Here is a 51,128-nt window from a genome sequence, read left to right on the forward strand (position 1 = left end):
ATCATCATTAATAAACCAATTTTTAAACTTTAATAGTAAACTATGTGTAAAGAGCAATGTTTATATTTTAAGGATAAAGATTCGGATTTATAACATTGCCTTTGTCACCTGAAAATTAGATTTTAATAATTTTTTAAAGGGTAAATATCCATTTTTTGTTGTTAATAAATATAACAACCGTGAGATTTAAGTGAGGAAAAAATTATTATGAAATACATTTAATAGTTTAATTTATGGTTTGGCACTTCGATTTTTTAGTTTATATGTAATTTTTTGTGCTTCAAATGAAATTAATGTTATTGGTAGTAAATATATATGGTAGTCGGTGCCGATATGTTATGTAATAACAGTGTAGTCAAATACTCGAGTATATCCATTAGAAATAATTTCTAAGTTTATATAAAAACGCTTTTATTCTTTAGAAGACATTTTTTGTGGGGTGATTTTAAAGCACTGACGACCATTAATTGCCAGTGTAAGATTTTTATCGTTGTAACGCTACCTTATGGTAGCCAATCAATGTCCTGGCAATCTGAGAGGAACGCCTTTGGGTGACTACACCATCTGCCAGACCTGAAAAGGCAGACAGTAAATACTCTGGGTAAACCCGTTTATTCTTTGAAAACGGGGATCACTAAAGCGATTAAGAAACATTCAACTAAAGTTCATCAAAGTAGATGAACCCTTTCAAACGTGTTGGTTGATGTAATGCGTCTTTTGTAAATACGTCGAGAGCTTCGCGACCTTTACCAGCGTCGATATAACGGTATGCCATTTGAAACATTTGGCATCTTCGTTATCTTCGAGTCACGGTATTGGGAGCGAAAAGATGAGCGGCGTCACTTGAGTAAAAGCATAGCGATTACCAAGTGACGCCGCCAGGCGTAAAACTTCCAGACCGTATTACAACTAACGTTACGACATCTTTTTAAACGGTTTTACCAAATGAAGACAACAGTTCAACAGTTGGTATGTTTCAAAAACGTTGTAAGAGATCGTTTTAAATAATTCATAAAGCGCCCGCCGCGCGGTGGGTATTTCTGGCTTTTGAAGGGATCAGCACCTTTGAATTTCAAGAACATAAAATGGTGACAGGAATATAATCTTACCACCATGAGCTGTTGAGTTTATTGGGCTCACAATATAAAGCGGTTTATTCCTGAATTAGGTGCGGAATGACGGATTATTTGACATTGAACCTATCACTGATGTTATCGAGTCATTTCACAGATCACTGATATAAAAAGAGAGTAATTGTTCACATAAAATGGCGGTATTTGCAGTGAACTCACGCTATCTTATTCCCGTCTTTCAACACCAACCCTTTGGGATATCGGTATACCCAAATATACTAATAAGGCGCTAATTATGACTAATCCATTACTAGAATCTTCTGGACTACCCAAATTTGCTTCTATTAAAGCAGAACATGTTGTACCAGCTGTAAAGGAAAGGTTAGCCAACTATCGTCAGGTGATTGAGAAAGTACTGACCGAAAATTCCCCATTTACCTGGGATAATTTGTGCCAACCAATCTCCGAAGCGAAAAATCAATTTGGACGTGTCTGGTCTCCAGTCAAACACCTCAATGCCGTCAAGAATAGCCCGGAATTCCGGGTAGCTTATGAGCAGTGCCTCCGCATGGTTGCCGAGTTCGATACTTGGATGGGACAACACAAAGGATTATATCAGGCGTATAAATCACTGAAAGAAAATCCGGCATTCAGGGAGCTACCCCAATCGCAGCGCAAAGCCATTGAAGATACGCTGCTTGATTTTACATTGTCCGGTGTTGCCTTGCCGGAAGAGAAACAAAAACGCTACGGTGAGATCACAGCCCGTTTATCTGAACTGAGTTCCCAGTTTGGCAATAATGTATTGGATGCCACCATGGGGTGGACTAAGCTCATCACTGACGAATGCGATCTGTCGGGTTTACCTGAAAGCGCCCAAAATGCGGCCAAAGCCGCCGCCAAAGCGAAAGGGTTGGATGGCTGGTTACTGACACTGGATCCCCCCATTTATAATTCTGTCATAAGCTATGCTGATGACCGTGACCTGCGTGAAGAAATATATACTGCCTATATAACTCGTGCTTCTGAGCTAGGGCCAAATGCCTGCAAATGGGACAATACCTCGATTATGGAGGAAATTCTCGCTCTGCGTCATGAACGCGCTCTGCTATTAGGCTTTAAAAACTATGCCGAAAACTCTCTCGCTACCAAAATGGCGAAGACACCACAAGAAGTTCTGGATTTCTTAAACGATCTGGTCAACCGCGCCCATCGTCAGGGTGAAAGGGAGATGGAAGAACTTTGTGATTTTGCCTTCTCTCACTATTGGATTGATGATCTGGAAGGCTGGGATGTGAAGTACTACAGCGAAAAACAGAAACAGCATGATTTCTCTTTTGATGAAGAACAGCTACGTGCTTATTTCCCTGAACAACGCGCACTCAATGGGCTATTTGAAGTTGTCCGCCGCATTTATGGTATTACCGCGAAAGAGCGCCATGATGTAGAAACCTGGCATCCTGATGTCCGCTTCTTTGACCTGTATGATGAAAAGCAGACATTACGCGGTAGCTGTTATCTGGATCTCTATGCCCGCGAAAATAAAAGAGGCGGAGCATGGAAGAGCAGCTATGTTGACAGAATGCGCCTTGCTTCCGGTGAGTTGCAGAAACCTGTCGTTTTTATTAACTGCAACTTCAATGGACCTGTAGGTGATAAACCCGCTCTGTTCACACACTCTGAAGTGAAAACGCTGTTCCATGAATTCGGACACGGTTTGCACTCCATGTTAACCCTGGTTGAAACCCTGGATGTTGCCGGCACTAACGGTGTACCGTGGGATGCTGTGGAATGTCCAAGTCAGTTTATGGAGAACTGGTGTTGGGAGCCAGAGGCATTGGCATTTATCTCTGGTCATTATGAAACCAAAGAGCCTCTGCCGAAAGAAATGCTGGATAATATGCTAGCAGCGAAGAATTTTCAGTCTGCTATGTCCGTACTGCGTCAGTTGAAGTTTGGTCTGTTTGATTTCCGCCTGCACGTTGAATATGACCCGGCAAAAGGCGCACAAATTCTGCCAATACTTCAATCAGTGGAAGAGCATGTTTCTGTGGTTCCAACACAAGATGATGATCGCTTCCCGCACTCGTTCAGCCATATTTTTAGCGGTGGCTATGCAGCAGGCTACTACAGCTACATGTGGGCAGATGTGCTGGCGGCGGACGCTTACTCCCGCTTCTCTGAGGAGGGCATTTTCAACCGCACAACCGGTCAATCGTTCCTTGATGATTATTTGACTCTTGGTGGTTCGATGGATCCAATGACGCTGTTTATTCGCTTCCGTGGCCGTAAACCATCACTGGATGCACTGCTGAAAAGACTTGGCATCACGGAATAATCATTTGTGTTAATTTGTTAAACTGCATGAATAAGGCGCTGATAACAGGGCCTTATTTCATTATCACTGCCCACCGGCATAAAAAGAACCTAATGATTCGCATATCGCCACACATCACAATACAATATCAGCATTGAACTCACGCTATCTTATCCCCATCTATCGTCAATAACCCATAATGGGATATCAAGCTGATCACAGCTTATACCCACAGACAAAAAAGGCTCTCATTATGATTAATCCGTTACTGATATCTTCAGTATTGCCTAAGTTCGCTGAGATTGAACCTAAACATGTGGTTCCTGCTGTAAAAGAAACGCTGGCGAACTACCGTCAAGTAGTTGAGAAGATTTTAACCGAGAACTCAATTTTCACCTGGGATAACCTGTGCCAACCACTTTCTGAAGCATCAGACAAGCTTTCCCGTATGTGGTCACCTGTCGGACATCTGAACGCCGTCAAAAATAGCCCAGAGCTTCGCGAAGCCTATGAGCAAAGCCTGCCCCTACTTTCCGAATTCAGTACTTGGCTTGGGCAACATAAAGGACTATATCAGGCTTATAAGTCGCTCAAAGAAAGCCATTCTTTTGAATCTCTGTCCCAGGCCCAGCGCAAATCTATTGCAGATACGCTGCGTGATTTTGAGTTAACAGGCATTGGCTTGCCAGAAGAGAAACAAAAACGCTACGGTGAAATCACCGCCCGTCTATCAGAGCTCGGTTCCCAATTCGGCAATAATGTGCTGGATGCCACCATGGGCTGGACGAAGCTCATTACCGATGAAAATGATCTGGCTGGTTTACCTGAAAGTGCCAAAACAGCAGCCAAAGCCGCCGCAGAAGCCAAAGATCAGGAAGGCTGGCTGTTGACGCTGAATATGCCAAGCTATCTTCCTGTCATGACTTATGCTGATAACCGCGAACTGCGTCAGGAAATGTATTATGCCTACACTACCCGCGCATCTGATCAAGGGCCTGATGCCGGAAAATGGGACAATAATGCCATTATGGCGGAAATGTTGGCATTACGTCATGAACTCGCTCAATTGCTAGGTTTCAAAAACTACGCCGAACACTCCCTTGCCACCAAAATGGCTAAAACACCTCAGCAGGTGCTGGATTTCCTAAATGATCTGGCTCATCGTGCTCATGGTCAAGGCAAAAAGGAACTGGAAGAGCTGACCGCCTTTGCCCGTTCACATTTTGGTGTTGATAAGCTGGAAGCATGGGATCTGACGTACTACAGCGAAAAACAGAAACAACATCATTTCTCCATTGATGATGAACAACTGCGTCCTTATTTCCCTGAACAACAGGTAATTGAAGGATTGTTTGAAGTTGTCCATCGTATTTATGGCATCACAGCTAAAGAGCGACACGATGTCGAAACCTGGCACCCTGATGTTCGCTTCTTTGAACTGTATGATGAAAAGCAGACATTGCGTGGCAGTTTCTATCTGGATCTCTACGCCCGTGAGCATAAGCGTGGCGGCGCATGGATGGACGACTGCGCTGGCAGGATGCGCCACGCTGCCGGTGAAATACAGAAACCTGTTGCTTACCTGACCTGTAATTTCAATAAACCAATTGGTGATAAACCTGCTCTGTTTACTCACGATGAAGTGATAACACTGTTCCATGAGTTTGGTCATGGCTTGCACCATATGCTGACCGAAATTGAAACACTGGATGTTTCCGGTATCAATGGTGTGCCGTGGGATGCGGTTGAGCAACCAAGCCAGTTTATGGAAAACTGGTGTTGGGAGCCGGAAGCACTGGCATTTATCTCCGGTCACTATGAGACTAAAGAACCTCTGCCACAAGAGATGCTGGATAACATGCTGGCAGCGAAAAACTATCAGGCCGCAATGTTTCTCCTGCGTCAGTTGGAGTTTGGTCTGTTTGATTTCCGTCTGTACTCTGAATATGATCCGGCAAAAGGGGCGCAAATCCTGCCAACCTTACAATCTGTGAAGAAACAGGTCGCTGTCGTTCCGTCACCAGAGTGGAACCGTTTTCCTAACTCTTTCAGCCATATATTCAATGGTGGTTATGCAGCAGGTTATTACAGCTATCTCTGGGCTGATGTGCTCGCAGCAGATGCTTACTCCCGTTTCTCTGAAGAAGGGATTTTCAATCGTACAACCGGTCAGTCGTTCCTTGACAATATCCTGTCCCGTGGCGGTTCAGAAGACCCAATGACGCTGTTTGTTCGCTTTCGTGGTCGCGAACCCAAACTGGATGCAATGCTGAAAAGCGTCGGTATCACTGGATAATTTGTGTGGAAATTCGCGTGAAGATTTGTTTAATCTGCGAACAAGGCGCTAATAACAGCGCCTTATCTCAGTTAGCTGAACGTTGGGGTCTGATACACGATGAAGATTCCACTATGGCTTTGGTATTGACTCCAGAACGGCTGGAACTGCGCAAGCGCGACGAACCCAAGCTAGGCGGGATTTATGTCGATTTCGTTGCTGGTACGATGGCGCATCGTCGCCGCTTCGGTGGCGGGCGTGGTGAAGCTGTTGCCAAAGCCGTTGGTATCAAGAAAGACTATTTACCCACAGTGGTTGATGCAACGGCAGGGCTAGGGCGTGATGCTTTTGTGCTGGCGGCAATCGGCTGCCATGTCAGAATGCTGGAACGCCATCCTGTCGTCGCGGCTTTATTAGAGGACGGGCTACAACGTGGATATCAGGTTGAAGAAATTGGTGGCTGGCTGAAAGAGCGCATGACACTGATCCACACCTCAAGCATTACCGCATTGACGGATATCTCTCCACAGCCTGATGTGGTTTATCTTGATCCAATGTATCCACACCGACAAAAAAGCGCACTGGTAAAAAAAGAGATGCGCGTATTCCAGTCGCTGGTAGGTGCAGATGAAGATGCCGATGCACTATTAGCACCAGCCCGTGCACTGGCAAAACGCCGTGTTGTGGTGAAACGACCAGATTATGCAGAGCCATTAGCAGGGGTTAAAGCATCCGCAGCGATTACCACCAAAAATCACCGTTTTGATATTTATCCTTGTTGATCATATAACCTAATTAGTTGTTCTGACCAAGAAAAAAGACGCAGCCACAGCAGAAAAGCTAATGGCTGCCTTTCCGTTGAAACGTGTGATAATAACGGCAAAAACATCAAACTCAGCCATATTCTAACAATTAAGATTGGGTAAAATTGATTTTAATTACAATGTATTAAATCAATTTACTGTATTACCACCAATCGCTTCTCATTAGATTATAAACCACCTGCTTGTAACTCAACTGTATGTAAATTGCTGTCAATTTGTTTATAGTTTGTATAGGTAATTATCTCTATACTCCAAAGGCCATCGCGAGTTTCAGCGTGGCATCTAATTCAAAAAAACAAGGAGATATCATGAGCAAATTACAACGTGAAATCGCAGAAAACAAAGCCCAGGTAACCAATTCAGACAAAAATAAAACACAGAGCAAAGAGCTCGTTGACAATCTGCTAGATACAGTTTCAGGTGGTTGGGTGAATGCCTTTGCAAACTGGAGCAAGGCATTGTAATGAGCATAAGTGCAATGGGAGGGAGCAGTTTCTCCCTCCTTTTTTCTTCATGGAGGGTGTGACAATGGCAATAGTAAAAAATGAGAAGATTAAGCATATTGAAATAATTCTAAAAATCAGTGAACGATGCAATATCAATTGTACTTACTGCTATGTATTCAACATGGGGAACACGCTGGCTGCCGATAGTACTCCAATCATATCTCTTGATAATGTAGCTGCGCTGAGAGGATTCTTTGAACGCTCTGTAATAGAAAACGAGATTGAAGTGATCCAGGTAGATTTTCACGGTGGTGAGCCACTGATGATGAAAAAAGAACGTTTCAACCGAATGTGCGAGATTCTCCGCGAGGGAAACTATGGCAGTTCTCGGCTAGTTTTGGCGTTACAGACTAATGGCATTCTGATTGATGATGAATGGATTGCGCTTTTTGAGAAACACCAAGTGCACGCAAGCATATCTATAGATGGCCCAAAACACATCAATGACCGACACCGGCTGGACCAAAAAGGAAAAAGTACTTACGAGGGAACAGTTAAGGGCTTACGCATGCTCCAGAATGCCTGGGCACAAGGGCGCATCCCGGTAGAACCAGGAATTCTTTCTGTGGCTAATGCTAAAGCGAATGGAGAGGAAATTTATCACCACTTCTCAAAGGAACTTAAATGTCAGCGTTTTGATTTCCTCATACCCGATGATCAGCATACTGATGGTATTGACGCGGAGGGCATTGGCCGATTCCTTAATGAGGCGCTTGATGCCTGGTTTGCTGACGGCCAGCCAAATATTTTTGTCAGGATCTTTAACACATACCTCGGTACGATGCTCAATAATCAGTTTAGCCGTGTTCTTGGCATCAGCGCTAATGTTGAATCTGCTTATGCTTTCACGGTAACTTCCGACGGCCTGCTTCGCATCGATGATACCTTACGCTCAACTTCGGATAAGATATTCAACTCCATTGGTCATGTCAGCGAGTTAACTCTCGCAAGCGTACTCGAATCATCTAATGTCAGAGAATATCTTTCGCTGAGCGACGAGCTACCTGACGCTTGTTGCGGCTGTATATGGAGTAAAGTCTGCCATGGTGGCCGACTGGTAAATCGTTTTTCTCAGACAAATCGTTTCCATAATAAAACCGTGTTCTGTCCATCCATGCGGCTTTTTCTCAGTCGCGCTGCATCACACTTGATTGCGGCCGGTATCAGTGAAGAGACAATAATAGAAAATATCCAAAAATAAGAATAGTGAACTCCAACAATGATCAAATTTAATTATTGGTTAGCAATACTTTCATTTTTTATTATCGCTACTTTTTCAGAGAATTCTCCTGCTAATATAGAAAAACCTGTAATACTAAAACTGAACTTTGATAAATATTCTGTTCCTTATACAACATTTATGATTGACGGTCAGCCAGTATATGCAATGGTTGATACAGGCTCTTCTATGGATTTTTACCTTTATGAAGATCAGATAAATAAAATAAAAGGACTCAAAAAAGAAAACACTTATCACAGTACCGATTTAACCGGAAAAGTTCAGGAAAATATAAAGTATCTGGTTAATTCTCTGGATGTAAATAATATGAAATTTAAAAATGTGATTGTAACTCCATTTAAGCAATGGGGACTATTGGTTTATCACAAAGGAAAATTGCCAGATACTCCTGTTGTGGGTCTCGGTGCTTTTAAAGACAAACAAATAACACTGGACTATATCTCTAATTCATTAATTATAGCGGATAGTCTTACTGGTAATCGAAAAACGCCAAAAGGTTTTACAGAACTTCCTTTCCAAATGTCCGCTGATGGAATGGTCTTTGATGCCGAGCAGTCAGGTCATAAATATCACATGATCCTGGATACAGGCGCTACCGTATCTATGATATGGCGTGAGAGGCTTAAGTCCTATAGACCGATAAGCTGTTTAACGGCTCATCCAGAAATGAATAACAAAGGATGTGAAGCCACAACGCTTACAATTAAATCAATAACCGGGAAACCAGAACATTTTGGCGCTGTCATTATTGACGGGCATTTTCAACATATGGGAAAAGTTGACGGCCTTATAGGAAACAGCTTCCTTAGAAACAAAAAAATAATCATCGATTTTAAAAATAAGAAGGTTTTTCTTTCCGATGAGCACCGAAAAGAATGAAAATTCAATCTATCGTATCGAAGCTCTGCAACATAAGCGAGAAGGATGGCTTGGTACATCTTATCTGAACATTCCATCAAGTCTCTCCATTTGTCTTCTGACAGGTATGCTGACTTTCGTTTTCATTATATCAATAATTACATTTGGTTCTTACAGCGAAAGAGTCAATGTCACAGGCATTGTAGTTTATGATCCCCCCGCTGTGTCATTAATTGCGCAAAACGATGGTGTAGTTATTCAATCAGCAGCCTTAGAAAAAAAATTAATTAAGCAAGGTGAAGTCATTTTTTCTGTGAGTGATGAAATTGAAACGCATCTTGGTGCTACCAACTTTGAAATAGAGGTACGTTTGAGAAACCAACAGAATGTACTTTTGAAAAAAATTAATATGACTACCAGAGAAGCTGATGAAAATAAAATTTATCTCATTGAAAAAATAAAAAATAAAGAACAAGAAATAGAAAACCTAAATATTCTTATAAAAACATCGGAGGAGCAGAAGAAATGGTTAGAAAAAAAATCTAGCTTATATGCACAATTGAGGAAAAAAGGTCTTGCACTTGACACTGAATTTATAGACAGGAAGAAAGATTATTATTCCGCTACTGTGAATCTCTCATCTGCAAGGGTAAAGATAATTACCCTGCAAGGAGAGTTACTGGATTTGAAAAAGAAAATATCTGCTATCGACAGAGAATTAGACTCCGCGAAGAAATCAATCGCAACTGAAATTGCCGGCATAGAGCAACAGATCCTGATGATAGAAAGAAAAAGAGAATATTTAATTACTGCACCACTTGATGGAATGATAACCAGCGTAACCGTCCATAAAGGTGAGAGGGTAAAGGCAGGACAACAAATCGCTGTACTCATTCCCCGGAATGCAATGCCAAAAATTGAGCTGCTTTCTCCGTCTGATTCTCTCGGTGATATTGCTAACGGGCAGCGGGTAAAGATGCGAGTGGCTGCATATCCATATCAATGGCATGGAAAGATTGCAGGTATCATAGAAACAATATCAGAAGCACCAGTAAATATTTCCCCATCCGCTCAGGCAAACGATGAAAATAAAGGTAAAGAGCTTTTTCGGATAATAGTACGACCAGTTATGACAGCGAGGCAAAAAAGCATATTTCTTCTGCCGGGCATGAAAGTAGAAACAGAGATATATGTAAGGGCTAGAAAAATTTACGAGTGGCTCTTTATGCCAGTTAAGAGGGTATATGAACGAGCAAACGACAGTATGCAATAAAAAAATGCAGCACAAAATTAATGGTTTTTTTGAGTCTTTCGGCAAAAAACTTCCTGTAATCATGCAAACAGAAACCACAGAATGTGGATTAGCATGCCTAGCCATGATTGCGACTTGGCACAACCGGGAGACTGATGTCTACAGTATGAGGAAGATTTTCGACGTATCGAGCAATGGTATGTCATTAAGGCAACTCATCACGGTAGCAGGAAAAATAAATATGAATGCCAGAGCTATGCGCCTTGAGCTTGAAGAACTCAGAAGTGTCAAGCTTCCATGCATCCTGCACTGGTCCTTTAACCATTTTGTGGTATTAAAAAAAATCACAATAAAAAATGCTGTTATCCATGATCCTGCTTTAGGGAAAAGAGTGATCTCTCTGAAAGAATTATCAAATAAATTCACGGGGATAGTTCTGGAAGTGTGGCCACAGTCTGATTTTAAAAAGGAGAAAACGGGTGAGAGCATCACAATCACAGATATGTTCCGGGGGGTGTCCGGGCTTAGAAGCACGCTGTTAAAAATCATTCTGCTGTCGCTCTTTATTGAAGGATTAGCTCTTTCAATCCCCCTAAGTTCTCAATTTATTATTGATGTAGTGTTACGCTCCAGCGACCTTGAGATGTTAAACCTGATTGTTATTGGCGTTATTTTTCTGCTTATCCTTCGCTCTGCCCTCAGTATCATCCGGGCCTGGACGCTAATGGCAATGCGTTACTCACTGGGAATACAGTGGAGCATAGGTTTTTTTAACCGATTACTCAGCCTGCCATTATCATTCTTTGAAAAACGTCATGTGGGAGATATAGTCTCCCGGCTGACATCACTCAATGAGATCAAGGAGGCTTTCACTGCTGAAATGCTGACGTCTTTACTTGATGTACTCATCCTGCTAACGCTGGCTACTCTGATGTTCTGTTACAGCCCACTCTTGGCCATGATTTCACTGCTCATTGCTGCTATTTATCTTGGGGTAAAACTTGCATTCTATGACACATATAAGAGTGCAAGAGTTGAAGCAATTACCAATGAGGCGCGGCAGTCATCTCATTTCCTTGAGACAGTGCGAAACGTATCATGTGTCAAGGTATTTGCTCTGTCAGAAAATCGTCGTATTGCATGGATTAATAAGGTGATTGATACCGCTAATGCCCGGACTCATTTATTTAAGATAGATCTCATAAACCAAACCTTATCCGGGTTTCTTACAGGACTCTCATCGGCGACAATTTTGTTCTTTGGTGGTCATCTCATGGAGCAAAGTGCAATAACAACAGGCATTCTATTTGCCTTTATGCTCTATTCTGATATGTTCCTTACCCGTTTTATCAAGGTGGTAAATTCACTCTTTAACTTTCGTCTTATATCAATACACTCGGATCGTCTCACAGACATAGCAACATCAAAAACAGAAAGCGCCTGGTATCCGAAAAACCGGATATCTCTTAATAACGTAACAGGTCGGATAACACTTAACAATCTCACCTATCGTTACGGAGAAGCTGATCCCTTCATTTTTAAAGGCATCGACATGGAGATTAATGCCGGCGAGAACGTAGCGATCATAGGCCCGTCAGGTTGTGGTAAATCAACTCTTCTCAGAATAATAGCTGGTTTAGCTATTCCTCAGTCAGGGGATGTATTAGTTGATGGTACTAGCTTACGGCAGATTGGTATTGACGAATATCGTCGACACACCGCATTTGTAATGCAGGATGATAAACTTTTTGCTGCTTCCTTGATGGATAATATTTCCTCCTTTGACCCTCAGCCCGATCTTGAATGGATGTATCAATGTGCTAAAGCAGCAGCAATACACGACGAGATTATGGCGATGCCGATGCAATACGAAACAATGATAGGTGATATGGGAAGTATTCTTTCAGGAGGACAAAAACAACGCGTATCTCTTGCAAGAGCGCTTTATAAACGCCCGCGCATCCTCTTACTTGATGAAGCTACCAGCGACCTAGACGTTTTTAACGAACGAAAGATAAACGAAGCCTTAAAGCAAATGTCTATTACCCGCATTTTTGTAGCCCATCGGCCAGAAACGATTGCCGTCGCGGATAGGATATATAATCTAAAAAACAAAGCCTTTACGAGATTTGACATCTCCAGCACTGTTTTGTTCTGATTGTATTTTTGATTCTAAGCCCCATGGCAACATGGGGTTTATTCATCAAAAAATCACCTATTGTTCACTGATAAGCTCACTGGATTACAATACCCCCTGCGCCAGCATTGCATCAGCGACTTTGACAAAGCCAGCTATATTCGCTCCCTGTACGTAGTTGGTTTGCTTGCTTTCTCCACCATATTCTACACAGGCCTGATGAATATCGAGCATAATGTGGTGTAAGCGGATGTCCACTTTCTCTGCTTTCCAGCTCAGGCGCGCTGCATTCTGCGCCATTTCCAGACCAGAAGTCGCTACGCCTCCCGCATTGGCCGCTTTACCCGGTGCAAACAAAACGCCCGCCTCAAGGAAAACATCCGTCGCTGCAATAGTTGCTGGCATATTTGCCCCTTCTGCAACCGCTTTTACACCATTCTTAATCAGTAATTTCGCATCTTCCAGATCCAGTTCATTCTGGGTAGCGCAAGGCAGAGCTATATCGACAGGCACCGACCACGGATTTTGCCCTTTAAGGAAAGTCAAACCACGCTCTTTGGCATAATCTTCGACACGACCATAACGCTTATTTTTAATCTCTTCGAGATGAGCCAGCTTCTCTGGAGTGAAACCTTCCTCATCCAACACAGTACCGCCAGAATCAGATACCGTAACCACTTTAGCGCCCTGCTCCATACATTTTTCAATAGTATATTGAGCAACATTTCCCGCTCCAGAAACGGACACCCGCATCCCATCCAGCTCCATACCATGACGTTTAAGCATGGCATGAGTGAAATAAACCAGGCCATAACCTGTTGCTTCAGGGCGGATTAAACTGCCACCAAAAGAAAGTTCCTTACCAGTGAAAACGCAAGCGGTATTGTTGGATAATTTCTTCATCATCCCCGCCATAAAGGCAACCTCCCGGCCACCAACACCAATATCACCGGCAGGTACATCGGTATCAGGCCCTAGATGGCGGTACAATTCTGTCATCAATGCCTGACAAAACCGCATGATTTCACCCTGACTTTTTCCTTTCGGATCGAAATCAGAGCCTCCTTTTCCACCTCCCATTGGCAACGTTGTCAGCGCGTTTTTCAACGTTTGCTCAAAACCCAAAAACTTAAGGATTGAGAGATTAACGGAAGGATGAAAACGCATCCCCCCTTTAAATGGCCCAATGGCAGAGTTAAACTGTACTCGCCATGCGCGATTTACCTGAACTCTTCCCTGATCATCAACCCAGCTAACGCGGAATTGAATGACTCTTTCCGGTTCAACCAGACGCTCCAGCAAACCTTGCTCACGATATTGCGGATTTCTTTCAAGAAAAGGCCAAAGTGATGACATCACTTCTCTTACCGCTTGTAAATATTCTGGTTGATGTGGATTGTGACACTGTATTGATTCGAGAAATGAGACTAAAGATGATGAAACATTCATTTATAGCTTCCTTTATATCATTCAGATGTGATGCTCCCCCTGCCATTTTCCTTTTTATTTTTTGTCGAAAATGTGAGGTAACTACGGTTTGCTTTCTGAATATACCACTGTTTCATGATTGAATTTCAATAACTATTTTTATAAGTTTTGTTAAAAATAATTCAGACAATTTCCAAAAAAGTGGCATTAAAAGAGTCATCATCTTTTCTTAAGCCAAAAAAATCGCCTGCACAAGCAGACGATTTCACAGAATCCAATTTTAACCGAAGATTAATCTTCATCACGTAATGGAACAATCAGCATATCAATATGAACTGTATTAATAAGCTGACGTGCGGAAGACATTAGCTTGCTCCAAAAATCCTGATGATGACCGCACACAACTAAATCCATATCATATTGCTTGATAGCATCAACAAGGACTTGCCCTAAATCACCGCTGCCACTTAGCGTTTCCTGAATTTCATAGCTTGAATTGGCAGACAATTCTTTCAGAGAATTACGAGTTTCATCAGCAATACGCTCTTGCATATCACCAAGATTCACGTCAATTAGACCGGTATAAAGATCAGAGTAGTTGACATCAACATGGATCAAGGAGACTTTGGCATTGTATGGTTTTGCCAATGAAACCGCTTTATCCACCAAAATCCTGCTTTCTGGAGATAGATCAACTGCAACAAGGATATGTTTGTAAGCCATATAAGTGAACTCCTTCCATCAAATGGATTGGCGGCATTAAACGCCATGATTCTATGCTTATACTATAACTGCTTGAGGTCTCTTTTGAGTGTTGTTGTGATCACAACTTGTTACTTTATTTTTTTAACCATTTGAAAATACAGACATATTATTACAACACTACGGTAATATTAAATACCTTATCAGCATTACATTCCCTGTTCTGGATCCATTTTTCACTGTCGTTTGACTTTTCTAATACTCTATTTCCTCCTAAAATTTAATACAGTGATTATTCATATTGCTACCTTTTGAGATGAATTTTTAATCTGGTATTTCATTGCCGCTCTAAGGAGGGGGAAATATGTTCAGTATGGTTGCATTCTTTTGGGCAATTTGCTTTATCTGTATTATCAATATATTACGCTACATCTCTTCGCTCCGCGTATTATTATCTATTTTGCGCCAGGCAGATCCGATGCTATACCAATCTATTGATGGTAATGGCTTTTTTACTGCTAATGGTCAGTTTGATAAACATATTCGGTTGGTACACTACATCAATTCGCAAAGCTATCTCAACCATCACAGTACTGATGTTATCTTTTTCTGCGAAAGGCTGCGGAAACAATTTATATTGACGAGTGTGTTATGTGGGATTGTTTTACTGTGTCTGATCGTCATTGTCTGATAGTGATAGTTTGATAGCAATGGCAAAGGAAAACGAATGTGAAAAGTGCAATAAAAAGGGTTGAGCCACTGAATGTGACTCAACCCTTTTTCCTAAAAACGATTAGATCAGTTGCAGAGCAATCCAGTACAGACAGCCTGACAGAGCAATTGAAATAGGCAATGTCAGTACCCACGCCAGCATGATATTTTTGATAGTCTTACTTTGAACACCCCCCCCATCAACCAGCATCGTACCTGCTACCGCAGAAGAGAGAACTTGCGTTGTCGATACCGGCATTCCCGTATAACTGGCAACCCCAATCGACACCGCTGCTGTAACCTGAGCTGAAACTCCCTGGGCATATGTCATGCCTTTTTTACCGATTTTCTCACCAATAGTGACAGCAACCCGTTTCCAGCCAACCATTGTCCCCAGAGACAGGGCAAGAGCCACAGCGATAATGATCCACATTGGCGCATATTCAACGGTATTCAGCAGATCTTTACGCAACTTATGCAGGAAACGTGCATCTTCCATACTGGTTTCAGGCAGTTTAGCTACTGCTCCCGCAGTATCAGCAATACACATCAGCATACGACGCATATTGTTACGTTGATCTGGGGTCAACTGATTGAAGTTCTGGATGCTTCCCAACATCGTTTCCGCGTTATTCAGCACCACCAACGCACGTGAGCTATCACAGTGGAAAGTCATGTCCAGTTGGTCTTCAACCGCAGATACAGCCGGTGTCAGTTCAATCGCATGAGAAAGCGCAGGAGCATGTTGTTCATAATACTGGTGTAAATGAACAACTGCATCATGGGTGCGGGCAATGTCATAGCTGGTTGAGTTCATATTGACAACAAAGCCAGCAGGCGCGACACCAATCAAGACCAGCATGATCAGACCGATACCCTTCTGCCCATCATTTGCGCCATGAGAAAAACTCACACCAACAGCAGAAAGGATCAGTGCAGTCCGTGTCCAGAATGGTGGTTTACGTTTACCATCCTGTTTTTCACGTTCAGCCGGGGTCATGTGAATACGACGACGCTTTTTAGTCCCGCTCCAGTAACGGCGCAGTAAAAAGACCATCGCTCCTGCAATCACCAAACCAACCAAAGGAGACAGAATCAATGACATGAAAATCTGTATCATCTTCGGAATATTAAGCGCCTCAACAACAGAAGAGCTGGTCACTATCGCATTGGTCAGGCCAATACCGATAATGGAACCAATCAACGTGTGAGAGCTGGATGCAGGAATGCCGAAATACCATGTGCCCAGATTCCAGATAATTGCTGCCAGCAACATGGAGAAAACCATCGCCAAGCCATGGCTTGAGCTGACATTCAACAGAAGATCTGTAGGTAATAGATGCACAATCGCGTAAGCGACACTTAATCCACCCAGGAGGACACCAAAAAAGTTAAAAACCCCTGCCATGACAACGGCAAATTGCGAACGCATAGCGCGGGTATAAATAACAGTTGCTACTGCATTTGCGGTATCATGAAACCCATTGATGGCTTCATAGAAAAGCACAAACAACAGAGCAAGTACTAACATAAGGCCGGTATAAAAATCCAGGCCAGTAAACAGATGTAGCATAAACGTTAAGCCAGTTAGTAGGACATGAACGCGGCGCATTATCAGTGACAAACGCTGGCGGGAAAAGAGAAATATGACCTTTTTTTGATTTAATGACAAGAAACCGACAGCGAATTAATCATTTTTATAATAAATATCAATATATTATATACTTTCTATGCTTTGATATTTTTTTGATGAAAAATGACTTGTCACGATAAAAGTTCAAACAAATGCTGATTTTTCTCTGCATTTTGCAGATAGTCTCTCCACAATGAAGTTTATTTCCTGCCAAGTGATCTGGCAAGAAAGTCATTCAGCAAGATAATTCAGTAAAATAGAGACAACAAACGAATGGAAAAATTTGATGTAGTAATTATTGGTGCCGGCGCGGCAGGCTTGTTTTGTGCCGCACAAGCAGGACAGGCAGGATTGAACGTTCTGGTACTGGATAACGGTAAAAAAGCAGGCCGCAAAATTTTGATGTCCGGAGGCGGGCGCTGTAACTTCACCAATATATATACTGAACCTGCTGCCTATCTTTCTGCCAATCCCCATTTTTGTAAGTCAGCACTTGCTCGCTATACACAGTGGGATTTTATTGACTTGGTTCAACGTCATAAGATTGCTTATCACGAAAAAACATTGGGACAGCTTTTTTGTGATGATTCAGCCCAACAAATTGTCGATCTGCTTTTGCAAGAGTGTGAAGCAGGTCAGGTGACAATTCGGCTACGCAGCGAAGTGACACAAATCGAGAAACATTTACAGGGATTTGAGGTTATCGCATCGGGGAAAAAAGTAGGTACACACTCACTTGTTGTGGCATCAGGTGGACTGTCCATGCCCGGATTGGGAGCGTCCCCTTTAGGTTATCGCATCGCAGAACAATTCGGTCTTAATATCCTGCCTACCCGTGCGGCATTAGTGCCTTTTACCTTGCATAAGCCATTGCTGGAACAACTGCAAACCCTTTCCGGTGTTGCGGTTCCTTCGGTTGTCACCGCAAAAGATGGCACCGTATTCAGAGAAAATATCCTGTTTACCCATCGCGGACTTTCCGGCCCCGCGATTTTACAGATCTCCAGTTATTGGCAGCCCGGTGAGTACGTGAGTATTAACTTACTTCCTGATACAGACTTGGACACCTTTCTTGATAAGGAGCGAGGATCCCATCCTAATCAAAGTTTGAAAAATACTCTTGCCAAATTGCTACCCAAACGTCTGGTGGAATGTTTGCAGTCTCTTGATCAACTACCGGAACGCTCTCTGAAACAACTTAACCTGACACAGAAAAAAGAGCTGATCGCTACCCTGCAATGTTGGCAAGTACAACCAAATGGCACAGAAGGATATCGTACAGCAGAAGTTACTCTTGGCGGTGTGGATACCAATGAGCTGTCATCGAAAACAATGGAATCCCATAAAGTCAACGGATTGTATTTTATTGGTGAAGTTGTCGATGTTACCGGCTGGCTTGGCGGGTATAACTTCCAATGGGCATGGAGTTCTGCATGGGCTTGTGCGCAGGCTTTAATCATGTGTACAGAGACAATAAAGTTTCACTCCAGTAAAAGCTTATAAAACATAAAGACAGTTGCCAATTGGCAACTGTCTAAACCAGATAATACGATTATTTGAGGTCACGCGTTCAACGTATCATATAACGTAACCGCCTTTTTCAATGCATTAATATCTGAAGCACATAAAAAGCGCTTCATAGCGTCAAATTTGGCTGGTGACCAATCATAAACGTTCATAGCAAGAAGCTCATTAATAACATCTTCAGCAAAACGATATCTAATATGTTTAGCAGGGTTCCCTCCCACAATGCTATAGGGTGGAATATCACAAGTGACAACGCTATTTGCTGCAATGATAGCGCCTTCACCAATTGTGACTCCTGGCATGATCATTGCCCGCATTCCTATCCACACGCCATCATGAATATAGGTATCACCTTTGCCAATATAGGCTTCATCGATAAATTCTAAAAAAGGATAAAGGCAAAACCAGTCAGAGCGATGTGTATGGTTTCCTCCCATTAAAATAACCACTTCGGCACCAATACACACATAGTCACCAATGTATAACTTGTCTATATCCCATTTGGAAACCCAATGTCGGCTACCTTCATCGCCTTGCAAATAACGGACAACAGATTCTTCAAAACCACTGTCCCAACAATCGCTGTAATAGCTATGAGTACCTTTAATGTGTATATTCGGATTTTTTATAACATCATGAAGAAGTTGATATGTTGACCAATGTTTTTTTTGCATGGTAAATCTCATCTTAGAAATTGATTGTTACCATAGAACGCTGCCTATGGTGATGTATCCGCGTTCAAAATACATCACTCTGTGTGATTCGAGGTTGTTTCAGTAATGGGATATTCATTGTTATCTTTTAGTGCTAATTTAACGGACTGTTCAGTATGAATTGCTGTTGCAGCATATCACGAAACTCTCTATTTGTAGCCATGTCTTCTTACACCTAAGTTGCCCTGACAAGACTGGTCGTTGAAAGTTAACTGGGTTTACCCGTCGTCTTTCAAATTTCGTCTTTGTTGACTGTAATTTGCAAGACGATGAATATACCAAATAAATAGTATATCAAGGAGAATTCCTATGTATTTTATGACGATGTTTAGTTATTGCCAAATATATTAATACCACGTTTATGATGCCAGAAAATGGTAACTACTGGAGTAAAAAATAATTATTAAGGGGATATTAATAGCTAATTTAGGTTATGAATAAATACCAAAATTTAAATTAATATTTACCCAGAAAAAGAACATATTATTTCATTTAAGTTCTTAGATAAGACAAAAAAAATAATTAATGAAATAGGCATATTAAATAAAGATATAATATTATCCTTCAATACACGAAAAACATTAGAAAAATCGATTGATTATTATATTCCAGTTTGGAATAATGCGCGACAACTTAGGACTAACAGCAAACTATAAAACTAGCAATTGTACATTTTCCTAGTCAAATATCCAGTTAACATAGTTTTTAGAATAATTTTAACAGCTGTCAGCACCTTCCAACATAACATCATTCTGCAAACAAGGCTCAGGGATTAATTATTAAATCGAATAATTTATTGATATTCGATAATGAAATAAACCTATTAAAAATTATTAATTTTTACTGGGAAGTGAATCCCAAGATTGTTTTGTTCAAAAAGAATGAGTCTTAAATATGCAAAATTTAACCCATGTTAAAGCACTATGTGCCTTAGCACACCCTTATCATGTTTGTGCCGAGTATGATGCATTATTTAATGATGCTATGCGTGAATTAACGTTATACCACTGTGAACATACTCCGGGTTATGAACAGTGGCTGGCAAACAATGGCTTGGATAAACAGGCTGTCATGGCGCTGGAAGACTGGTCAAGCCTGCCACCACTATTTGCCAATTATTTTAAACGTAACCTAATAGTCAGCAATAGCACAAAGGATGCGCTGGAATTGACATCATCAGGTACAACCGGGCAAAAAAGCCGTATGCACTACGATAACAGGAGTATCACAGCGGCTCAGGATATGGTGGATCACATTTTCAATTATTATGATTGGAATACCCCCGATCAACCGTGTAACTACCTGTTGCTTAGCTATGAACCTGCTGGCTCCATTACGTTAGGAACAGCTTATACCGACCAGTTTCTGTGTAAGTATGCACCTGTAAACCGGGCTTATTATGCTTTGCGTCATAACGGTAAGAGCAATGAATTCGATCCTTTCGGGACAATCAGAACTCTTCAGGAATTCGCCGAAGAAGGGCTTCCCGTGCGTATTTTTGGCTTTCCTGCTTTCCTGTGGTTTACCCTGCAAAGAATGGAAGAGATGGGATTATCCGCTCTGAAATTACATCCAGATTCGCTAGTCTCCCTCGGCGGTGGCTGGAAGACCCATGCTGACAAAGCAATTCCTAAACTGGAGTTGTATCAACGCCTGGTAGAACAACTGGGTATTCCTGATATACGTTGTCGTGATGGTTACGGTTCAGTTGAACATCCTGTGCCTTACATGGAATGTTCTCACCATCGTTTTCACGTTCCAGTCTATTCGCGGGTTTATATACGCCATACAGCCAACATATCACGGCAACCTTATGGTGATCCCGGTTTTCTACATTTCATCTCACCTTACATCACATCCAGCCCGGCTCACAGCATTGTCATGAGTGATCTGGCTGTACTGCATCCCGGTGATAGTTGTGGTTGTGAACTGAATACAGATTGGTTTGAACTGCTTGGCCGTGCAGGTACGAGCAAAAGTCGTAGTTGTGCGATTGCCGCTTCTGAATTGATTAGGGGTTCCTGAAATGTCTTCCATTGAAACAATTAATGATCAGCTTGCTGTTGAACAGGGACAGTTAGCAAAACAAAAAATCGCAAAATTACGGGCACGTTTACCAGAATTGCTCGCACAACCTCATAGTACCGAACAGGTACTTGAGTGCGCCCAACGCTTCGCCAATCATCTTGCCAAGACAGATGATCATTTCCTTTTTGATGCTAAAACGCGTGAGGCACTTATCGACTTCTGTCAACGTGAAGCCTTACAAACTAAATTGGAGCGAGAGCTGGGGCAGGATGCTTTTTCCCTGCGCAGATTCGATTATAACCAGAATCACTACGAAGCCTGGAAACCTCTGGGGTTAGTCGTCCATATCACACCTTCCAATGCACAACTTCTTCCTTTTATGGCAGTGCTGGAAAGTTTGTTAGTCGGCAATATCAACTGGTTACGGCCAAGCAGCAGTGATAACGGATTTAGTACACAGCTTCTGGATGCATTTCTGGCTCACGATATTTCCGGCAATCTGGCAGACCGGATTGCGGTTTTGTCATTACCTGTTACACAATTGGGAGAACTGCTGAGCCAGGCCGACGCTGTTTCCGCTTGGGGGGGAGATTCTGCACTATCAGCCATTCGTACCCAATTGCCGGCAGGTTGCCGCTGGATTGATTGGGGACATCGCATCAGTTTTGCCTGGCTGAGCCCTGATGCCGTGAATAATGCCCAATTAGATGCACTGGCAGATGATATTTGTTGTTATGACCAACAAGCCTGTTCCAGTCCACAATGTTTGCTGGTCGATAGTGATGATCCGGAAGTGTTGCAAGATATCGGACAACGTATGGCAGCAGCTCTTGAACGTCGTTCTGGATTATATCCGGTATTACAGACTGACGTTCAGGAATCGGCTGAAATTACAACTCAGGTAGCTTTTCAGCGCCTTGATTTCGCATTCACCCAAGTACGTGGCAAGCTCTGGCAAGCTGATGAATGGCGGGTAATCTGGCGGCACGAGCAGGAACTGGCAGCGTCTCCTCTGTTCCGCACATTGCAGTTACGTCCGGCACCTCGTCAGCAGCTATGTTCCATTCTGCATCCCTGGCGTAACCATCTTCAGAGTTGTGCTCTGGTTGCCCGTCAGGAACATATTGCAGAAATGAGCCATACCCTGTTTGCTGCGGGAGTTAACCGTATTGCCCCTGTGGGTCAGATGCACGGCGGTTATAGCGGTGAGCCGCATGATGGCGTTTATGCACTGGCACGCCTCGCCAAACGGGTTTCTGTCAGCCTGCCTGCGGATATCTTGGCTGGTTCCGCTCACCTTGATATTCCACCATCTCGCCCGCCCGGTCTGGATAACCTGCCTGTCATAAATAAGGCAGATTTTCAGGCATTAACGCCAAATGAAAAAGGCCGCCTGTTTTTCCGCAGTGGCGGCAGTAGTGGAGCACCTAAGCTGGCCGCTTATAGTTACTCTGATTATCACAAACAAATGCAATCAGCAGCCGATGGGCTGTTCTCCTGTGGCCTTGAACCTGCTACAGATCGGGTCATGAACCTGTTGTATGGAGGAAAACTGTACGGTGGAATGATGAGCTTCTTCACCATTCTGGATAAGCTAGGAGTAACTCAATATCCGATGGGTGGCCCGACTAACGATGATTTCAGTGAAATAGCTGGTTTAATTGTTCAGCAACGCATTAATACTCTGGTCGGCATGCCAAGTACGATACACCGATTGTTCCTGAGTGAAACCAACAAACTGCGTGAATACGGTGGCGTACGCAAACTGTTTTTAGGTGGAGAACCCCTGAATGTCAACCAGAGGACTTTCCTGAATGAGTTCGGCATTACCCTGATACGTTCCGCAGTCTACGGGTCAGTAGATGCAGGTCCATTAGGCCATGGATGTGCAGCCAGTGAAGACGGCATTTTCCATTTAATGGCTGATAACCAGTGGTTAGAAATACTTAATATTCATAATGATAACCCAGTAACTGAGGGGGAAACGGGTCGTCTGATATTCACTTCCCGGCACCGCGAGGCACAATCTGTTCAGCGCTACGATTTGGGCGATCTCGGATACTGGATCGCTGAACCTTGTGCTTGTGGTCAGTTGACACCGCGTTTCCGGCTTGTTGGACGTCATGGTTCCCTGTTACGGGTCGGCAGTATTTTTATCAATCTGACTGAATTATCTGAACAACTGGAGGCCCCGGTGCAATGGCTCATCGATCATAACGATGAAGGGATCAACGGTATTCAGCTCTTCATTGAGAACCCTGATGTTGTCGCAGTTCGCGAGCACTTATTAGGTCTGAAAGAGAATGTAAAAATAAAGGAAGTGGTTGAAGGAGGGATGCTGAATCTGGAAGTTATATTTTCCCCGGCAACAGAATTTCGTCGGAATACCAATAGTGGAAAAGCCCCATTGTTCATTGACTTGCGTAAATTCTGATTAGGTGAAACGAATATGAATATAATGAAAAGCACGATATTAATTGATCTGTTTAATCATGTACGTGAGTATTCTGTTTATTACCGGACTCTTTACGAATCCGTCCCGGATAATTGGACGCTGCAAGATTTGCCACTGGTCACGCCCGGTAGTTACTGGGCCCATTCAGATAATTTACAGACTTGGCCAGTACTTACTGCTCCATTAGAAAACGGACATGTGTTTAAAACGGGGGGTTCAACCAGTGATGGTCGACTATCAGTTTTCAGTCAACAAGAGTGGAAAGCATTCATTCATTCATTTGGGAAAGCAATTACCCGCCAATTGACGCCGGGTGATCGGGTAGCCAACCTATTTTTTGCCGGCGACCTTTACACCAGTTTGCTATTCATTCATGGTGCTCTGTCTAACTCATCATTCCCTGTCGTGGAATTTCCTTTCACTTGCAAGGTTGACGATGGACTGCTGGCACATAACATTCAGCATCACAATATCAACGTGCTGGCGGGAGTGCCCGTTCAGCTCATTCGCTTTGCACAGTATCTGAAAGACAATGACCAGACATTACCGACGGTAGAAACCATTCTGTATGGCGGAGAAAGCCTGTTCGAAGGACAGATAACGGCAATGCGTCAGGTTTTCCCGCAGGCACGTTTTGGCTCAGTTGGTTGTGCCAGTGTTGACGGCGGCTTAATCGGCTTTGCTGACCCAGAATGTGAGCCGGGAGAGCACAGGGTTTTCGACGAAGATACCATTATAGAAATTATTGATGAGATTACCCATGAACCCATCACGGAGCCAGGACGCCGTGGCATGTTAGTTATCACTAACTTACAAAGAAAACTGATGCCGGTGATCCGCTATCCAACGGGTGATTTGGCTTGCTGGTGTGAGTCAGAACAGGCATGTCGTAAGTTTGCGCTACACGGACGCGCAAACCAAGGTTATCGGATCAGGATTGGTGATCTTTCACTATTTCCTGACGACTTAGCTACCCAGTTATCATCACAAACAGAGTTAATTGCCTGGCAGTTGGTACTGTCTCAAGAGGCGTCAAAAGACAAAATCAAATTGTTAGTAGCCAGCCCGCAACCAATCGATACTAAAAAAATCCACCATAACATACTCTCAGCATGCCCCGAACTGAACACTGCTCACTTCCACCAAAATATGCTGGAGATCGTTCAAACGAATATTGATGCAATGTATACCCACCCGCGTTCAGGTAAATTGCAGCGAGTTGTGGATCTGCGTAGTTATAATTGAAGGTTGAAATCTATGACTATTTTTCCTTCTGCTATCCAGATCCGCAGCTATCAATCAGGTGACGGAAAACATATCAGCAAATTATTCCGTGAAGTTTACGGTGATTCATACGTTTATCCTGATGTCTATCTGCCCAGATTGATAGATGACTATCAAACTACAGGAAGATGGTATTCAGCCTTGGCTTTTTATCAGGGACATCTGATTGGTCACGCGTCGCTTATTAAAGATGTTGTGCAGCAAAATCAGGCTGAATTAGCGTTGGTTGCTGTGTATCCGGGATTTCAAGGCAGAGGTATTGCTAAATCTTTGGGGCGCTATTTGTGCCACTATGCGAAAGAACAGCAGTATAGTTTGTTGACGATAAAACAAGTCTGTTCGCACCTGAAAAGCCAGTATTTAGCACAAAACCTCGGCTTTTGCTCGACAGCACTGATGCTGGACTATGTCGATTCGCCATTCGGGTTAGCAGAGCCTGAAAGTATTGTACAAGGTATTTTGCCTCTTAAAGCATTTCCATTGCCTAAACTGAACTGGCCACATCCCTTGCGAGACTGGGCCGACCAGATAGGACAATACGTTGGCGAATCATCACCCGATGAACAACAAGGAGAGTACTCTCTTTTTAATTCTAATCTAGTTAACTCCAAGCTCATTAGTTCTAAAATCAGTGGACGACGTTTGGAGATCACATTGTATGAGGTTGATTCTGACTTCTTATCGGAAATCATAGATTACCCTGCCAACCAGTTAATCTATTTAAGACTTCCTGCGTGTGAAGAGGCATTGAGGTTATATCCACAGTTAAAAAAAGGTGGATTTCGCTTCGCCGGGCTATGCCCTGATGTACATACAGGGTGGTTTCTGCTCTGGTTACGGGGTTATCAATCAACATCGTATCAATTTTCTGACATCAGTACACAAAACCTCTACCAAATGGAATTGGAGAAAACTACGGAGCACTCATTCCTGCATCAGCTAAGTGAGTGCATACCAGGTTAGAATAGTTCATCTAATTGCTCGAAGAACACGCGCTTGGCTGAGTTATCAAGACCGCCAAGCGTATCCAGAAATTCGCTAGCTGTACTTATCAAAACCTCTTCACGTAAGTTGCGATGAATAAATGCAATATCCAGCCAGCGATCTGCCATTCCGCCTCGGCCAAGATCAAGGAAGTACAATTCGTCATGTGCATCAACGAAGATATTACAGTCACAAAGATCTCCATGGGAAAATACCTTTTCTTCACTCGGTAACGTAGCATGAAGACGTGCCAGTAAATCTTGTGGAGTCGCTATTCCCGGCCATTGCCCAAGGTCATATTCTTCAGCACACAAATTGTTATTCAGCAAATACTCCAGTTCCTGAAGACGAAAATTAACCCCGGAGTCAAATGGACAATTGATTATGGATACAGCCTGTATCTGACGAACAGCTTCACGAAACAGTTCCAGAACAGGTTGATGAGCATTTATCCGTGTGTACAACGGCTCTCCGGGTATACAACGTGTGATCATAAACTCCCCTTCTGAATTCTCTGCAACACACACAACTTCCTGCACATTCAGGCGACCATTAAGCCAATTCAGCACTGAAGCCTCCCGCATGACACTATAAGTCGTATTTGCATAAACGATGGGAGAATACTTGAGAAAAAAGCAATCGTTACCCTGAATAAAACTATAGACACTGCTTGGGGATTCACCGATTTCATCAGGGATTAAGGCAGCATTGCCGATAAAGCACTCAATACCTTGTGGTAACTTGGGTAGCATGTATTTTCCTTATTAAAATTGAAAAACGAAATTTGATTAAAAAAACGCTTTACAAACGATATTGAGAACGATTATCATTATTATTACTTTCAGTGCACCACCTTCAGGGTCATGTGAAAGTACGACATTGCTCACATTGCTTCCAGTGTTTACTTTTATAGCCAGCAACTTCATGCTGGCTTTTTTTTGTATATAAAAAACCCCGTTATTCTTTCAACGGGGTTTATCAGTAGTCTGAGTCTTACTAAACTGGCTATTGATTTTAAAGAGGCTTAAATACGATTTTGTCTTTATTCTCCGCCTCTTTTTTATTTAGCGGCAATAAACTTTTGAATCATCTGAATCTTACCCTGACGGACAGCTTTGAAATCGATTTTATCTTTTTCATGCTTGTTTTTGCATTCGTATCGCATAACGGCTTCCACTAGCATTTTTTAACGGTATTATTTCGTTTAGTTATATCCTAATCTGAGGTGAGACCGCAGTCCCACCTTGTTTCATCCAGCTAATCTGAGTCTCTTACAGCTTAGGCCCTGCGTTTACCAATGCTACACCAGCAGCGGTATCTGTATATTTGTCGAAGTTATCAATGAAACGCTGTGCCAAATCTTTGGCTTTCGCATCCCACTCAGATTTATCTGCATACGTGTTGCGTGGATCGAGGATACCCGTATCGACGCCCGATAATGTTGTTGGTACAGCCAAATCAAAAATCGGCAATTCAATGGTATCCGCATCTTCAATATTGCCATTTAAGATAGCGTCAATAATCGCTCGGGTATCTTTGATAGAGATTCGTTTGCCAGTGCCATTCCAACCCGTATTAACTAAATAGGCTTTCGCCCCGGATGCCTGCATACGCTTGACCAGCACTTCTGCATACTGAGTCGGGTGTAATGACAGGAATGCCGCCCCAAAACATGCAGAGAAAGTTGGCGTTGGTTCTGTTACACCACGCTCTGTTCCTGCCAATTTTGCTGTAAAACCAGACAGGAAATGATATTGAGTCTGTTCTGGCGTCAGGCAGGACACAGGAGGCAGTACCCCGAAAGCATCAGCAGTCAGGAAAATGACTTTAGTTGCATGACCTGCTTTTGAGACAGGTTTAACAATATTTTCGATATGGTAGATAGGATAAGAAACGCGAGTGTTTTCTGTTTTTGAACCATCATTGAAATCAACAGTGCCATCTGCCAGTATAGTGACGTTTTCCAGTAGAGCATCACGGCGAATAGCGTGATAAATATCGGGCTCAGCTTCTTTCGAAAGGTTGATGGTTTTTGCATAGCAACCACCTTCAAAGTTAAACACGCCGTCGTCATCCCAGCCATGTTCATCATCACCGATCAATTTACGTTTCGGATCAGTAGAAAGCGTGGTTTTTCCCGTACCAGAAAGACCGAAGAAAACAGCAACATCACCATCTTCACCCACATTGGCAGAACAGTGCATGGAAGCAATACCTTTCAGTGGCAACAGGTAGTTCATCATTGAGAACATCCCTTTTTTCATTTCACCACCGTACCAAGTACCGCCGATCAGCTGCATCCGTTCTGTCAGGTTAAAAGCAACAAAGTTTTCAGAATTCAGTCCCTGCTCTTTCCATTGTGGGTTGGTACATTTCGCACCGTTCATCACAATAAAATCAGGGGCAAAATCAAAGAGCTCTTCATCAGATGGGCGAATAAACATGTTTTTGACAAAATGCGCCTGCCACGCCACTTCTGTGATGAAACGTACTTTCAGACGAGTATCCGCATTAGCCCCACAGAAAGCATCAACCACAAATAAACGTTTGCCTGAAAGCTGCTGAGTGACTAATCCTTTAAGATGAGACCAAGTTTCCTGGCTGAGCGGTTTATTATCGTTCTTACCTTTTCCCTGATCTGCCCACCATACCGTGTCGCGAGTCACCTCATCGCGCACAATATATTTGTCTTTAGGAGAACGCCCTGTGAAGATCCCGGTATCTACTGCGACAGCACCAAGATTGGTCAATGTGCCTTTCTCATATCCTTGTAAAGAAGATTTCGTTTCTTCAGAGAATAACAATTCATAACTTGGGTTATAAATAACTTCGCTTACATCACGAATACCATAAACCATAAGTTCCTGCACAGTAATGCCTGTAACGCTCATTTATTTATTGCTCCTGATCAGTTAGATTTAATCTCTATCTCTGCCAGAAATAATAAATAATTATGACTAATTAACAGCGATTGTTATCAAAAAATTGAAATTATATTATTTTTTTAGGTTTATATGAGACATAGAACACGAAATAAAAATTTTTAAATAATAAAAAGGGCGTATTTATACGCCCTCTAAAAATAAATCATAAATAGAGTTAATGTAACTGTTCTTTCTTCGCTATTTTAATTTCGTTAAGAGCTTTCTCATCAAAAATATAGTGCATACCACAGAATTCACATTCCATGTCAATTTTTCCATCTTGATGAAGAATATCTTGCAGATCCGCTTCCGGTAATGTTACCAGAGTATCAGCACAACGTTGGTGAGAGCAGGTGCAACGGAACTCAACCTGCTGAGGTTCATACAGAGTGACATCTTCTTCATGGTAAAGACGATGCAGAATTTCTTTCACATCCAGCGTAAACAACTCTTCGCCTTTGATGGTCGCAGTCAGTTGAACCAGATGGTCAAGCATGTCATCACTGCCTGCCTGTGCACCCGGCAGGATTTGCAATAACATGCCCCCAGCCGCCATTTTGTTATCCTGCATGCCAGTTCGGATAAACAAACGAGTCGGCAATTGTTCTGACTGTTTGAAGTAAGCATCCAAACATTCAGCCAGTGTCTCTCCTTCCAATGCGACTACACCTTGATAACGTTCACCTTCTGTTGGTGTAATGGTAATGACCATATAACCATTACCAACCATATCACGCAGACGACTTGCAGCATTGACATCACCATCAATGCGCGCAGTACCACGCATTTGCTGGCGGTTATTTCCATTAATGACCGCCAGCTTAACAGGCCCATCACCTTGAATTTGTACTGTGATATCCCCGTTGAATTTCAATGTGGCAGTCAACAGACTGGTAACGACCAACAACTCACCCAACAATTGCTGTACAGGTTGGGGAAAATGGTGATTCTCCAGCATTCGCTGGTAAGTCTCGCTTACAGAAACAAGTTCCCCCCTGACAGAATGGCTTTCAAATAAAAAGCGGTGTAATTGGTCATGCTTAATCATAAATCTCTCTCATTTCACTGAGACGGTTATTCCGACTCATTAAATTTTGTGTTCTTGAATTTAATCAGGGTACGCCGTTCTTTCTTGTCTGGACGGCGATCAGGATGTGGCATCGTCAATGCATTCATTTTACGAGCCAAAGCCATCTTTTCCCGATTAATGATGCTTTCTTCTGTTTCCTGATAAAGCTGTTGAGCTTCTGTGGCACTGCGCCTTTGTCCGCTCAATGCCAAAACTGTCACTGTTTTCTCATCATTGCCCTGACGCAATTTAATTGCTGCGTTCAACTCAACCAGTTTACTCGGCTTACTCCGCTGCCCATTATAATGGACTTTTCCTCCATCAATCATTTCACGCGCGATGGAACGGGTCTTGTAAAAACGGGCAGTCCACAGCCACTTATCAAGGCGAACAGCGTGATCATTGTCTGAATTAGGCATGGTTGTTTCTCTCTGTTCTCTCTGATTAAAGCTTGCTGGCTAAAGACAAATTTAGGGTAACATAGCCCGCGTGATTATCACTAATTCATCGGCGGTTGTTTCAGATTGAAACAATTGTCATAGTACTGTCTGATCCGCACAAGACGCTGACTGTTTTTTTGTTTTTTCTTAATAACCAATATGCTATTAACAATTAATGTCGCCATAATTACTGCCAAAAAGAGGCAACTTCCCAGATAACGAATCAACGTAATAGAATCAGGTTCACTATGTAACATGATATGACGAGTACCGTTTGCATCTTCAGATAACCCCGTCACAATACCTTCGGTTTCAAATGGTATATGTGTCAATATATTCGCCAGCCGTAGCAATTCTCCCCATTGTTGCAAAGCGGTGTACTCATAAAAAATGATCGGCGCAAGCGGATATTCAACCAGTGGGCGGTCTTCATCACTAATCAGCAAAACACCTCCCGGCGGAGGGCTGTTTATGAGAATACTCACTTTATCAATTTCCCGGTAAATAAATGAGGAAGTGGTGGCATCAACAAGTTTTCCCAATGCATCAGCACTCACAGAGCGTAATAATACTTTGGTTCCATTCAATTTTCCTTTTTCTGCCCGATACAAAAGATCATCCCAATCTTTGCCATTACCCAGATTAATCAGAGCATTTTTTAGACGGTTGCAATCCATGTCCTTCTGACAAAGTGCCTGAGTATTCAAAATGATTTGAGAAAAATTATCGAGTAGTATCATTCCCGACTTAGCAATCACTTCATTCAGATTGGAATTAGATTTCCGGCTATTTTCCATTGGGCGTAGTTGCTCATTAACTGTTGTGAGCAATGCTGATGCTTTATTAATAATTTCTGATTCCGGTCTGGGTAATGCGCTGCCATTATTCCAATAGACACCAAAACAGTTAAATGGAGCAAAAGAGAGTCCATTCTGACCAGGAAAAGTATCCAGCATAGGTGGCATGTAACACATTCCTGTGCCTTTAACTCTCAGTACATCCCCTTCCCGAAGTGGCATATTTAGCAGTTCATTGACGCTGGTAATAACCTTGGTATTACTGCCGTGCAGCCATGCAAAACTCAACCGCATAGATAAACTGGCGGGTTGATAAAAATACAGTAATAACATAGCTAAAACAGAAAATACCACCAACATCTGGTTCTTTCGATAACGTTGGTAGGGATAGTGTTTTTCCTCCTCATGCAACGAGAGATAACGCCCCTGTCGTACAACATGGCAACTGGAATACATATCCACATCAGTATTTTGATCAAGCTCATGAGCAAGGTATGGCTCCCAGTGAGCGGGATAAATCAGGTCAATTCCGCCCAATGAGATATTTTTTTTGTGTTCCGGCTCAAACTCACTGAAAACACCCCAGCGTTTCAATATCCCGCTAAAGCAATTTATATTCAACAAATTACGTGAAGATGGCCACCTGAAAAGTGGCCAAAAACTGGCAAGTATAAGCAGAATAGAAATCAACATTAGCCACGGCAATAAAGGTATAGGCACAAAAAGAGCCAGAAACCATAAGGAAAGCCCCATGCACATCAGAACGCCTTCCTGGATACCTGTTGAGTGGCGCAGACGATACTCTTCCGGCGTTTCCTTTCGCACATACAGCAAATTGGCATTCGAATTACCGTTCTTCTGAATTGAAGCGTGTTCCGTTTTCTTAAAATTTGGGGTATTCAGATTCTGCTGATAATCTGTCAGACAATGACCATTCACTGTAATAACGAGCGGTATCGAAGAAGTTTGAACAATGTCTACCGTATTCCGCTGATTAACAAACGGCTCAAGCATTGCAGGAAAATGTATTTCCGTTTCATCAACATAATAGCGCCAATGCTGCGCTTCTTCTGAAGCAGCGGAAAAACGGGTTATGGTATGGCTAATGGTATAAACCGTATCATTTCTGACCGGCAACGCCGGACAGCCGGACATATAGCTCCTGTCTGATTTCATTTTGGGCAGGATATTTTTCAGATAAGACTCAATAGCTTGAGATTCATCCGCACTTAGCTTGCGGCTAGCTGCTTTAGCCATCAATGACAAGTAACGCGCGTTATCAGAACGCCTCCATCTGAAAGTCAGAAAGGAAGCCATTATAGTCAGGCTAACGATAAAAATAGCCAATATAATGACTAGTGAGCTCATTTTTTCTCCACGCCCATAAAGCAATACAGAGGCTGACAAAATAACAATCTAAAGAATTACTCAGAATCAGGTTATTCCTATTCTCGCTTCCTATTTTTAATTTTATTTACAAAATGTTATATAAATTTTCTCACACCCGCTCGTAAAAAGAAGTTTTTTTGTGCAAGAGTAAGATAGTAACAAAAATACATACAAGCGATAATCGCTATCATTTACTGGCATAATCGGCCATATTAAAGCAGAGTTTGGATTCACATCCAATGTCACTACAAAAATTGTATTTCCCAAGCGCCATGAGCTGATTGGATGGATTATTTTTCAATTGACTAATGCGCAATAACCGCCAGGGGCAAGCATGATTGATCTGAAAAAGCCTAAGATATTGAATATAAGTGATATTGCCCATTCTCGTCTATTCAACATCCAGTCCGTTGATCTTGAATTCAGTAATGGTGCCAGACGTATTTATGAGCGCATGAAGCCGGCTAATCATGAAGCAGTCCTCATCATTCCGGTGATTGGTGATGAGTTACTTCTGATACGTGAGTACGCCGTTGGTATTGAGCAATATGAGTTAGGTTTTCCTAAGGGAGCGATTGATGCGGGGGAAAGTATCCTTGAAGCCGCCAACCGTGAATTAAAGGAAGAAGTAGGATTAGGAGCAAAAAAGCTTGAACTACTGACAAAACTGACGATGGCTCCCTCTTATTTTTCCAGCAAAATGAACATTGTCATTGCGCAAGATCTCTATCCCGAAAATCTGGAAGGAGATGAACCGGAACCTCTGGTGCAGGTTTGCTGGCCAATAACAGATATGATGTCACTATTGGAACATCCCGATTTTAACGAAGCCAGAAACATCAGCGCCTTATTTTTTGCACAACGATATCTGAATGAAAAACGCTAGGACTACGCTTACAGCAGGTATGTAGCAAGATGATGAAAGGGCATTAAAGATCATGATCTTTAATGCCCATTTCTTATGACTATATAAAATTAATTAAACACCATTACCCAATATACATTAGAAAAATCTTTAACTTTATTTACTACCTAAGTGCTGGTATTTAAAAACAATCAGAACAGCTCATGGCTTTCGCCATTCTCTATCACTGTCGTTCCCGCCTCTGGTACGGTATATTCTGTCGGCTGCGTACCTTCAATAAAATATTCCTTACGGGTATTTGCCCCACCATTGGAGAGTTTGCCTGTCGCCCGATCAATTGTGACAGACACAATACCTTCTGGCGGTTCCATCTCTTTTTCCGCCACCCCTTCCAATGCCATTTTCATGAAATCATCCCAAATTGGCTGCGCCGTTTTCGCTCCACCTTCCCCTTTCAGAGCAGGTGTCCGTCCCAGACTTTTACTGTGCTCATCGAAACCAATCCAGACTGTCGCAACCCTATCTGGCCCATAACCTGAGAACCATGCATCTTTCGAGCTGTTGGTTGTCCCGGTTTTGCCGCCAATATCACGGCGCTTCAAATCACGAGCAGCACGCCAGCCTGTTCCCATCCAACCCGGCTCACCAAAGATATTGGTTTTCAGAGCGTCATGGATCAGAAACGCCAACGGTGTGCTGATAACATGCGGAGCATACTGCTGATCATCGGTATGCACATTAGGCGCGACACTTTCCAGATCCGGCTGAGGTAAAGCTGGCTCGGCAGAAAGATTGGAGTGGGCTACGTTTTCAATCGAATCTTCAGATAATTCAATGGAACGGGTGGTATCACCATAGATTACAGGAATATCGGTACACTGCGGACAAGCAATCTTCGGCTTCGCTTCAAACAGGACTTTTCCTTCATCATTCTCAATTTTGTTAATGAAATAAGGATCGACCAGATAACCACCATTTGCCATCACTGCATAACCACGCACTAATTGCATTGGTGTGAAAGAAGGAGACCCCAATGCCAACGACTCTGTGCGGACAACATTTTCACCCGGCAAACCAAAGCGTTTCAGGTAATCAGCAGCATAATCAACACCCATTGCACGCATAGCGCGCACCATCACCACGTTCTTGGATTGCCCCAATCCCTGACGCAGACGAATCGGACCATCATAGGTTGGTGGAGAGTTTTTGGGACGCCAGTCAGTACCCGCGCCTGCATCCCAACGGCTGATAGGTGCATCGTTAAGCAACGATGCCAGTGTCAGACCTTTATCCATCGCAGCGGTATACAGGAACGGTTTGATATTGGAGCCAACCTGACGCAACGATTGAGTTACGCGGTTAAATTTACTCAATTCAAAATTAAATCCACCGACCAATGCTTCTATCGCACCATTCATCGGGTTGATGGAAACCAGCGCAGCATTAACTTCCGGTAATTGAGCCAGCCACCAGATGTCATTGACTTTCCTGACCCAAATCTGTTCACCGGTTCGAATGACTTCATTAACACTTTGCGGTGGAGGCCCTTGCAGATTGTCTGTCTTAAATCGACGCGCCCAGTGAACTCCCGCCATAGTCAGTTCAACTTTACTGCCATCCGTCAATATGGCTTCTGCCTGAGTTGCATCGGATTTCGTCACAACAGCAGGTAACAAAGGATCATATTTCTGCAAAGTTTTCAGTTTATCGATGATCTGAGACTGGCTCCATGCTGGTTGACCAGCTTTCCATAACACTTCCTGAGCACCGCGATAACCATGACGGACATCATAATCAATCACATTGGTACGAACAGCATCAACAGCCGCCAGTTGGGGTTTACGTGTAATCGTGGTATAGACCTTATAGCCATCCGTATAGGCATTTTCACCATAACGGTTAATCATTTCCTGCCTTACCATTTCAGTCAGGTAAGGCGCAGAGAAAACAATTTGCGGAGTGTGGTAACGGGCAATTAATTTCTCACTTCTTGCCTGATAATATTGTTGTTGAGTGATGTATCCCTCCTCCAGCATACGCCCCAATACCACATTGCGGCGATTAAGCGCCCGCTCATGAGAATAGAGTGGGTTAAAGGTAGAAGGCGCTTTCGGCAATCCGGCAATCATCGCCATTTCACCCAAAGTCAATTCATTAACGTTTTTGCCAAAATAGACATGTGCTGCGGCACCGACACCATAAGCACGATAACCAAGGTAGATTTTGTTGAGATATAGCTCAAGAATTTCATCTTTGGTTAACAATTGCTCAATTTTAATCGCCAGAAACGCTTCTTTAGCCTTACGTATCAAAGTCTTTTCCGGACTGAGGAAAAAGTTCCTCGCAAGTTGCTGAGTAATAGTACTTGCCCCCTGAGAAGCATGACCAGAAGTCATCACAACTGAGACCGCACGGATAATACCTATCGGATCAACACCATGGTGTTCATAAAAACGGCTATCTTCCGTGGCAATAAAGGCTTTCACCATTAAAGGCGGTATTTCGGACAAGGTCAGCGGCAAACGACGTTTTTCACCATATTGGGCAATAAGTTCGCCATCAGCACTGAATACCTGCATTGGTGTCTGTAATCGGACATCCTTTAAAGTCGCGACATCTGGCAACTGTGGTTCGATATATTTGTACAAACCCAAAATCGAGACGGTTCCCAATAAAATGCAAACAACGACAAGGATCAAAAAATACTTTATGAACTTCACCTGAAATTTCTCACGCCATGTTAATGAGGCAATTTATAAACGATTAGTACGTAGTATAAAGGCTATACAACACAATGAATATGTCCTTTCATTTAATAACAACTTGTCACTCATCACTGATAAGGAGATCACGACATGTACCCATCAAGATGGTATATCGGATTGGATATCCATGAACATTACATTCGGGCAATCGCGGCTATTAAACGCCGCAATGGCTGGCAACTCCGTCATTGCTGGCAATACTCTTTATTTAATAAGTTACCGTTATTTAATGAAATACCATTATTAAAAGACACACCACACGGCACTGTCTCAGGAGGATGGTTACAGCACCCTGAAAAATTACAGCATATTCTAATGCAATGGCGTCAAATATTACCTAACAAGATTAAATTAAGACTGGCCCTGCCTGTTCAGCAAACCCTACAGAAACAGATTGCTTTGCCTCACCACATCTCATTACAGGAGCCTGAACTCGGATGGTTTGTTCACGCCAACGCTGAAAAACAATTTCCTGTCACTGATCTTGCCCTGGATTATCGGGTTCATGGTCAGCAAATCTGCATCAGTGCAACCCGACAAAAAGATCTCAACTTCTGGATTGAACTGCTCGCAGAAATTGGTTTATTCCCTGATGCCATTGATATTGCGCCCTGTGCATTACGTTATGCAGCAGAATCTGCCGGTATTCCCAATGACAGCTGGTTGATCCATAAACGGATAACTGACTGGCTGTGGGTCGCTCCAGCTAATCTCCCTTTTAATTATGGATTGATCTCAACCCAGTCTCATCCATTTCTGGCACAAGTTATTAACCAGTTACCCATTACAACAGAGAGTAAAAATCACACCATTTACTACAGTGACGAACAATCTACTGATATCAATAAAGAAAAACAGCAAACCGTACCCAAAGAACCCGTTGACGTCTGGCATATGCTGGCAGCATTTCGCCATTATCAGCCTCCACTGCCGACACAAACAGATGCTTTCGTTATAGCTGCCGGGCTGGCTCTCAGACCGGATGACCAATGATGTATCAGGTTAATTTCTTGCCCTGGCGTCAGGCAAAACTTAAACGCCAATACTGGAAATGGGGATTATTTCTTGGCCTGCAATTGATTCTATGGGGGGCTTTTTTCATATTTATCTCAATACAACAGCAGCAGAAAATCGAACAATATCACGTTCGATTTGCCCAAAATAGCCAGCAACTTGAGCAAATAAAACAAATTATCAATGAAACAGAACAAGCGGTTCATCATCACCATCAGTTGACCCAACAAGTCAGGAAAAAACAGATATTCATGGAACAGAATCAACGATATTTACAACTCTTTCGCCAACTTCCTCATTTATTACCGGAAAAAAGCTGGCTTACTGCTTTCAGTGATGACACCGGGCAATTAGTTTTTGCAGCCAACAGCCAAAGTTATGAAGATGTCTCCAATTTATTGGATAACCTGACAGGTAATACTTCACTTATCAATGTCCAGTTGAAAAAAATGACCACCACATCTGAGGATTATCTTAAGGTATTCACCATTGATGCAGACTGGTTGATGGGAGACAGAAATGAGAAATAATTATCTTGTGTGGCTATTTCGCCCCATATGGCAGTTATTTTTATTGCAGCAATTGGTGATCATTCCTCTTATATTGGGCTTCTATTTTTTTGTTTGGCAAAAGAGTGAAGATGTCATTCATTCTCTTCAAGTTAAACTGACAGAACAAAAAAATGATCTCGCCTTATCTCAAAACCAATTTTCCGCATTACCTAACCTGACTGAGCTCCACCAGCAGATCCAACAAATAACAGTCAAACTCGGCCAGAACGGCCATATCTCATCGCCGCTAAAAACTACCGTACTTAAACGACTCCACCAGCCTTTGGTCAATTCCGGGAGTCAACTCATGGAATGGAAAAGCATCAAAGAAGGGGATCAGGTTTTATGGCATATCATACTGTCACTGACCTATGAACAATTACTCCGTTTCATCAATGAGATTCAGCAATTACAACCTATCTTGCTGATAAAACATCTCACGATCACACCTGCCGATAATAGTCTGACTGTCCGTATGGTGCTGAAAGATATTGGCTATGAGGAAAAATGATGAATTGTCGTGCTTTCGCTTTACTGGCCTTCCTGCTCCTGACTTTTTCCTGTTTCGCCGAAGAAATAGAACCGGAAGAAACAACTTATTCAATGACAGTGAGAGATCCTTTTCAGCCGCCAAAAAATAACCTAGATGAAGAAGTTCAGTTCTTCCCGACAGATCAAGAAGAACAAGAAATAGAATATCAGGTTATTCCTCTGCAATACGCCGATGCCGGACAAATAACAGAACAATTACAAAAAAACACGCCTGCCTTACTGACAAAATGGGGAAAAGTGGAACATGATAATTTAACGAATAGTTTGATATTAGAAGATAAGTTTGATGCTATCACTCGCATCAAAAACTGGCTGAAAGAAGTGGACACACCACAGCAACAAGTGCAAATCACAGCCCATATTGTCACGAGCAGCAGAGAAGCATTACATGAGCTAGGTATTCACTGGGGTATCGCAGCCGATCCACAAAATCGCTCACTCGGTCTCAACCGCTTGAACCTGCATCAACCCGCAGGAAATCAAAGCCACCGATTAGTACTGAACACTGCCCGCATCCATGCAAATCTGTTAGAAATGGAACTCAGCGCCCTGGAGCAGGAAAATCAACTGGATATCATCGCCAGCCCACGTCTGACCGCTTCACATCAACAACCCGCCAGTATCAAACAGGGTTCTGATATCCCTTATCTCGTTCAGAATAAAAACAAAACAACTATTCAATTCAAGGAGGCAGTATTAGGCATGGAAGTAACTCCACACATTTTAAGGCAAGGAAAAATCCGGTTAATGTTGAAAATCAGCCAGAATGCGCCCGGCCTTCCTATTAATCAGGGAGGGAATGAAAATCTGGCTATCGATAAACAGGAAATTATGACACAAGTTACCGTCAGAAACGGCGAAACCCTCATTCTGGGTGGAATTTTCCAACAGAAAAAAGGCGCCAGTACACAAAAAGTTCCTTACTTATCAGACATTCCTCTGTTGGGATCATTATTTAGCCAGCAAGGAGAACGGCATAGTCGAAGGGAGCTCGTAATTTTTATTACACCTCAACTGGACAATATTTGATCAATTTAAAATATATACATATTTATCAGTTAGTTGATAAAGGTCTCTGTGCTTTTTCTACCATATTGCTGGTTATTTTTCTTGGTCTGACCTGTTTATGGATTTGACGCTGAGAGTAATTTAGCATACAAGGTTTACCTAATTGAGTGAGCAGGTCTCTCATCACCAGTAAGAGCCTATCGGAATATACACAGGTAGGATCATAATCAGCCGAAAAAGCATGAACCTTACTTCACAGGTTCGTGCAAATTTATATAGTTGCAATATAGGCTGATGTATTGAGATAATTTTTCTATCTGATCTCACATTCTCACTCATGAGGTTTCAGTTTAGGTCCCGCGGCTAATCTGATTGGCGGGGCGGGTTATCATTAACAAATATCTTAGTAATACCAAAAACATGGCAGAGAAACGCAATATCTTTCTGGTTGGGCCTATGGGTGCCGGCAAAAGCACTATTGGTCGTCAGTTAGCTCAGCAACTCAATATGGAGTTTTACGACTCTGATCAAGAAATTGAGCGACGTACCGGAGCTGACGTGGGCTGGGTATTCGATGTGGAAGGCGAAGAAGGCTTCCGTGAACGCGAAGAAAAAATAATTAACGAACTGACTGAGAAACAAGGCATTGTATTGGCAACTGGGGGTGGTTCAGTTAAATCAAAAGAAACCCGCAATCGTCTGTCTGCCCGTGGTGTGGTCGTCTATTTAGAAACAACCATAGAAAAACAGTTAGCTCGTACCCAGCGCGACAAAAAACGCCCTTTACTTCAAGTTGATGCACCAGCACGTGAAGTTTTAGAAAATCTGGCTGATGAGCGCAATCCTCTTTATGAGGAAATTGCTGACCTGACTATACGTACAGATGAGCAAAGTGCCAAAGTTGTAGCTAACCAAATTATTGAGCTATTGGAAAAAAATTGATCTTTGCGGACTCGCTCCGCAGCACACGATAAGGCGAAAGCTGATATGGAACAAGTGATTGTTACGTTAGGTGAAAGAAGCTATCCGATTACCATCGCCCAAGGGCTGTTTTCCAGCAGTGAAGCATTCAAGCCCCTGCAATCTGGTCAGCAGGTCATGATAGTGACCAATGAAACACTGGCACCCCTGTATCTTGAACAGGTGAAATCCACATTGCAGAGTATGGGTCTTCAGGTAAATGAAGTTATCTTGCCTGACGGTGAACAATACAAATCACTTCTTGTGCTCAATGATATATTTTCTGCCTTACTGGAAAATAATCACGCTCGTGACACAACGCTTATCGCTCTCGGTGGTGGTGTCATCGGTGATATGACGGGGTTTGCTGCCGCCAGCTATCAACGCGGCATTCGTTTCATTCAGATACCCACCACTCTACTTTCTCAGGTTGACTCTTCCGTTGGCGGAAAAACAGGGGTCAACCATCCCCTTGGTAAAAACATGATTGGGGCTTTTTACCAACCTGCCTCCGTTGTTATTGATCTCAATTGTTTAAATACCCTGCCAGCCCAAGAGTTGTATGCCGGTTTAGCGGAAGTGATCAAATATGGCGTGATTCTGGATGGTGAGTTTTTTAGCTGGCTTGAAGACAATATTGAGAAATTAATCGCTCTTGATCATCAGGCAATGGCTTACTGTATTCGTCGTTGCTGTGAACTGAAGGCATTTGTCGTCGCAGCAGATGAATATGAACGCAGTGGAATGCGGTCTTTATTAAATCTCGGCCATACTTTCGGACATGCCATTGAAGCGGAAATGGGTTATGGTGTCTGGCTGCATGGTCAAGCAGTCGCTGCGGGTATGGTAATGGCTGCACGAGCGTCTGAACTTGTTGGAACATTTTCCAGTCAGGATACACAACGTATTATCAACTTGCTGGAAAGAGCAAAACTCCCTGTTCACGGCCCGGCAATCATGTCCCCTGAAGATTATTTACCTCATATAATGCGTGATAAAAAAGTATCAGCGGGTAAACTTCGTCTGATTTTGCCTAAGGTTATAGGGGAAGCAGAACTTCGTTCTGATATCAGTACAAACGTCATATTAGATGCCATTCGACGTTGCAGAGAGTGATCCATCATTTTCTAGCTGTTTGCTATAAAATAGCTACATTGATAGATACACCTGATAGCTTTCAAGTTGCCGCCAACAAAGAGGCAACTTGAAAGATAAAGGGTATAATACACTATCAGTTTTATTACCGGTTTTAGTTAGGTCAGGCTGCCAAACCTATAGACCAAACCTATAGAATAGTAATTGGCAGTATTATCTCGACTGGGAGGGCATATGGACGAATTAAAATCAGAAAATAAGCAAGAAACAAAAAACGAATTTAAACCTGATGCTTCTGATCGCCGCCCTCCGCGATCACGAACTCAAAACCAACGCCCAAAGCTGGCAGTATCGCGTCAACAAATGATGATTGGGGTCGGTATACTGGTGCTTTTACTACTGATTATCGCTATCAGTTCTGCCCTGAAATCCCCAACCGAGCATGAAAAACAGCAATCACAGAATTCAGTCGAGAAAAATATCGATCTGCCAGGCTCTCCATCATCTTCTACTAACACGCAAGCGACTAATGCGCAAAATAGTATGCAGGGAAATCCATCTGAACCTGCCACATCGACATCGCCAACAAATAATCCGCGCGAAATCGGTATGCCACCAATCAGCAGTACACCTAGTCAAGATCCCGCTCCTGCAACAACCGGAACGGGTGGCTACAACCAACGCATAGAGTTACCTGGCGATATTTCTGATGCTTTAAATCAACAACAGAGCAACATTAACGATACTGTGCAAAAAAATACGGCACAAAAAAATCTGTCATCATCACAAAATAACCCGGTAAAACAAACGGTAATCCCGCCGGAAGAACAGAAAAAAACTGAAAAGGTTGCACCTCCCAAAATAGAAAAAACAGACAAGCAGCACAAGGAAACAGCTAAACCTGCCATCATTGATGACTTACTGAAAGTACCTGCAAATCGGTTTACACTTCAATTGAGTAGCGCAAGTCGCTCTGATACCTTGATCGCTTTTGCGAAAAAGAATAACCTTGTTAATTACAAGGTTTATGAAACCAAACGTAATGATAAAACATGGTTTATTTTGATCTACGGTAGCTACAACTCCGCTTCTGAGGCCAAAAAGGCAATTTCTTTACTCCCTACAGACATTCAGACTCAAAAACCCTGGGTGAGAAAACTACAACAGGTTCATCAAGATCTGAAAAAATAAAACTATTTTTATTAGGCGCTGATATGCTGTCCTAAACAGAGTACAATCTGCGGCTCTGAAATTATTGAATACTTTATTTGGCGGCATGAAAAAAAAACGCGCTTTCTTAAAATGGGCCGGTGGAAAATACCCTTTGGTGGATGACATTAAACGTTATCTGCCAGAGGGCGAGCGCTTAATTGAGCCATTTGTTGGCGCAGGTTCGGTATTCCTGAATACCGATTATGATTCTTACATCTTATCAGATATCAACAGTGATCTAATCAACCTGTACAACACAGTAAAATCCAGTGCGGATGAATTTATTGGTCATGTCCGTCCCTTATTTTCACCAGAGTTCAACACGTCTGAGATCTTCTATCACCTGAGAGAAGAGTTCAACAACAGTAAAGACCCATTCTATCGCAGTGTGTTGTTTCTGTACCTTAATCGCCACTGTTATAATGGCCTTTGCCGCTATAACTCACGGGGCGAGTTTAACGTTCCTTTCGGGCGCTATAAAAAACCGTATTTTCCGGAAGATGAGTTGTACTGGTTTGCCGAAAAATCCCAAAAGGCCTCTTTTATCTGCCAGCATTACGGAATCGCACTAACTAAAGCGCCAAAAGGCTCAGTCGTTTATTGCGATCCACCTTATGCGCCTCTTTCAGCAACGGCAAATTTTACAGCCTACCATACAAATAGTTTTAACCTCCTGGATCAGGAAAATCTGGCGCGGCTCGCCTATAATCTCTCGTCGCAACAGGATATCCCCGTACTTATATCCAATCATGACACGCCGATGACACGGGAATGGTATCATCAAGCTTCCCTTTACATTGTTAAAGCCCGCCGGACAATAAGTAGAAATATTCTTGCCCGCAGTAAAGTTGATGAGCTTTTGGCGTTATACTGCCAGAAGTGATTGAGGTTTCCTGCCCCTGAAATAACGGGGATAAACAATGAATTGGAGAAGAGAATAATGAAGAAAGATTTTCTGATTGCCCCATCCATTCTATCCGCAGATTTTGCCCGTCTGGGTGAAGATACCGCAAAGGTATTGGCAGCAGGTGCTGATGTTGTGCACTTTGACGTTATGGATAACCATTACGTTCCGAACCTGACAATTGGCCCGATGGTCTGTCAGGCTCTGCGCAATTATGGTATTACCGCTCCGATTGATGTTCACCTGATGGTAAAACCTGTTGATCGCATTATCCCCGATTTTGCCAAAGCAGGTGCAACCTATATCACTTTCCATCCAGAAGCGAGCGAGCATGTTCACCGAACGCTGCAACTGATTAAAGATCATGGTTGTAAAGCGGGTTTGGTTTTCAATCCGGCAACATCTCTCAGCTACCTTGATTATGTTATGGATAAACTGGATGTCATTTTGTTGATGTCAGTTAACCCTGGTTTCGGCGGTCAATCTTTCATTCCAGAAACCCTGAACAAACTGCGTCAGGTACGCAAACTTATTGATGAAAGTGGATACAATATTCGCCTTGAAATTGATGGTGGTATCAAAGCCAACAATATTGCCGCAGCAGCTCAGGCCGGGGCGGATATGTTCGTCGCAGGCTCCGCTATTTTCAGTCAACCTGACTATAAAACGGTTATTGATGAGATGCGCCGTGAATTATCAACAGTAGCATAATGGCAGACAACATGATGGGAAAAAATGTAGTTAAAAACATTCGGGCCATTGCATTTGATCTGGATGGAACACTGACCGACAGTGCCGGTGGCCTGGCCGATGCTCTAGATCAGGCACTGACTGTCAAAGGATTGCCCACAGCAGGCAAAGAACGCGTTGCGGTTTGGGTGGGTAATGGCGCAGATATCATGGTTGAACGCGCATTGAAATGGGCGACGGTGGAATTTACCCCAGAACTGCATCATGAAATCCGCGAACTGTTTGATAAATTCTATAAAACCACCGTCACAACAGGCAGCACACTCTTTCCTCATGTCAAAGAAACGTTGGCAGAGCTGGCAAAACATAACCTGCCGATGGCGATTGTCACTAACAAGCCAACACCTTTTATTGCACCATTGCTGGAATCATTAGGTATCAGTGAATATTTTTCACTGGTACTAGGTGGTGACGATGTTAAACAGAAAAAACCGCATCCGGCACCACTGTATCTGACAATGGGCATGTTTGGTCTACATAAGGAAGAATTGCTTTTCGTTGGTGATTCACGTAATGATATTTTGGCTGCACAGGCAGCAGGTTGTCCTTGTGTTGGCTTGACCTATGGATATAACTATGGGGAATCTATAGCATTAAGTCGTCCGAATTATGTATTAGACAATTTCTCGGATTTAATCCCAACAATTGGACTATCAATTTTGAACTTACAGGAAGCGTAATAAAATGAATGAACCCACTGCAATGAAATCAAACGCACAAAAACCCATTGTATTCAGCGGCGCACAACCCTCCGGTGAATTGACCATCGGTAACTACATGGGGGCGTTACGTCAGTGGGTTAAAATGCAGGATGAATATGATTGCATCTACTGTATCGTTAATCAACATTCTATTACCGTACGCCAAGATCCCGAAGAACTGAAAAAACGCACACTGGATACGCTGGCACTTTACCTTGCTTGTGGCATTGATCCAAAGAAAAGCACTATTTTCGTTCAGTCACATGTTCCACAACATACTCAACTGGCTTGGGTATTAAACTGTTACACCTATTTCGGCGAACTCAGCCGCATGACTCAATTTAAGGATAAATCAGCCCGTTATCCAGAAAACATTAATGCTGGTTTATTTGAATATCCTGTCCTGATGGCTTCTGATATTTTACTTTACCAAGCCAATCAGATCCCTGTTGGCATTGACCAGAAACAGCATCTTGAACTGACCCGTGATTTAGCACTGCGCTTTAATGCCTTATACGGCGACATTTTCACTGTACCAGAACCATTCATTCCGAAAGGCGGTGCACGCGTGATGTCATTGCAAGATCCAAATAAGAAAATGTCAAAATCAGATGATAACCGTAATAACGTGATTGCTCTGCTGGAAGATCCAAAATCGGTTGCTAAGAAAATCAAACGTGCAGTTACTGATTCCGAAGAACCACCTCGTGTACGTTATGATCTGGAAAATAAGCCTGGTGTTTCCAATTTGTTGGATATACTTTCTGGCGTCACAGGTAAAACAATTCCTGAACTGGAAGCCGAATTTGAAGGAAAAATGTACGGTCATCTGAAAGGTGCAGTAGCAGATGCAGTATGTGAAATGCTGGCAGGTTTACAAGAACGTTTCCATCATTTCCGTAATGATGAGGTTCTACTTAACCAAATAATGGCAGAAGGCGCAGCTAAAGCACAAGCTCGTGCTCAGGCGACTCTGGATAAGGTCTATGAGGCGGTTGGGTTTATTGCTCATCCGTAATCATGTTATACCCAATGGATTTCAAGATACAGCTAACAAATCTGAAACTTGAAAGACGACGGGTATTTTTATTATTTATTGCCAAAGGAGATCAATATATCTCCTTTGTTTTTTGTCTGTTGATGTAGTTAATGTTTTAGTTACCATTTTAATTTTTTGAATCGAAGCATAATATCATTATTTGTTACATTAGATGCAGAAGGAAATTCTGTATCATCATGCAGAATAACACGATCTTTCCTTTCACGTCTCCATTTTGCACTTGCATCTACACGTTTAAAAATATTTTCGTTTTCTTTCTCAAATCTAAAATGTTTAGAAGGCCTTTTATCTCTTCTTTCTCGATCAATTGTATATAAATGATTTTTATAAGTATCAGGTCCTGTATTCATACCTACTTCAAAACGAAAATCACATAATACTCGTGAAGTCGCCCAAGTATCATTTCTTTCTTCTTCATTAGCCTCATTACATGGATTTCTACACTCTCTAAAATATTTTAACTTTCTAATACTAGTGGGATTTTTATATTTATCATCTCTCTTAAGCATGTTGGATGAAAATCTTTCACTCATAGAAATTAAAATACTCTCAATTTCTTTTGAGCCAATATTAGCAGCAAGAATTGCAGTACCACCAAAAGAATTGACCTTCCAGGATTTTCCTCTAACATCACCAAAAGCAACGCCTAATGGTGCATCAACATTTCTAAATTTAGCCTCTTGAGAAATATTTTTAATACTTGCCTCCTCCAATTCAACATCAACATCCAGGTAAATACCTCCTTCTAAATATAAAATAACCGAACGCGCAATATCACTTGACATTCCATAATTATGATAGTATCCATTGATATTCCTATAAAACATAGACTTCAAGAATATAATATTTTTATGCAAATGTATAAGTTTTTTATGTACAGTGTCAAAAGCTTCATCTATATCTCTAATAAAAAAAGTATTAGATTTATAATTTAATTTTTGTATTTTCTCTTTTCCTCCAATCTTATCAAACTCACATCCAAATAACTCACCTACATTAATTACACCAAATTTACTATCAATGTTTTCTATTATATTATTAAATGTTCTTGTCATTAATGATTTATTAATAACCCATAAATGCACTTCAAAACCCTGGTTGTGCGTTTTCATTTCAATAATATTTCTCATAAACTTTTCTGGTATATTTTTACCAGTCCAGAAATAGTGAATTTTATTTGGTATATTCACAAATCATCTCTTCATTATTATTAATGTTTTAATTTTGATTGAATTTATATTTTTTACAGAATCAGAAATTCGTATGGCTAATCTATTTTAATAGTGTAAATACACATTTTTGTGATATTTATCACATTTAAAAAATAAGTATGACGATAACAAGAATCTGGTTATCGTCAATTGTGCTCTGACAATATATTGTTTGACGATTTTCTTAATTATTTCCAAATAAACGACGATTGAAGTCCTCTATTTTTCCATGCAATATCCGCTTTTGCATCGTCAGACTCCAGCCAGCAGATAACCCTGCTGCCCCCATTAAACGTTGGTATTGTTCTCCATCAAATGGGCTATGGAAAGCAATAGAAATAGCATCCTTAACAGAAACATCACTATTTCGACTGAGTAATTTTAGTGGTTCAACAGCACTGACAAAACCTGAAGAGATGACCCGATATAACCAACCACAATACCCTTTATCTTGCATCATGGCTGCAAAATTCGCAATTCCAGTAATAAGATTAAGTTTGTAGCAAGGAGAACGGGGTTGTGTCACCTGAATAATTGCTTCTCCCCACTGGAAAATATCCCCAATATAAACATTCTCTTCTGTCATACCTTCCGTTGATATGTTTTCACCAAATAAGGGAGATACAAATAATTCCACTAATTCAGGAAATTGCCTTTTCCAAAAGAGGTAATGTTCCATAGGATAATGACAAAGCGCGCGATCAGGACCGCCATGAAAACGAGTCTCTGCCTGTTCATCTCCTTCCAGACCAAGAGAGGTTAGCTGTAAGCGTCCATTCACCAGCAGTTTGTTGATTGCACTGAAACCCCACTTTTCGGAAGATGTTATTTTACCTCTATATACCTGTGGGTAATACATTTCTATTTCTCCTCAATAGGCTAATATAAATATTATCCTGACCAAATAAACGCGCCAAGCTTCATCTTTTTGCCCTTTTAAAGCAGAAAAGATGTCAAATGATAGCGAATATTATGAGCAATAAAAATGCTGACCCCACAGTGATCAGCATTATTAAGAGAGGGATTTTTAGAACTTATTCCATTTTTTCTTCGTAACGTTTTGCCGCTTCTTCCCAATTTACGACATGCCAAAATGCCTTAATATAGTCGGGGCGACGGTTTTGATACTTCAGATAATAAGCATGTTCCCACACATCCAATCCCAAAATAGGATAACCAGAAGTACCAGAAATCTCTTCACCCATCAATGGGCTATCCTGATTTGCAGTAGAAACAACGTCAAGTTTGCCATCTTCTTTTAAGACTAACCAGGCCCACCCGGAGCCAAAACGGGTTGCGGCTGCTTGTTCAAATTTTTCTTTGAAAGCATCAACGCTACCGAAATCCCTTTCTATTGCTGCTTTTAATGCACCAGATAAAGTTGTCCCTAATTTCAAACCCTTCCAGAACAGACTATGGTTTAAATGACCTCCTGCATTATTACGCATGAAAGTACGTTTATCCTCAGGAACTTCATCAAGCCGCTGAACGAGTTCATCAATCTCCAGACAGGCTAGTTCTGGACAGGCTTCTAATGCAGTATTGGTATTTGTAACGTAGGTTTGATGGTGTTTGGTGTGATGAATCATCATCGTTTGTTTATCGAAATGCGGCTCTAGCGCGTCATAAGGATATGGTAGAGAAGGTAATGAATGGCTCATGTCATATCTCCAGTTGTTTTTAAAATATACACACCTTTTATTTATTGGGTATGAGGCTCACACCTTGTGAACTGCCAGATTATTATAGTGAATTGAACGATAATGAAAATGATTATCAATTCCATATTATAACTATGGTTTCTTTTTAATTTTTCTTTTAATGTGTTTCTCAGATGAAATAACTAAATAAAATCCATCGGTTAGTGTATTTGTTTAAATAATGAAATTATTAATGACAATTAATTTTCACAAATACGCCGCACTAAATGATCATCTCATGAAATTCATTCTTTCCAATTGCGTGATCTTCCGCGCAAAAAAGAAACAAAATTTCTTCTTACACTTTAGTTAACCTTGTTTTGACATAGTATTAACAATTGCAAGGAGATAAAAATATGACTCAAATAATCAAGCACCCTATTCCTGCTGACATTGCAGAAACAGCCCTGATAAACAAGCAACAATATATGCAAGACTACCAATGGTCACTACAAGATCCTGAAGGGTTCTGGGGTGAGAAAGGTAAGATACTGGATTGGATAAGACCTTATACCAAGGTTAAAAACAGTTCTTTTGACCCCGGACACATCAGTATCCGTTGGTTTGAAGATGGAACACTGAATCTAAGTGCTAACTGCCTTGACCGCCATTTACAAGAACGTGGTGATCAGACTGCCATTATCTGGGAAGGAGATAATCCCGCTGAATCCAGACATGTTACGTATCAAGAGCTATATCACGATGTCTGTCAATTCGCTAATGCATTGAAAAAAATTGGGATTAAAAAAGGTGATGTCGTTGCTATCTATATGCCAATGGTGCCGGAAGCTGCCGTTGCTATGCTGGCCTGTGCCCGGATTGGCGCAATTCACTCGGTGATTTTCGGTGGTTTTTCTCCTGATGCAATTTCTGGTCGGGTTATCGATTCAAATGCCAAATTAATTATTACTGCTAATGAAGGCATACGAGCCGGACGAACTGTTCCACTGAAAAAAAATGTTGATGAAGCACTGAGCAATCCAACCGTGACAAGTGTTACCAATGTTGTTGTTTTTAAACGGACAGATAATGCAACAAGCTGGCAAACCGAACGTGATTTATGGTGGCATGAATTAACTGATGGGATGAATACAGACTGTCCGGCCGAAGAGATGAATGCAGAAGATCCGCTATTTATTCTTTATACTTCCGGCTCCACAGGTAAACCCAAAGGTGTTCTGCATACCACTGGTGGTTATCTGGTCTACGCGTCTTTGACGTTCAAATATACGTTTGATTACCGTCCTGGTGAAGTTTATTGGTGTACAGCCGATATCGGTTGGGTAACAGGTCATAGCTATCTGTTGTATGGCCCGCTATCTTGTGGTGCAACATCCGTGATGTTTGAAGGTGTACCGAACTATCCTGATGTGAATCGTCTCAGCCAGGTTGTTGATAAACACCAGGTGAATATCCTCTATACTGCGCCAACGGCTATTCGTGCATTAATGGCCGAAGGGGACAAAGCTATTGAAGGAACCAAACGCACATCATTGCGCATCATGGGATCTGTAGGCGAACCCATCAACCCGGAAGCCTGGGAATGGTATTACAAAAAAATAGGTAATGGTAAATGCCCTATTGTCGATACATGGTGGCAAACGGAAACGGGTGGTTTCATGATTACACCATTACCTGGAGCAACTGCTCTCAAAGCAGGATCAGCGACTCTGCCATTCTTCGGCATTAGCCCCGCATTAGTAGATAACTCAGGTGGCATTCTGAGTGGTGAATGCGAGGGGAATCTTGTTATTACCGATTCATGGCCGGGACAAGCCAGGACTCTATTTGGCGATCATGATCGTTTTGAGCAAACATATTTTTCTACCTTCAAAGGGGCATATTTCAGTGGCGATGGTGCCAGACGTGATGAAGACGGCTATTACTGGATTACTGGCCGCGTTGATGATGTGCTGAATATTTCAGGCCATCGATTGGGTACTGCTGAGATTGAATCGGCTCTGGTAGCTCATCCTAAAATCGCGGAGGCAGCCGTTGTTGGTATCCCTCACCATATCAAAGGACAAGCTATTTACGCTTATGTCACATTAATTCACGGTGAAGAACCTTCTCCTGAGCTGTATAGCGATGTCAAAAATTGGGTACGAAAAGAAATCGGCCCAATTGCAACCCCTGATATTCTTCACTGGACAGATTCTCTACCCAAAACGCGTTCAGGAAAGATTATGCGACGGATTTTGCGCAAAATCGCTT

At 42.3% G+C, this 51,128-nt stretch carries 41 protein-coding genes; 27 read left to right on the forward strand and 14 right to left on the reverse strand.

Annotated features, from left to right (window positions below):
• Nucleotides 1–658: 658 nt before the first annotated feature.
• Nucleotides 659–784, reverse strand: coding sequence for a hypothetical protein (locus AAC147_RS08980; protein ID WP_255347634.1), 126 nt, complete (start codon nt 782–784; stop codon nt 659–661).
• A 584-nt stretch (nt 785–1,368) separates the two neighbouring features.
• On the opposite strand from AAC147_RS08980, the gene prlC (AAC147_RS08985) reads away from it, so the two are divergent.
• The 8 genes from prlC (AAC147_RS08985) to AAC147_RS09020 all read left to right on the forward strand — a co-directional run bounded on the left by prlC (AAC147_RS08985) (nt 1,369) and on the right by AAC147_RS09020 (nt 12,503).
• Nucleotides 1,369–3,411, forward strand: coding sequence for an oligopeptidase A (gene prlC, locus AAC147_RS08985; RefSeq protein ID WP_047680275.1), 2,043 nt, complete (start codon nt 1,369–1,371; stop codon nt 3,409–3,411).
• A 232-nt stretch (nt 3,412–3,643) separates the two neighbouring features.
• The gene (prlC, locus tag AAC147_RS08990) at nt 3,644–5,686 is read left to right on the forward strand and encodes an oligopeptidase A (protein WP_047680277.1); all 2,043 of its coding nucleotides are present in this window, start codon (nt 3,644–3,646) and stop codon (nt 5,684–5,686) included.
• A gap of 17 nt (nt 5,687–5,703) precedes the next feature.
• Complete coding sequence (gene rsmJ, locus AAC147_RS08995; RefSeq protein WP_047680339.1) at nt 5,704–6,447, forward strand: 16S rRNA (guanine(1516)-N(2))-methyltransferase RsmJ; 744 nt, start codon at nt 5,704–5,706, stop codon at nt 6,445–6,447.
• Between the two features lie 350 nt (nt 6,448–6,797).
• Nucleotides 6,798–6,953 carry a XyeA family cyclophane-containing RiPP triceptide gene (xyeA, locus tag AAC147_RS09000; protein ID WP_072032494.1) on the forward strand — a complete coding sequence of 52 codons (156 nt, stop codon included), beginning with the start codon at nt 6,798–6,800 and terminating at the stop codon, nt 6,951–6,953.
• Nucleotides 6,954–7,017: 64 nt separating this feature from the next.
• Nucleotides 7,018–8,196: a cyclophane-forming radical SAM/SPASM peptide maturase XyeB gene (xyeB, locus tag AAC147_RS09005; protein ID WP_047680279.1), complete on the forward strand. Its 1,179-nt coding sequence runs from the start codon at nt 7,018–7,020 to the stop codon at nt 8,194–8,196.
• Nucleotides 8,197–8,214: 18 nt separating this feature from the next.
• Nucleotides 8,215–9,114 (forward strand): hypothetical protein, encoded by a 900-nt coding sequence (locus AAC147_RS09010; RefSeq protein WP_047680281.1) that lies wholly within the window; start codon nt 8,215–8,217, stop codon nt 9,112–9,114.
• Complete coding sequence (locus tag AAC147_RS09015; protein ID WP_047680283.1) at nt 9,095–10,366, forward strand: HlyD family secretion protein; 1,272 nt, start codon at nt 9,095–9,097, stop codon at nt 10,364–10,366. Before AAC147_RS09010 ends, AAC147_RS09015 begins: the two co-directional genes overlap by 20 nt.
• Nucleotides 10,338–12,503 carry a peptidase domain-containing ABC transporter gene (locus AAC147_RS09020; RefSeq protein WP_231571364.1) on the forward strand — a complete coding sequence of 722 codons (2,166 nt, stop codon included), beginning with the start codon at nt 10,338–10,340 and terminating at the stop codon, nt 12,501–12,503. The genes AAC147_RS09015 and AAC147_RS09020 overlap by 29 nt, the downstream gene beginning before the upstream one ends.
• A gap of 84 nt (nt 12,504–12,587) precedes the next feature.
• Here the strand turns inward: AAC147_RS09020 and gdhA are convergent, their stop codons facing one another.
• Together gdhA and uspA are read right to left on the reverse strand one after the other, a co-directional pair.
• The gene (gene gdhA / locus AAC147_RS09025) at nt 12,588–13,931 is read right to left on the reverse strand and encodes an NADP-specific glutamate dehydrogenase (RefSeq protein ID WP_047680285.1); all 1,344 of its coding nucleotides are present in this window, start codon (nt 13,929–13,931) and stop codon (nt 12,588–12,590) included.
• A gap of 270 nt (nt 13,932–14,201) precedes the next feature.
• Nucleotides 14,202–14,633, reverse strand: coding sequence for a universal stress protein UspA (uspA, locus tag AAC147_RS09030; protein ID WP_047680287.1), 432 nt, complete (start codon nt 14,631–14,633; stop codon nt 14,202–14,204).
• A gap of 343 nt (nt 14,634–14,976) precedes the next feature.
• On the opposite strand from uspA, the gene uspB reads away from it, so the two are divergent.
• Complete coding sequence (gene uspB / locus AAC147_RS09035; protein WP_047680289.1) at nt 14,977–15,303, forward strand: universal stress protein UspB; 327 nt, start codon at nt 14,977–14,979, stop codon at nt 15,301–15,303.
• A 102-nt stretch (nt 15,304–15,405) separates the two neighbouring features.
• On the opposite strand, the gene pitA is transcribed toward uspB, so the two are convergent.
• A complete protein-coding gene (pitA, locus tag AAC147_RS09040) occupies nt 15,406–16,896 on the reverse strand; it encodes an inorganic phosphate transporter PitA (RefSeq protein WP_047680291.1) in 1,491 nt (496 codons plus the stop codon).
• A 333-nt stretch (nt 16,897–17,229) separates the two neighbouring features.
• On the opposite strand from pitA, the gene AAC147_RS09045 reads away from it, so the two are divergent.
• Complete coding sequence (locus AAC147_RS09045) at nt 17,230–18,459, forward strand: NAD(P)/FAD-dependent oxidoreductase (protein WP_052189443.1); 1,230 nt, start codon at nt 17,230–17,232, stop codon at nt 18,457–18,459.
• 59 nt (nt 18,460–18,518) lie between these two features.
• Here AAC147_RS09045 and AAC147_RS09050 read toward each other — a convergent pair whose 3' ends face one another.
• Nucleotides 18,519–19,157, reverse strand: coding sequence for a CatB-related O-acetyltransferase (locus AAC147_RS09050; protein ID WP_047680293.1), 639 nt, complete (start codon nt 19,155–19,157; stop codon nt 18,519–18,521).
• A 933-nt stretch (nt 19,158–20,090) separates the two neighbouring features.
• Here AAC147_RS09050 and AAC147_RS09055 point away from each other — a divergent pair.
• From AAC147_RS09055 to AAC147_RS09070, 4 genes are read left to right on the forward strand one after another with little or no spacing between them, the layout of a single operon-like run.
• Entirely contained in the window at nt 20,091–21,221 is a 1,131-nt protein-coding gene (locus AAC147_RS09055) for a LuxE/PaaK family acyltransferase (RefSeq protein ID WP_047680295.1), read from the forward strand.
• A gap of 1 nt (nt 21,222) precedes the next feature.
• Nucleotides 21,223–23,658, forward strand: coding sequence for an acyl-CoA reductase (locus tag AAC147_RS09060; RefSeq protein ID WP_047680297.1), 2,436 nt, complete (start codon nt 21,223–21,225; stop codon nt 23,656–23,658).
• Nucleotides 23,659–23,673: 15 nt separating this feature from the next.
• The gene (locus AAC147_RS09065; RefSeq protein WP_231571366.1) at nt 23,674–24,924 is read left to right on the forward strand and encodes a phenylacetate--CoA ligase family protein; all 1,251 of its coding nucleotides are present in this window, start codon (nt 23,674–23,676) and stop codon (nt 24,922–24,924) included.
• 12 nt (nt 24,925–24,936) lie between these two features.
• Nucleotides 24,937–25,926 carry a GNAT family N-acetyltransferase gene (locus AAC147_RS09070; RefSeq protein ID WP_052189445.1) on the forward strand — a complete coding sequence of 330 codons (990 nt, stop codon included), beginning with the start codon at nt 24,937–24,939 and terminating at the stop codon, nt 25,924–25,926.
• Here the strand turns inward: AAC147_RS09070 and AAC147_RS09075 are convergent.
• The 5 genes from AAC147_RS09075 to AAC147_RS09095 all read right to left on the reverse strand — a co-directional run bounded on the left by AAC147_RS09075 (nt 25,923) and on the right by AAC147_RS09095 (nt 32,545).
• Complete coding sequence (locus AAC147_RS09075) at nt 25,923–26,699, reverse strand: APH(3') family aminoglycoside O-phosphotransferase (RefSeq protein ID WP_047680299.1); 777 nt, start codon at nt 26,697–26,699, stop codon at nt 25,923–25,925. The genes AAC147_RS09070 and AAC147_RS09075 overlap by 4 nt on opposite strands.
• 519 nt (nt 26,700–27,218) lie before the next feature.
• Entirely contained in the window at nt 27,219–28,838 is a 1,620-nt protein-coding gene (gene pckA / locus AAC147_RS09080) for a phosphoenolpyruvate carboxykinase (ATP) (RefSeq protein WP_047680301.1), read from the reverse strand.
• Nucleotides 28,839–29,046: 208 nt separating this feature from the next.
• Nucleotides 29,047–29,919 (reverse strand): Hsp33 family molecular chaperone HslO, encoded by an 873-nt coding sequence (hslO, locus tag AAC147_RS09085; RefSeq protein ID WP_047680303.1) that lies wholly within the window; start codon nt 29,917–29,919, stop codon nt 29,047–29,049.
• Between the two features lie 26 nt (nt 29,920–29,945).
• Entirely contained in the window at nt 29,946–30,359 is a 414-nt protein-coding gene (gene hslR / locus AAC147_RS09090) for a ribosome-associated heat shock protein Hsp15 (RefSeq protein ID WP_047680305.1), read from the reverse strand.
• Nucleotides 30,360–30,439: 80 nt separating this feature from the next.
• On the reverse strand, nt 30,440–32,545 hold the full coding sequence (locus AAC147_RS09095) for an IgaA/UmoB family intracellular growth attenuator (RefSeq protein WP_047680306.1): 2,106 nt from the start codon (nt 32,543–32,545) through the stop codon (nt 30,440–30,442).
• A 355-nt stretch (nt 32,546–32,900) separates the two neighbouring features.
• On the opposite strand from AAC147_RS09095, the gene nudE reads away from it, so the two are divergent.
• The gene (nudE, locus tag AAC147_RS09100) at nt 32,901–33,452 is read left to right on the forward strand and encodes an ADP compounds hydrolase NudE (RefSeq protein WP_047680308.1); all 552 of its coding nucleotides are present in this window, start codon (nt 32,901–32,903) and stop codon (nt 33,450–33,452) included.
• A 170-nt stretch (nt 33,453–33,622) separates the two neighbouring features.
• Here the strand turns inward: nudE and mrcA are convergent, their stop codons facing one another.
• Nucleotides 33,623–36,151, reverse strand: coding sequence for a peptidoglycan glycosyltransferase/peptidoglycan DD-transpeptidase MrcA (gene mrcA / locus AAC147_RS09105; protein WP_047680310.1), 2,529 nt, complete (start codon nt 36,149–36,151; stop codon nt 33,623–33,625).
• 135 nt (nt 36,152–36,286) lie between these two features.
• Here mrcA and pilM point away from each other — a divergent pair, with 135 nt between their 5' ends.
• From pilM to trpS, 11 genes are all read left to right on the forward strand, one after another.
• The gene (gene pilM / locus AAC147_RS09110) at nt 36,287–37,189 is read left to right on the forward strand and encodes a pilus assembly protein PilM (RefSeq protein WP_047680312.1); all 903 of its coding nucleotides are present in this window, start codon (nt 36,287–36,289) and stop codon (nt 37,187–37,189) included.
• Nucleotides 37,186–37,740, forward strand: coding sequence for a PilN domain-containing protein (locus AAC147_RS09115; RefSeq protein ID WP_047680314.1), 555 nt, complete (start codon nt 37,186–37,188; stop codon nt 37,738–37,740). The genes pilM and AAC147_RS09115 overlap by 4 nt, the downstream gene beginning before the upstream one ends.
• On the forward strand, nt 37,730–38,272 hold the full coding sequence (locus AAC147_RS09120) for a hypothetical protein (protein WP_047680316.1): 543 nt from the start codon (nt 37,730–37,732) through the stop codon (nt 38,270–38,272). The genes AAC147_RS09115 and AAC147_RS09120 overlap by 11 nt, the downstream gene beginning before the upstream one ends.
• The gene (locus tag AAC147_RS09125) at nt 38,272–39,342 is read left to right on the forward strand and encodes a secretin N-terminal domain-containing protein (protein WP_047680318.1); all 1,071 of its coding nucleotides are present in this window, start codon (nt 38,272–38,274) and stop codon (nt 39,340–39,342) included. Before AAC147_RS09120 ends, AAC147_RS09125 begins: the two co-directional genes overlap by 1 nt.
• Nucleotides 39,343–39,741: 399 nt before the next feature.
• Nucleotides 39,742–40,263: a shikimate kinase AroK gene (aroK, locus tag AAC147_RS09130; RefSeq protein WP_038260059.1), complete on the forward strand. Its 522-nt coding sequence runs from the start codon at nt 39,742–39,744 to the stop codon at nt 40,261–40,263.
• A gap of 45 nt (nt 40,264–40,308) precedes the next feature.
• A complete protein-coding gene (aroB, locus tag AAC147_RS09135) occupies nt 40,309–41,397 on the forward strand; it encodes a 3-dehydroquinate synthase (protein ID WP_047680320.1) in 1,089 nt (362 codons plus the stop codon).
• Nucleotides 41,398–41,610: 213 nt separating this feature from the next.
• On the forward strand, nt 41,611–42,567 hold the full coding sequence (locus tag AAC147_RS09140) for an SPOR domain-containing protein (RefSeq protein WP_047680322.1): 957 nt from the start codon (nt 41,611–41,613) through the stop codon (nt 42,565–42,567).
• Between the two features lie 85 nt (nt 42,568–42,652).
• Nucleotides 42,653–43,471 carry an adenine-specific DNA-methyltransferase gene (gene dam, locus AAC147_RS09145; RefSeq protein ID WP_047680324.1) on the forward strand — a complete coding sequence of 273 codons (819 nt, stop codon included), beginning with the start codon at nt 42,653–42,655 and terminating at the stop codon, nt 43,469–43,471.
• A 57-nt stretch (nt 43,472–43,528) separates the two neighbouring features.
• Nucleotides 43,529–44,203 (forward strand): ribulose-phosphate 3-epimerase, encoded by a 675-nt coding sequence (gene rpe, locus AAC147_RS09150; protein WP_047680326.1) that lies wholly within the window; start codon nt 43,529–43,531, stop codon nt 44,201–44,203.
• A gap of 14 nt (nt 44,204–44,217) precedes the next feature.
• Nucleotides 44,218–44,922, forward strand: coding sequence for a phosphoglycolate phosphatase (locus AAC147_RS09155; protein ID WP_047680349.1), 705 nt, complete (start codon nt 44,218–44,220; stop codon nt 44,920–44,922).
• A 4-nt stretch (nt 44,923–44,926) separates the two neighbouring features.
• Nucleotides 44,927–45,961, forward strand: coding sequence for a tryptophan--tRNA ligase (gene trpS / locus AAC147_RS09160; protein ID WP_047680328.1), 1,035 nt, complete (start codon nt 44,927–44,929; stop codon nt 45,959–45,961).
• Nucleotides 45,962–46,101: 140 nt separating this feature from the next.
• On the opposite strand, the gene AAC147_RS09165 is transcribed toward trpS, so the two are convergent.
• From AAC147_RS09165 to sodA, 3 genes are all read right to left on the reverse strand, one after another.
• Nucleotides 46,102–47,193, reverse strand: coding sequence for a glycosyltransferase (locus AAC147_RS09165; protein WP_156115338.1), 1,092 nt, complete (start codon nt 47,191–47,193; stop codon nt 46,102–46,104).
• Between the two features lie 205 nt (nt 47,194–47,398).
• Nucleotides 47,399–48,073, reverse strand: coding sequence for a 6-hydroxyaminopurine reductase (yiiM, locus tag AAC147_RS09170; RefSeq protein WP_047680333.1), 675 nt, complete (start codon nt 48,071–48,073; stop codon nt 47,399–47,401).
• 175 nt (nt 48,074–48,248) lie between these two features.
• On the reverse strand, nt 48,249–48,875 hold the full coding sequence (gene sodA / locus AAC147_RS09175) for a superoxide dismutase [Mn] (RefSeq protein WP_047680335.1): 627 nt from the start codon (nt 48,873–48,875) through the stop codon (nt 48,249–48,251).
• A 395-nt stretch (nt 48,876–49,270) separates the two neighbouring features.
• On the opposite strand from sodA, the gene acs reads away from it, so the two are divergent.
• The coding region (gene acs, locus AAC147_RS09180) for an acetate--CoA ligase (RefSeq protein ID WP_047680337.1) at nt 49,271–51,128 on the forward strand (1,858 nt) is incomplete at its 3' end.

The sequence above is a fragment of the Xenorhabdus sp. NBAII XenSa04 genome (assembly GCF_963866145.1).
Taxonomy (GTDB): domain Bacteria; phylum Pseudomonadota; class Gammaproteobacteria; order Enterobacterales; family Enterobacteriaceae; genus Xenorhabdus; species Xenorhabdus indica.

What these genes read in the sequence shown, in the direction of transcription:
- AAC147_RS08980 (WP_255347634.1), bottom strand. Translation starts at nt 784, where the DNA reads ATGTTTCAAATGGCATACCGTTATATCGACGCTGGTAAAGGTCGCGAA.
- prlC (WP_047680275.1), top strand. Translation starts at nt 1,369, where the DNA reads ATGACTAATCCATTACTAGAATCTTCTGGACTACCCAAATTTGCTTCT.
- prlC (WP_047680277.1), top strand. Translation starts at nt 3,644, where the DNA reads ATGATTAATCCGTTACTGATATCTTCAGTATTGCCTAAGTTCGCTGAG.
- xyeA (WP_072032494.1), top strand. Translation starts at nt 6,798, where the DNA reads ATGAGCAAATTACAACGTGAAATCGCAGAAAACAAAGCCCAGGTAACC.
- xyeB (WP_047680279.1), top strand. Translation starts at nt 7,018, where the DNA reads ATGGCAATAGTAAAAAATGAGAAGATTAAGCATATTGAAATAATTCTA.
- AAC147_RS09010 (WP_047680281.1), top strand. Translation starts at nt 8,215, where the DNA reads ATGATCAAATTTAATTATTGGTTAGCAATACTTTCATTTTTTATTATC.
- AAC147_RS09015 (WP_047680283.1), top strand. Translation starts at nt 9,095, where the DNA reads ATGAGCACCGAAAAGAATGAAAATTCAATCTATCGTATCGAAGCTCTG.
- AAC147_RS09020 (WP_231571364.1), top strand. Translation starts at nt 10,338, where the DNA reads ATGAACGAGCAAACGACAGTATGCAATAAAAAAATGCAGCACAAAATT.
- gdhA (WP_047680285.1), bottom strand. Translation starts at nt 13,931, where the DNA reads ATGAATGTTTCATCATCTTTAGTCTCATTTCTCGAATCAATACAGTGT.
- uspA (WP_047680287.1), bottom strand. Translation starts at nt 14,633, where the DNA reads ATGGCTTACAAACATATCCTTGTTGCAGTTGATCTATCTCCAGAAAGC.
- uspB (WP_047680289.1), top strand. Translation starts at nt 14,977, where the DNA reads ATGTTCAGTATGGTTGCATTCTTTTGGGCAATTTGCTTTATCTGTATT.
- pitA (WP_047680291.1), bottom strand. Translation starts at nt 16,896, where the DNA reads ATGCTACATCTGTTTACTGGCCTGGATTTTTATACCGGCCTTATGTTA.
- AAC147_RS09045 (WP_052189443.1), top strand. Translation starts at nt 17,230, where the DNA reads ATGGAAAAATTTGATGTAGTAATTATTGGTGCCGGCGCGGCAGGCTTG.
- AAC147_RS09050 (WP_047680293.1), bottom strand. Translation starts at nt 19,157, where the DNA reads ATGCAAAAAAAACATTGGTCAACATATCAACTTCTTCATGATGTTATA.
- AAC147_RS09055 (WP_047680295.1), top strand. Translation starts at nt 20,091, where the DNA reads ATGCAAAATTTAACCCATGTTAAAGCACTATGTGCCTTAGCACACCCT.
- AAC147_RS09060 (WP_047680297.1), top strand. Translation starts at nt 21,223, where the DNA reads ATGTCTTCCATTGAAACAATTAATGATCAGCTTGCTGTTGAACAGGGA.
- AAC147_RS09065 (WP_231571366.1), top strand. Translation starts at nt 23,674, where the DNA reads ATGAATATAATGAAAAGCACGATATTAATTGATCTGTTTAATCATGTA.
- AAC147_RS09070 (WP_052189445.1), top strand. Translation starts at nt 24,937, where the DNA reads ATGACTATTTTTCCTTCTGCTATCCAGATCCGCAGCTATCAATCAGGT.
- AAC147_RS09075 (WP_047680299.1), bottom strand. Translation starts at nt 26,699, where the DNA reads ATGCTACCCAAGTTACCACAAGGTATTGAGTGCTTTATCGGCAATGCT.
- pckA (WP_047680301.1), bottom strand. Translation starts at nt 28,838, where the DNA reads ATGAGCGTTACAGGCATTACTGTGCAGGAACTTATGGTTTATGGTATT.
- hslO (WP_047680303.1), bottom strand. Translation starts at nt 29,919, where the DNA reads ATGATTAAGCATGACCAATTACACCGCTTTTTATTTGAAAGCCATTCT.
- hslR (WP_047680305.1), bottom strand. Translation starts at nt 30,359, where the DNA reads ATGCCTAATTCAGACAATGATCACGCTGTTCGCCTTGATAAGTGGCTG.
- AAC147_RS09095 (WP_047680306.1), bottom strand. Translation starts at nt 32,545, where the DNA reads ATGAGCTCACTAGTCATTATATTGGCTATTTTTATCGTTAGCCTGACT.
- nudE (WP_047680308.1), top strand. Translation starts at nt 32,901, where the DNA reads ATGATTGATCTGAAAAAGCCTAAGATATTGAATATAAGTGATATTGCC.
- pilM (WP_047680312.1), top strand. Translation starts at nt 36,287, where the DNA reads ATGTACCCATCAAGATGGTATATCGGATTGGATATCCATGAACATTAC.
- AAC147_RS09115 (WP_047680314.1), top strand. Translation starts at nt 37,186, where the DNA reads ATGATGTATCAGGTTAATTTCTTGCCCTGGCGTCAGGCAAAACTTAAA.
- AAC147_RS09120 (WP_047680316.1), top strand. Translation starts at nt 37,730, where the DNA reads ATGAGAAATAATTATCTTGTGTGGCTATTTCGCCCCATATGGCAGTTA.
- AAC147_RS09125 (WP_047680318.1), top strand. Translation starts at nt 38,272, where the DNA reads ATGAATTGTCGTGCTTTCGCTTTACTGGCCTTCCTGCTCCTGACTTTT.
- aroK (WP_038260059.1), top strand. Translation starts at nt 39,742, where the DNA reads ATGGCAGAGAAACGCAATATCTTTCTGGTTGGGCCTATGGGTGCCGGC.
- aroB (WP_047680320.1), top strand. Translation starts at nt 40,309, where the DNA reads ATGGAACAAGTGATTGTTACGTTAGGTGAAAGAAGCTATCCGATTACC.
- AAC147_RS09140 (WP_047680322.1), top strand. Translation starts at nt 41,611, where the DNA reads ATGGACGAATTAAAATCAGAAAATAAGCAAGAAACAAAAAACGAATTT.
- dam (WP_047680324.1), top strand. Translation starts at nt 42,653, where the DNA reads ATGAAAAAAAAACGCGCTTTCTTAAAATGGGCCGGTGGAAAATACCCT.
- rpe (WP_047680326.1), top strand. Translation starts at nt 43,529, where the DNA reads ATGAAGAAAGATTTTCTGATTGCCCCATCCATTCTATCCGCAGATTTT.
- AAC147_RS09155 (WP_047680349.1), top strand. Translation starts at nt 44,218, where the DNA reads ATGGGAAAAAATGTAGTTAAAAACATTCGGGCCATTGCATTTGATCTG.
- trpS (WP_047680328.1), top strand. Translation starts at nt 44,927, where the DNA reads ATGAATGAACCCACTGCAATGAAATCAAACGCACAAAAACCCATTGTA.
- yiiM (WP_047680333.1), bottom strand. Translation starts at nt 48,073, where the DNA reads ATGTATTACCCACAGGTATATAGAGGTAAAATAACATCTTCCGAAAAG.
- sodA (WP_047680335.1), bottom strand. Translation starts at nt 48,875, where the DNA reads ATGAGCCATTCATTACCTTCTCTACCATATCCTTATGACGCGCTAGAG.